Origin of the sequence: Bacteroides sp. AF20-13LB, assembly GCF_003603065.1 — a bacterium.
Taxonomy (GTDB): domain Bacteria; phylum Bacteroidota; class Bacteroidia; order Bacteroidales; family Bacteroidaceae; genus Bacteroides; species Bacteroides uniformis.
The window spans coordinates 1-57,671 of the sequence record NZ_QTMH01000015.1 but is presented as its reverse complement, the minus strand read 5'-3'; the positions used below and the strand labels follow the sequence as shown (position 1 = coordinate 57,671).

Below are 57,671 nucleotides of genomic sequence, written 5' to 3'. Positions count from 1 at the left end.
ACAAGATTCTTTCCGGTGCCGGGATAACGCACTGTTGCCAATGCATCAAGGATTAATTTTGGATATAATGTCATTGTATGTACTATTTGACGATTTACTATTTACTATTTTTATGCGAATCAGTAGTATTTTTAACCACTGATTCGCATCATTTGCTGGTTTGCAATCCGCTACGCTTGCTACGGTTATAACTGCGGTACTCATCCAGCTCTATCTCCACATCCGGCTCCTGCAACTCGCCCTCTTGCGGAAGATGGAACTTGATGTACTTGATATTCAAACCACGATCCAGCCATTGTTGTTCATAATAGGTCTTGATGCTGAGTATCTCATCAGCCATGCCGGAGTGGTACAAGTCTTCCGTCATCACATCCACCGGTAACCGGTTTCTTTCAATCATGTACCGGGTATAGGTAAACATGAAGTTACTGTCCGTCTTCAGATGAACGATACCGTCATTCTTCAGGAACTTGCGGTAGCGCTCCATGAAATAAGTGGAAGTAAGCCTTTTTGTAGCCTTCTTCATCTGCGGGTCCGAGAAAGTAAGCCAGATTTCACTCACTTCATCCGGAGCAAAAAAGCGGTCTATGATTTCGATATTCGTACGCAGAAAGGCCACATTCTTCATGCCCGATTGCAGCGACTCGGTAGCTCCCGTCCACATACGAGCCCCTTTTATATCCACTCCGATGAAGTTCTTTTCGGGAAACATACGTCCCAATCCGACAGTATATTCTCCCCTACCACAGCCCAGTTCCAGAACAATAGGATGGTCGTTTTTGAAAAACTGCCCATGCCAGTTCCCTTTCATGTCAAACGGCACATTATCTACCGCGGAATACGGATACTCGAAAACATGCGGATAACTCGCCATATCGGCAAACTTCTCTAACTTGTTCTTTCCCATTTAAGAAGCATTGAAACATAAAACATATTATTTTAGGCACGGATTACACGGATTTTCACGGTCTCTCTTCAATCTATCCGTGCTTTCCGCGCAATCCGTGCCTAAAAGTATAAAAACAAAGTCCCGGCAAGTCTTATACGATAGACATTACCGTATTATTCAACGATCGTTACCCAACCATGAGTATCTGGCTCGTCACCATACTGGATGGCACGCAGCTTGTTGTAAAGCTTCGTACATACCGGTCCCGGTTTTCCATCTTTGGAAATAACATATGACTTGCCGTTCTCTACGTCGTCAATACGTTCGATGGGGCTGATAACGGCAGCCGTACCGCAGGCACCCGCTTCCTCGAAAGTCAGCAACTCTTCTTCGGGAACCGGACGGCGCTCCACCTTCATGCCCATATCCTCTGCCAGCTGCATCAGGCTCTTGTTGGTGATGGAGGGCAGGATGGAAGTGGACTTCGGAGTGATATACGTATTGTCCTTGATGCCGAAGAAGTTGGCAGCACCACATTCGTCCATGTATTTCTTTTCCTTGGCATCCAGATAGAACTCACAGGCATAACCCAAATCGTGCGCTTTCTTGTTGGCACGCAAGCTGGCTGCATAGTTACCACCTACTTTATAAATACCGGTACCCAATGGGGCAGCACGGTCGAATTCGCGGATAATGACATACGGATTGGTTGAGAATCCACCCTTAAAGTAAGGACCTACCGGGGTCACGAACACCACAAACAGATATTCGCTGGCAGGATGTACGCCTACTTGTGCACCGGTACCCACCAGCAACGGACGGATATACAGAGAAGCACCCGATTCATAAGGCGGAATGAAACGCTCGTTCAGCTTCACCACCTTCAGAATAGCTTCTTTGAAACGCTCCGTAGAAAGTTCCGGCATCAAGATGCCACGGCAAGTGGATTGCAGGCGGGCTGCATTCTCCTCCAAACGGAAGATACGCACTTTACCGTCTTTGCCACGAAAAGCCTTCAAACCCTCAAACGCTTCCTGACCGTAGTGCAAACAAGTGGCAGCCATGTGCATAGGAATGGTTTCCTCACTGCAAACTTCCAGTTCGCCCCATTGTTCGTTACGATAGTAAATTCTCACATTGTAATCTGTCTTCATATATCCGAACGGCAGATTAGCCCAATCAAGTTCTTTCATATCTCAAAGTATTAGTTACTTCTATTACGTACATTTTGCAACAAAAATAGCTTTTATTCTTCAGATTCCCACTTCTCCGACAGTAATTTTTCAATTTCCTTGTCAGCTTTGGTCAATTTATCGCTGCAAAATGCTATAATTCCGTTTGCTTCCTTTATTTTTTCAGCAAGCACATCTATCTCCAGTTCGTTGTTGTCTATCTGGCTGACAATTTTCTCCAAACGTGCCATGGCTTCGGAGTAGGTCTCTTTTTTCTTGGTTACTGGCATAATTGAAATTAATTAATCGTTGTACTTCTCAAGCCGTTTGTCAGAATTCCCGTCTTTGGGCGATGCGTTCTCCCACTTCATCTCCTTGGACGTCAGTTTCAAAATATGATATTGTTCAGTATAATGTTCCTCTTTATCATACAACGTAATCAATTTTTCATCAAGACTTATGATATAAGTTCCACGAAAAGGGACTCCGTTAGAGAACGGGCTTCCGGTATAAACTTCATAGGTCTTGTCTGCATTAAAAGTGTAGCTGGTCACAAAATCGTCCTGCAAAACTGGTTCTTTCGCAATCCACTTACCTACCAGTTGAGAAATTTCGACCTTATCATCCGTACATGAAATAAAACTAAATGCCATGACCATCAGCATAAGAAACAAATTTTGTGTTTTCATCTTTGTTCATTTTAAATGATTTAAGTAATATTTATAAAATACAGAGACTTGCAAAACACTGCATGAATGAGAGTTAAATATGTACTATTGAAACCACTTCACCATTCTGCAGACGGGTTGTTATCATATCATTCTCCTGCAGTTCATCTGCATTCTTCACTACTTTCCCATCTTTCAACGTAATGCTGTAACCGCGAGCCAACAACTTTTCCGGTGAAGCATCTGCCAATCGTTGTTGCAACAATTCCAGGCGATGGCGATGGCGGAACAAAGAGGAAGTCACAGCCTGCACCACATCTTTCCGCACAGTCAGCAAAGCCATTTTTGCATCGGATATACGATGGTATGCGGCAGAAGGAATCCGGTTCTTGTAACCAGAAAGTTTGCGCTGTTCCTGCTGCAACAGATTCCTGACACCCTCATGCAAGCGGGAAGCAAGCATCTCCAGTTTATCGGCAGCGCTGTCCATGGACTCTATTAAGAATTCGGCAGCCGCCGTAGGGGTCTTTACACGGGTATGTGCCACAGAATCCAGCACCGTGTCATCCCGCTCGTGGCCGATACCCGTCAGGATGGGCAACGGAAACTGTGCACATGCAGCAGCAAGCAGATAAGTATCGAAGCCGGACAAATCGGACGTGGCGCCTCCACCACGAATAATGACCACTACATCAAACTCGGACAAGCGGGCATTCACCCGGTCGAGGGCAGACAGAACGGACTCCTCCACACGGTCGCCCTGCATCAGGGCAGGAAACAGTTCCGTATAAAAGAAGAAACCCTTGGAATTGTTTTTCAGCTGATGGCAGAAATCACCATAACCGGCCGCCGTGGGTGAAGATATGACGGCAATGCGTTGCGGCAGGCAGGGCATATCGAGTTCTTTGTTCAGGGTGAGCACTCCCTCTTCCTCGAGCTGCTTCAATATTTCCCGGCGGCGGCGCGCCATATCGCCTAAGGTATAGGTGGGGTCTATGTCCTGCACCGTAAGGCTGTAGCCATAAAGCTCATGGAAGTTGACAGTGACCTGCACCAGCACTTTGATGCCCGAAACAAATGCCTGCCCCGTAGCCTCCTCAAAATAGGGTTTCAGCAGCCGAAACACATTTGCCCAGATGGTACCTCTCGCCTTAGCTATCAGACTATTGCTGCGGGGATCTTTCTGCACAAATTCCAGATAGCAATGCCCCGTGCTATTGGTACGCACATCACTCAACTCCGCCTGCACCCAACACTCGTCAGGAAGGCATTGTTCCAGACTGCGGCGCACAAGGGCGTTGAGCTCATACAAAGACAACGATTCCATATGGCTATCTTTTGAGCAGATAATCCTGATATGCTTTCCACATATCGGGCACACCATAACCGTATATATTATCGGGATAATCTTTACGGTCACCGGAGCGGCGTACCAGTTCTATCACCTCTTTAGCCGTAAGTTCAGGGCAAGCCTGCCACAAGCAAGTCACCATGCCACACATGATAGGAGAAGAAAACGACGTACCGTTTGCCTTACCCTGGTTACCATCCGTACGTATGACATCAGCCCCCAAGCCGACAGCCACCACATCCGGTTTTATCCGGTGGTCCGCCGTATTCCCGATAGATGAGAAAGGAGCCAGTACGGCTTCCTTGTCAATAGCGCCCACGGTCAGCACGTTCTCCGCATCTCCCGGAGGTGTGATTTTCTTCCACGAACCCATACCAGAATTGCCGGCACTGCACACCAGCACCATTCCTTTGTCCGCAACGTGTGAAGCCTGACGGGACATCAGTGCATGGCGTCCGTCCAAATCACGGAACCTATAATCTTTCGACTTGTCGTCAAAAGTGTAATATCCCAATGAAGTATTGAGTACATCCACCCCTACACTATCGGCAAACTCCACCGCTGCAGACCAATAGTCCTGCTCGACCAAATGCTCGGAATACTCGTCTTCGCTACGCAGCAACCAGAAAGAAGCCTCAGGCGCCGTACCGGTCATAATGCCGGGCTGGTTCATGCCGATGCAGGACAGTACCATCATGCCATGACTGCTCTCTGCAAAGATGTCTGCCTGCTGATTTACAAAATCTTTGGTTCCCAACACCCGGATGTTCTGCATGGCAGTTATCTTATCGGCATTATGAAAACCGGCATCGATAACTGCAATCGTCATGCCCTGCCCCTTGAACCCTCCCTGGTGCAATTTATCACCATTACTCATCTGTATCTGGCTAACGGCAAGTCCATAGATACTGTCAGGATGTACACTCGGCTGGTTAATCAAAGAATCGCGTCCGGTAGACATCATCGGACTGTCACCTTTGGGAGCTATCCAGACTTTTTCCGTAGCGCAGACAAAAGGTAGTGCGGCAATACGGTCTATCAAGGTAGAGTCATTGCAAGATACCGTGACGAAGTTCTCCCATTTACCGGTAACCACAACATTTACGCCCTGATGGCGAATTTCGTCCACGTACTTGCGGCACACCGGCAAGTCGGTAGAATCTATCGGCAGGTTCTGCTTATGCCGACGGGCAATCGCCTTTTCAGAAAGAAACGCTTCCGGGTGTTCCAAGGAATACGTGGTGGCAGCCTTATCCTTCAGGCTGATGCGATACTTCAATGTATCTTGTTGTGCCGATGCTCCTGCCGCAAGCAGGACAAAGGTGGAAAGGAGTAGAAGTCTTTTCACAATTATAAATTATAAATTATAAATTAAAAATTAAAGGAACATCCCGATGCCTCTTTGGGAAGCGATAAAGGAACCGCCCACTACCCTTCGGCCTATATAGAATACGGCAGACTGTCCCGGAGCTATGGCAGAGGCTTCCGTCTGGAAGTGTACCAGCAGACGACCGTCCTCCAGGCGCTTCACGTCGCAAGGAATCGGTTTACTGCGATAACGGATACGTACGGTTAGCTCCTTGCTTTCAAAAAACTCTCCCTCATCCACCAAATTCTCATGTTCGGCAAGCATATATCCCGTCTTCAGCTGTTCGGCGTCTCCCAGCATCACCGTATTCTTCTGAGGATTGATTTTCAAGACGTAGGCAGGTTTGCCCAAGGCTATTTCGAGTCCCTTGCGCTGCCCGATGGTGTAATAGGGAAAGCCTTTGTGTTCACCCAGCTTAACGCCTTCCGAATTGACAAACCATCCCGGTCCCACCTCGCGGTCTATCTCCGGAGAGTGTTCGCGCAGGAAATCACGGTAATCACCTTTAATGAAGCAGACCTCCATGCTCTCGCCTTCTTCCGCCTTGACGGTATAACCTTTGTCGCGGAGGTATTCGCGGACTTGCTGCTTGGTATAGGTGCCTAAGGGGAAGATACAACGCTTCAGCAACTCCTGCCCCAGTCTCCACAAAAAGTAGGACTGGTCTTTCTTGTCATCATCCCCGGCTATGATATAAACCTTACCGTTCCGTTCCTCCAGACGGGTGTAATGTCCGGTAGCAATATAGGCACACCCCAGCTTGTCTGCCCACTCCGCAAGAATACGGAACTTGAACAGCGGATTACACATCACACAAGGGTTCGGAGTCCGACCCTGACAATATTCATCTATAAAATTCTGTACGATTATCTGTCGGAAGGCTTCGCGCTCATCTGCCACATGATGTTCAATCCCCATGCTGTCTGCCAGTTGGTGGGCTTCTACCGGTTCGTCTCCCCACACCCACATGGTGAGACCGACTATCTCATAGCCCTGCTCCTTCAACATCAGGCAAGTGGCAGTACTGTCTATACCACCGCTCATACCGACCAATACTCGCTTTTCAGGTGTACTCATATCAGAAACCAATGAATTAGTCTGCAAAAATACATGATTTCGAGCAGAAGATAGAGAAAAGGCATGCCTTTTTAGCATGCCTTCACATAAAGAACTTGTCAATCGGAAGAGGGCACTCCCGTCACAATCCCCCGTCCATGTGTCCCTATATAGACCCTGCCATACTCCTGCATATCCCCACAGATATGCAGAACCAACCCGTATTGATGAGCATCATCGTTAATACGCATCCAGGAAACGGCAGCATCGTCTGAGCGGAAAAAGCCGTACTGACCGTTGACAACGCCAATCAGATAAAGGGCCGGATAGTTACTGCCCGGCTTTGCCTTGCCAAAACCGAAGGCATAGATAGTACGGACTTTGTCCAGCGCACGAAAATCAAATCCCGTACGGGTAGTGGAATGGTACAGGCCATCGTAAGCGGCAATCCACAAATCTCCCTCACGACCGGGAGTCGAATAAATACGGTCTTGCCCTCCGCGCGGGTCACCCCTGCGATTCGTCAGAGAGGCATTGCCCCGCCGGAGTGTTTTTACAGCCAGTTGCAGAGTATCGGTATGGAAGGTCGCCCCGCCATCTTCGCTGCTGTATAGAAGTCCGGCAACAGCATCCACGGCATAAAAACGTTTGGGATTCACTTTGTCGGCTATGACACGGATATTCTCCGGCAGGCCTTGACAAGACATCCACGAATTCCCTTTGTCGCGGGTCAGAAAAGCGGTGGAACGGTCGGGTGTCCAAATCCAGGAAGAGCCGTCGGCCGAAACGGCAATATGCCCGTTGCGCGCCTTCTCTACGGGAACAGTAGCACACATGTTCCAACTCCTGCCTCCGTCTTCTGAATAGGAGATGGTGCGTGCACCCGGCTGGTGGCCGAACAAAGTTCCCACTCTGACTATCAAATCCTGCTTCAACCAGGCACCCGTCACTCCATTCGTATTACCGAAATGAGGATTGGCATGACTGCCCAACGGATCGGGCCGATTGAGGTCGAAATGCGTAAAGCCACCATAGTCACCGATACCGGAAATCAGGCGCGCGCCTTTTTCGGGAGCATAAAGTTCGAGGGGCACGGTCTCTTCAATACCGGCAGACATGATGCTCCATTTCACCGGTTCCCCGCGTTCCACGGCCGATAGATTGAAAGTTTCCCAACCACCGAAACCAGTGGTAAACATGGCATGTTCGGCGTCGGCAGGGTCTATCTCAATGTCGAACATCCAGTGCAGGGGCGCCACCTCTGTATAGGGAGCTTTAGAATAATCATACTCATATCCCGTCTTGAAAATCGGTTTCCAGCTTTTGCCACCGTCGGTCGTACGGAACATCTCATCACTCTTATAACCGTGTTTGCCTCCCAAGCTGTGTGTACTGGCAATCAGATGTTTCGGATTACGGGCATCCACTGATACGGCTGCATAGCCAAATCCCGCTTTTCCGCCATCGGACAGTCGGACGGGCGAAATGTCCGTCCATTTGTCTTTACGTATATCGTACTTCCAAACTCCACCGTCCTCCATCTGACTCGGACCGGGAGTATCTCCGTACGTCAATACTAATTGGCCGTCACCGGTCAAAACCATATGTGTGGGACGATACTGCACCGGCTGCCCCTCAACCGGCTGCCAGCTTTCACCATAGTCGTGGCTCACGAACAGATTTTCCCTTCCCATCAATGAAGCCGCCACATAAATGTCACGGGTACCACGCCCATCTTGAGTACCTTGTACATCGTAGACTATGCAGACAATGCCACTACCGCGATTCCCCCATGCAGCACGGTCGGCAGGATTGAACTTCTCGGAGACATCCGGGAAAGACACCACCCGTGCCCAGCTCTGCCCCTTATCCATACTGCGCCACAAACCATGCAAACGGGTTCCCATATAAATGATATTCCCATTCTGCGGGTCCACCATCATCCGTTCTCCATTACCACGCCCGTTCTCGTTGCCACCCATCGTAAAGGGCACATCGACACGGGCAAAGGTTCTGCCGCCATCATAAGAACAAAGTATGGCCCCATTGGAGCTACTGGTATACGTACCGCAGGCAATATACACGTTCTGCGGATTCTGCGGGTCGATGGCAATGCTCTCCACCCCCTGCAGATTACTTTCATCCAGACTTATCCAGTCCAGCAAGGGCGTCCACTGGTTGGAAGCAGCGTCCCACCGGTAGGCTCCTCCCATATCGGTGCGGCAATAACGGACACCAGGAGCTTCTGGGTGAAAAACGATACCGTCCACAAAGCCTCCTCCCACTATCGGTACGCTCTTCCATTCGTAAGAAACGGAATTCACCGAAGATATATCTTGAGCAAGCATCGGCATGCCGCCCAGTATCAAACTTATTCCTGCTAAAAACAACTGTCTTTTCATAAGCATCAGGGTTCTAAAACAAACGTTCTTGATATTTCCTTCAAAGATAAGAATATTTCATTGATATTTCAGACTGAAACATTTGTGGCAGTACACATACAATCCTAACAACCAACGTTTTAATAAAAACAAGAAACTAAATCAAGCCATAAAAAGATTAAAACGGCACCCATCGCAGTTCTTCCCTCCAACAGTTTTTTGTAACAACAATGCAACATATATGACACAAAAACACAACACGTATGTCCGAACTTTGTCGCCGACAAATCATTCGACAACAACAGATTATGAAAAAAAGTGCATTGACAGTACTGATTGCCCTGCTGCCGTTGGCCGCAATTGCCCAAACGCCCTCCATCAATGAGGACGGAAAAAAGATTGAAAAGGAGAAAATGGAAACCAAAGACTACCTGCCGGAAGTCCACGGAACCATCCGCGCCAAATACGAATATCAGACCACCATGGGTGCAGGACGTTTCGAAGTACGCAATGCCCGCGTCAGCGTGACGGGCAACGTATTGCCCAGCGTAGCCTACAAAGCCGAGATAGACCTCTCCGACGAAGGCCAAATCAAGATGCTGGATGCCTACGCCCGGCTTTTCCCGACAAAAGGACTGACAGTCACCGCCGGACAAATGCGCGTCCCCTTCACCATCGACGCCCACCGCTCGCCGCACCAGCAATACTTCCCCAACCGCTCGTTTATCGCCAAGCAAGTGGGCAATGTACGGGACGTGGGATTCACAGTAGGATATACCCTGCCTACCGATGTACCTATCACCGTGGAAGGAGGACTTTTCAACGGTTCCGGACTGACCAACCAGAAAGAATGGCACAAGGAAGTGAACTACTCCGCCAAAGCCCAGTTTCTCTTCACCAAAGGACTGAACCTGACACTAAGCGTGCAGAGTATCCAACCGGAAGAAGTACGCATGCAGTCCTATGACATCGGCGCTTACTACGAAACCGGCCGTTTCCATATCGAAGGCGAATACTTGTACAAGCAATATTCCGGCAACGCTTTCAAAGATGTACACGCCGTCAACACCTTCATCAACTACGACCTGCCTCTACGAAAAGTATTCAACAAGATGTCTTTCCTGCTACGCTACGACATGATGACCGACCAGAGCGACGCCAAAACCGCCGATGAGGAAACCGGCAGATTGACAGTGACCGACTACAAACGCCAACGCCTGACGGGCGGCATCACCTTCAGCCTCAGCAAGGCATTCCGCACAGACCTCCGGCTGAACTACGAGAAATACTTCTATGCCAAAAACAGCATAGCGAAAGAGTCGGAACAAGACAAGGTGGTATTGGAATTGATGGTACGCTTCTGATATTTCCTGACTTCCCCTTGCTTTTTTCATTCCAAAAAGGTATATTTGGAATAAATTATTCCGAGTTATGGCAAATCCAATCATACCCGGCATACTGCAGACTGAACAAGACTTATTGTATAGTAAGCTGAATGCATACAATCAAGGGAGAGCCTCTTATAAGGAAGTGGGCGCCTATCTTGTCGTACTGCCCCGACCGGAGCATCTCCAATATACTTTATGGATTTACTCTCCACTGCCCGGAAGACAGTCCATCTTCTACATTTGCGACCTTTCCACCGACATTCACGAAACGCTGCGGATGGCAAGCACGCTATGCTTCTACTCACCGCGCAGCCTGTTGCTTGTGGAGTACAATGCCAAAAGAATGCAGAGCAAAGGGGACGACATTATCTCCGTAGGCAAATACCACGGACACTTCCTGCACGAAATCCTCCGTATAGACCCTGCCTATCTTACGTGGATAGCTTTCAAATTCCAACCACGCATCCCCAAGCAGGAACGTTTTGTACAGATTGCCAAGATTTACCATTCGGTCCATCTCGACATACAACGGAGAAAAACGTACCAGACCACCGGCGGACGTTTTCTGGGGAAGGAAGGCGAAAAAGTGGAGAACCTGACGCTGACGGTGTTCAGCGTGCGACTGGAGGACAACCCCTACAAGACGCAGCTCAAAGGGACCACTCCTTATTTCTATGTGCGCCAGGTGCTGAAGCTGAAAGACTCCATCGGCAACTTCGTCAGCATCCGGCTGAATGCACGCACGGCAAGCCGGAAATCATGCCAGCTGCCCGCCGTGGAACATGCCTACCAGGTAGGGGAACTGATGGAGATAGCATCGGCACGCATCGCGCGTACCTATATAATAGGAAGTACGAAATACACCCGGTTGACACATGTGAAGCTGCACATCCCTACCGGGTAAAAGATTTTCTATCAGATACGAACCACACGCTGCATACGGCTGCTTTCCCAGCCTGCCTCTATCAAGCGGATGACTCCGACCACCTCGCGGGCATCGCTCTGCAAAGGTTCGCCGTGACAAATATGCCGATAGATATTCTCGTAAAAAGCTGCATAATCACCGGGAAGGCTTGGATAAGGTTCATGCACGATTCTACCGCCCTTTTCCGTATGAAGTATCCCCCAAGAGGATTTGTCCTCCTCGCCCCAGTGCGGAGTGACGGGCAATACGCCTTCGTTCAAGGCGGCTTCCTGCGGGTCGAAACCATATTTCACGTAAGAACCTTCCCTGCCGTGGAGGACGAAACGGGGTTCGCTCGCACACATCAGATAGCTGGATTTCAGCGTTATCTTTACTTCGGGTGCCTTTGAGGGGCGTAGCAAATGAATGATGAAGTAGTCGTCTACCTTGCTGTCCTTGCGCAACGTGGCAATATCTGCAAAGACGGCTTCGGGCATACCGAACAGCTGCACAGCCTGGTCTATGACGTGGGCGCCCAGGTTATAGGTCAAGCCACCGCCATCTTGTCCGGTTTCCTTCCAAGTATTCGGCTTGATAAAATTACGATAACGGGGGAAGGTGGATTCAAACTCCACCAGATGTCCCAGCAGGCCTTTGGACAGTATTTCCTTGACCGTCAGAAAATCGCCGTCCCACCGGCGATTCTGGTAAACGCTCAAGGTCAGCCCCCGGCTTGCGGCAAGTGCCACCAGCTCCTCAGCTTCTGCCACGGTGGTAGTGAAAGGCTTCTCCACAACCACATGCTTGCCAGCTTCGAGGGCGCGGCGGGCATACTCATAATGAGTGCTGTCCGGTGTGTTGATGACAACCAAATCCAACCCTTCCAGTCCGATAAGTTCCTCAAAACTCCGCACAATACAAGCGTCGGGATACTTTTCCCGGGAGAGTTCCTTACTGCGCTCCGTAACGGCAGTCAATTCAAAATGAGGGTTGGTGGAGATGAAGGGAGCATGGAAAACACGTCCCGACATTCCGTAAGCGGCTAATCCAGTTCTTATTTTGTCCATATGATATTCTTTTTTCTTTCCTGCAAAATTAATAAATCCAATGCTATAATTCAATGAACGGAGAGTGATAAAGTTTCAGCTGGGCAAGAAAGCTAAAATTCACAAACGAACGGTTCTTCGTTCAGAGATAGAGATTTTCGACCAAGGCGTGACGGATGTCCATAAAGCCAAATCATCTAATGTGGCCGGATAAGGGTATTCCTCCTTTAAGTCTGCTTCCAGAGCTTTCAACATGATGTAGTCCATCCCCTGATGATGGCTATCAACTTCCAGTGCCTTCCTACCCCACTGTTGCCAATAGGAATGTTCATAGCAGTCTATATAAGTACGGTCCGCCTCCCAAGTCTCATCGGGACTGCTCCCTTCTATATATATAAGCCGTCTGTCTCCCTGCCAGATTCCTTTCGTGCCTTGTATCTCGAAGTCCAAACTGCGCGGACGGGGCAAGGTGGTGTCGTGGGTCAGCGAGAGAAGGATGCCGTTTTCCGTTTCCAACTGAGTGATGACAACATCTCCCGTCCGTATCTCTACATCTGTATTTCCACCGAGGTCTTTGATACGCTGCAACATGCCCGCCGGTTTGGAGGCGAATGAGGTAAGACTTCTAATCCGGTCTTTCCGGTTGATGCCCGCAATCATGCAAAGGGGAGCCAGACCATGGGTGGGATAAAGGTCACCGTTCTCCTCTTGATAGAACTTGCTACGCCAGACGCTTTCCGTCTTTTCCCGATTACCGATATTGCCCGCATCGTCCAGCAACAAGTGCCGCAGGTCGTGCCGATAGCCACCTCGCATGTAGACAATCTCTCCCAACAGACCTGATTCCACTATATTGAGAATGGAAAGGTTTTCGCGCATAAAAAGTGTATTCTCCAAAGGATATACGCGGCAGCCATGCTGCTCTGCCAGTTCCATCAAAGGAGTATATTCATCAATATAGAGCCCTCCCTTAATCTCCAACGCCACGTGGCACCCGTGCTCCACACATAGCAAGGCATGCTGCACATGGTATTGCCAGGGAGAGGCGATAAACACCAATTCCGGATGATGCTCCTTCAGCATGTCAAGGCAGGCATCCTCCCCTTGGTTATAGCAAGGGATACCGGATATTTCCGACGACTTCACACCCGGGTCGGCAACTGCCTGAACCTGAAAGAAAGGTATATTCTGCAATAATCTAAACAGTTGTTTGCCACGGTATCCCACACCGATAAAAGCAGTCCTCACCTTATCCATCTTCCTATTTCTCTAATTTTACCAACTCTACAACTTTATGGGTTGCATCTATGCGATAGGACAACTGCGGAGTAATGCTACATAGCAACGACAGAAATTCATTCAGGCTTTCATCGCGCAAAGTCGCTTTGAAACTGAGCTGATGCAACTCCGGCGCTATCTGGAAGCGATAACCGAAATGCCGGGACAATTCTTCTTTCTTATTTTCCAGAGTATGCCCCTCAAAAACAATCTCCTTATGTTCCCATGCGTATATCTGGTTCAACGAACGCTTCTCTATCTTGTAAGTTCCGGAGCGGTTGTCATAGACAAAACTTTCCCCGGGTACCAACACCGCATTCTCGACAATACCTTCCACATCAATCTCCACCTTTCCATTTTTCAAGGTCACAATGTCCTCGGCTTCTTCCGCATAGGAAGAGACATTGAAATTCGTTCCCAGAACGCGGATGTCATAGTGACGGGTATGTACATAAAACGGTTTACCATTTTTATGCTTCACATCGAATATCGCTTCTCCCTCCAGCTGTACACCGCGTGCTTTCCGCCACCCCCCCAATGAATAGGTCAGTTTGGAACAAGCGTTCAGCAACACCGTAGAGCCATCTGGCAGCACAGTCCTGGCCTGCTGTCCTACTTCTGTTTCCAGAGTAACCAGCTCCACAGATGAACTGATACCAGAGTAATAAGCATTGGCCTGCCAGCCCACGAAGGCAACGACCACGACAACAGCGGCGTAAAGGAAGAAACGCCTCCATGACACATTCTTCTTTTTTGGAGGTGTGCCCGCCTGCTGTGACAGACCGGTTCTCTGAGCAAACTTCTGCCACTCGTGTTCCGTATCCGCTTCCTTGCAATCATTCTCATAATTGAGATATACATAAGAGTCCTTCAGCGAGAAAAGGAAGTCCTGATTCTCCTTCTTTTCCTTCACCCAAGCTATCAACTGCCGGGTTTCTTCCTCCGTCAGTTCATTCTTCAGGTATTTTATAAAATAATCTTCGTTTATCATCATCACATCGTTATTTAAACAAATCTTTGACAAATAGCAGAATTAATACGGGCAGATAATCACCCAATGATTTCTTAATTAGTTTGAGTCCGCGGTAAAGTTGGTTCTCAACGGTACGCACAGACAGATTCAGCACTCCGGCTATCTCGTCGCTACGCATTCCTTGGTTCCGATTCATTCTGAAAATGGTTTGGCACTGCTTGGGCAGCTTGTCAAGCGCTTCCAGATACCTCTTATTCAAATCCTTGAAATAAAGATCATTCAAAATATTATGCTCAGCCGTATAACTGGCAAGTTCTAGTTCCCGCAGGGTCATCGTCTCTATTTTAGAAAAGTTATTCAGTATGGTATCCCGGCGGATTTGTTTCACGCAGAGATTCTTCATAATGCGGAACAGGTAAGCACTGATGGCTTCGGGAGCATCAATATGAGTACGATGTTCCCAGAAGGCGATAAAGCACTCCTGGACAATGTCCTTTGCCTTGTCACTGTCATGCAACAATCCGTAGCAAAAGACGTACATCCTGGGATGGTACTTTTTGTACAACCACTCAAAAGAAGCGGCATCCCCCTGCTGTATTTTGGAAAAGAGAATATGTTCTTCCATGTATCCCCTCCTTTTCAAGTATAGTTATTCATAGGCATAACAATATGAACCAGATTATCAAAACGGGTTAATAAAAAAGGGACCAGAACATTAAAGAGCGTCCAAATATAAAGGTTTCCATATCATCTGCCAAAAAAAAGGAGTTTTTTAACGAGGTGCAGGAACAATATTCATCATGAATGTTAATAAATGTTTTATTTCTATTTTCAAATGAGTAATTCTATATTTGCCGGACTCTTTAATTAATAAAGGCCTTAAAACATTAAAGAGAAAAATTATTATTAACTAAAATCTAATTCATTATGGGAACATACTGGTCACAGAATGCCCTGACAAGATGTCCAAAAGGACTTTGTCTTCTATTACTGCTTATTGCAGGCATATTCCCTCTTGCTTCTCATGCACAGAATGCAGGTATCAACATCAACCTGACCGACAAACCTCTATCCGCATTCATTCAAAGCATTGAACAGCAGACAGACTTTAAATTCTTCTATGAACAACAACAAGTAGACGTGAAACAGCATGTCACTGTAAATGTACGGAATGCATCCATCAACGCCGCCCTGGAACAAGCTTTGAGGAATACGAATATTGCCTATTCAATCTCCGAAAAACGAATTCTTCTAACCCAAAAACAAGATAACGCCCCGTCGCAGTCTGGTAAGGTCATACTTGCCAAAGGACAAGTGACGGACAAGAACAGTATCCCCGTCATCGGTGCAAACATTCTTGTCAAAGGCAGTACTCTAGGATGCATTACCGACATAGACGGTAATTATTCACTGGAAGTACCTACCGGAAGCACACTCGTTGTCTCTTATATAGGGTACACTACCCAGGAAGTGACCTTAAAGAACAACAAGTTCCAGCAGATTGTGCTGGAGGAGGACAGCAAAATGTTGGATGACGTGGTAGTGGTAGGATACGGTACGGTCAAGAAACGCGACTTGACGGGCTCTGTGTCCAGTGTAAAAGGAGACGACCTAAACTTGAACGGCGTATCTTCCATCGGACATGCACTCGAAGGTAAGGCTGCCGGACTCTATATCCGCCAGAACAGCGCACAGCCCGGTGGCGGTCTGGACATTCTGGTCCGCGGTGCCGGTTCCGTCAATGCCAGCAATGACCCGCTCTATATCGTAGACGGTTTCCCCATCGCTAAGCTGGACCAAGCCTCGGGTGGAGATGCCAAAATGGACCCGGGTACACAAGGAATCCTAAACTTCCTGAATCCGAACGATGTAGAATCCATCGAAGTGCTGAAAGATGCCAGTGCCACTTCCATCTACGGTGCACGTGCTGCCAACGGTGTCGTTATCATCACCACCAAAAGAGGTAAGGAGGGGAAAGCCCGTGTGAACTACTCATACAACTACTCTTTCCAGAAATACACAGACAATTATGACCTCTTGTCTCTGCAAGAATGGATGGTAGAAAAGAACAGCACCACCTGGGAATCCTGGTTATGGAACAACAACGTGTCCCCTTGGGGAAACAGAACGCTGGAAGAAGCACAAGCCAATCCTGCCAACGGAGTGGCATACAGCCGACCTTACTCGGACAATGACATTGCAGGCGCCGGCCCCGGAACCGACTGGTTAGGACTGATTACACGCGACGGACAGATACAGGAACACAACGTCAACCTGCAAGGTGGTAGTGAAAGTACGCAATACATGGTGTCGTTCAACTATTACGACCACCAGGGTATCGTCAAGAATTCCGGTATGACTCGTTATACTGCCAAAGCAAACATTGACCAGAAGTTTCTGAACATCTTCAAGGCAGGTCTGAACCTTACATTGACCCGCATCGACAACGACAACACTCAGTTAGGTTCCGGGCAATTCGAAAACTCCGGTATCATTCGCTCTGCCATACAGATGGGTCCCAATATCCAGGCGTATGACGAAGCAACCGGTACGTATCCCATCAACCCCTTACTGGGACAACAGCCCAACCCCTACTCCTTGCTGAACAATACGGACAAAGGACGTACTGACCGCCTCTTGGGTAATATCTTCATCGAAGCAAAACCCATCGCAGGACTGACACTGCGCGTCAACGCCGGTTTGGACCACGCCAATGTGGACCGCAAAACCTACCAGCCCCGCAGCACGCTGAACGGAAAGAATCTGAATGGTGTAGCCTACATCTACAATACCGACAACAACCAGTATCTGATGGAAGCAACTGCCACCTATCAGCGCACTTTCGCAGATATCCACAGCATCAACCTGCTGGCAGGCACCTCTTACGAAAAATTCAATTATGACGCATCGGAACTGGGCAACAACAATTTCATCACAGATGCATTCCTCTGGAACAACATGGATGCCGGTACAGGTACCAAAATCACCAAATCCACCTCTACCGAGAATAAGATGATGTCCTACTTCTTCCGTGCCGGATACATTCTGAAGAACCGCTATCTGCTGACAGCTACACTGCGTGCCGACGGTGCCAGCGTATTTGCCAAGAACAACAAATGGGGATATTTCCCATCGGTTGCAGCTGGATGGACCATGAGCGAAGAAAACTTTATGCGCAACATTGACTGGCTATCCAACCTCAAACTGCGTCTCAGCTGGGGACAGACCGGTAATGCAGACATCAGTACCAATGCCTTTGCCAGCTACGGAGCACAAGGCAGCTGGATAAACTCCGACTACAAAACGGTAAGCGGCGTCATGAAAAGCCGCCTTGAAAATCCAGACTTGAAATGGGAAACGACAACTGAATGGAATCTCGGACTGGACTTCGGCTTCTTGAAGAGTCGCATCACTGGTTCTGTGGAACTCTACCAGAGAGTGATTTCGGACCTGCTGAACTACAAGCCCCTGAATACCTATCAGGAGGTGAAGCAAGTAATGGCAAACATCGGCAAGACGCAGAGCCGTGGTATCGAAGTCACCTTGAATACCCGCAACATTGTCACCAAAGACTTCTTCTGGGAAACATCACTGACGTATACCAAATACAAAGATCGCTGGAAAGAACGCACTCCGGACTGGAAACCGAACGTATATGAGAAAGAGACAGACCCGATACGAGCCATCTACTCCCGCCGTGCCGACCATATCATGCAGATAGGTGAAGAAGCTCCTACCGCACAGCCGGACCTGCGTCCGGGACAGATTGTCATCAAGGACCTCGACGGCTATGTACGCGATGAAAACGGCAACCCGAAAGTGGATGAGAACGGTCGCTTCATGCTGCTGGGACGCCCCGACGGCATCATAGACGAAGCCGACACCGAACTTATCGGTACGTTGGACCCGGGCTGGATGGCAAGTATGACCAATACATTCAAGTACAAAGGTTTCGACCTCAATATCATGTTCAACGGTATGTTCGACCGCATCATGCAGGACCCCACTGAAATGGATTTCGGCGTAAACGGCGGTGGAATCGCCCAAAGCGGCTACAACATGTTGCGAACCATCAAAGACAGATGGACCTTCGACAATCCGTCGACCACACGTCCCAGCTCTTACTACATCACCGGAACTAACTATACGGCAGGAGACTTCTTCTACCAGAAAGCCTGGTTCATCCGTCTGCAGAACATCAGCCTGGGATATACACTGCCCAAGTCTTTACTGGCAAAAACTAAGGTGCTGAGTAATGTACGTTTCCATGCTTCCGTCAACAACCTGTTTGTCATCACTCCCTATAAAGGCCTTGACCCCGAAACAGATGCTTATGCGGCAGCCTATCCCAATGCACGTACCTTCAGCTTCGGTGTAGATGTTTCATTCTAATCATTTATAAAAAGTATTCTTATGAAAAAGTACTGTAAACTATTTATATTGGCAGCAGCTCTGATGGGAGGCTTGTCTCTGAACAGCTGCATAGACCTTGACCCCATAGACTATTCCGACATCAATCCGTCCAATTTTCCACAAACGGAAACAGACGTTGAGTCGATGGTCAACTCATGCTACTACTCTGTACGCTCCAGCTGGTTCGACGGGCTCTTCTCAACCAGTGAACGCGGAGTAACCGTAGTAAACGACCTTACCACAGAAATTCTAACCTGCAAATCCGGTTTCCTGAAAGACGTATCCGACCTTAACTTTTTCCCAACCACCGCCGACCTTACCCGCTTCTACTACACAGATACAGATGCATACAGCGACGGTTGGCTCAATGACATCAGCCGCTGCACCTCCGTACTGGCACAGATTGAAGCATGCGACTTCCTGAGCACGGAGAAGAAACAACGCTACGCTGCGGAAATAAGATGTGCCCGCGGACTCATTTCCTATACCTTGTACGACATGTTCGGTCCACTGGTCATAGCTCCGCTGGAAGTACTGGAAAATCCCACAGTGGAAAAGCCGCTGGCACGCCTTTCCAAAGAGGAAATGGTAAAGTTCATAGAAGAAGACCTGATCTTTGCAGCTAGCTACCTGCCCACCCCAGCAGAAGCCGAATACGGCAGATTCAGCCAGGGACTTGCCAATATGCTCCTCATCAGGCTCTATCTGCACGAGAGCCCAGACGACAAGAGTTACTACACAAAAGTAGAAACGATTGCCCGCGAACTGATGAGTTCGTCTTACGGTTACCGCTTGTCTGCAGACTATACGAAGATGTTTGAGATAGGTGGACAAGGTAAGAGCAATACGGAAATAATATGGGCAATCCCCGTCAACACGGAAGCAGTAAGCTGGAATGACTGGCACATGTTCGTACTGCCCACCGACTTTGCAGACCATGGTATGGCAAGTGGATACGAATGCGTGAACAGCACCTGGTATTTCTATGATAGCTTTGAGGAAAATGACGTCCGTAAGACTTATCTGGTGACTTCTTACCAGGCTCAAAACGGTGACATCGTAGATCGTGAGAACCCCAGTTCACACCTTGAGTTAGGTCCTATTCCATTGAAATACGGCTACGACACCAACGTCACTGGCAATGGAGGCAAAAGTTCTATCGACCCGATTATCTACCGTCTGGCAGATGTGTATCTGACACTGGCAGAAGCGCTCTATCTGAAACCCGGCTCATCTGCTGCGGATAAGGAAGAAGCGATGACCCACATCAACACCATCCGCAACAGAGCCGGACTGGATGGTATCAGCAACAGTGAGGTCAATACGGAAGAAAAGTTCGTGGAAATACTACTGAAGGAAAGAAGCCATGAACTATGGTGTGAGAACGGACAATACCGTGCCGACTTGATTCGCTTTAACAAGTTCGTGGAACATGCCGAAACGGTAAAAGGTACGGCCTATGCCAACAAGAACAAGGAATTATATCCGTTACCACTCTCGGCCATCAACGACGGTAAGGGATTGGTTACACAGAATCCCGGTTATTAATATCCATTGCTCCTCGTCCCCATTCAGGAGATTGGGGAATCATTTAAATACAATATCCTATGAAAACAAGATATACTTTTCACACAGTATTACTGATAGCCCTATTGCTTGGCGGCCTCTTCCATTTCTCCGCCTGCACCTCTGACTCAAAGAGAGCCGAAACACAGATAAGTGTCTCCACACCACCCCGCCCTGCCGGACAGACCGATGTAGTGGGGCTGACCTGCGAACCTATCGAAACCGTGCGCATCGGATTTATCGGTCTGGGCGCCCGGGGTACCGAAGCCATCCGCCGCTTCACCTATCAAAAAGGAATCCAGGTAAAGGCTCTGTGCGACTTGAACCAGTTCCGAGTGGACAGCTGCCAAAACATGCTGAGTCGCGCCAACATGCCCGAAGCAACCACCTACTACGGCAGTGAAGATGTCTGGAAACAAGTGTGCGAACGCGATGACATAGACCTTATCTATATAGCCACCGACTGGATACACCATGCTCCCATGATGATTTATGCTATGGAGCACGGAAAACACGTGGCTTGCGAAGTACCCGCCGCCATGACACTGGATGAAATTTGGAAAGTGATAGACACCGCAGAACGTACCCGCAAACACTGCATGATGCTGGAAAACTGTGTCTATGACTTCTTTGAGATTACCACCCTGAACATGGCGCAGCAGGGTCTTTTCGGAAATATCACCCATGTGAAAGGAGCATACAACCATTGTCTATACGATATCTGGCCGGACTATAATGCCGACTGGCGCATGCAGTACAACATGGCCCACCGGGGAGACGTATACCCCACTCATGGAATGGGTCCGGCATGCCAGTTGCTGGACATTCACCGGGGCGACCGTATGAAGTATCTGGTGGCCATGGACAGCGATCCCGTTTCCCTTCCCGATTACCTGGATAAGCACGGAAGGACCGAAGATGCCAAGAACTTCCAGAACGGAGAAGTCACACTTACCTTGATACGTACAGAAAAAGGTAAAACCATCCAGATTGAGCACAACGTGGCCTCCCCCCGCCCTTACAGCCGTTTGTACCAATTATCCGGAACACAAGGATTTGCCGATAAATATCCGATGGAAGGATATGCTCTGGAAAGTAAGAACCTTCCAGAAACCATCACCAGCGGGCAGACCTTCACTGCCCACGAATACATGCCCGAAGCTGCCAAAAGCAGACTGATGGAGCAATACAAGGACCCCATCATCAAGGACATGGAAGAAAGAGCTAAGGAAGTGGGTGGACATGGCGGAATGGACTTCATCATGGATTCACGCCTCATCTACTGCTTGCACAACGGTCTGCCGCTGGATATGGACGTCTACGACCTTGCCGAGTGGTGCTCACTCATCCCGCTGACCAAACTCTCCATCGAGAATGGTTCGGTTCCCGTAGAAGTGCCCGACTTCACACGGGGAGCATGGAACAAGATACAAGGCTATCGACACGCTTTCGCCCAATAAGAAAAAAGCCATTTTATGAAACCGACCTTTTTATCTCATTTCTTAACACCCATACTGTTGTTCTGCGGGGTAGCTACGCTACCCCTGCAGGCACAGTCCTATAAAGACCCCACACTCTCGCCCGAGGAACGTACCACCGACCTTCTCCGACGGATGACACTGGAAGAGAAAATCGCCCAAATACGCCACATTCACTCCTGGAATATCTTTGACGAGCAAGACCTCAACGAAACCAAGTTGCAAGAATTCGTAGGTGACTTGTGCTGGGGATTTGTAGAAGGATTCCCGCTGACTGGAGAAAGCTGCCACCGGCACATGCGGCGCATACAAGAATATATGGTGAAGCATACCCGGCTCGGAATTCCGGTCTTCACAGTTGCCGAAGCCTTGCACGGTTCGGTACACGAAGGCTCCACCATCTACCCGCAGAACATCGCACTGGCTTCCACTTTCAATCCGGAGCTGGCCTACCGTCGTGCCGCAGAGATATCCAAAGAACTGCATTATCAAGGCATCTGTCAGATTCTGGCACCATGCATAGACGTGGTGCGCGATTTAAGATGGGGGCGTGTAGAAGAGAGTTACGGCGAAGACCCTTTCCTGAATGGCATCTTCGCTTATGAAGAGGCAAAAGGCTATCTGGACAACGGAATATCCCCTATGCTGAAACATTATGGTCCGCATGGCAACCCGTTGGGAGGTCTCAACCTTGCCTCGGTCCATTGCGGTGTGGGAGAACTGCATGATGTCTATCTCCAACCGTTCAAACGGGTTGTCACCTCCCTGCCGATACACGCTGTGATGTCCACCTACAATTCATGGAACCGTGTCCCCAACTCCTCCTCACACTATCTGCTCACCGAGGTCCTGCGCAACCGCTGGGGCTTTCAAGGGTATATATATTCTGACTGGGGAGCCATAGACATGCTACACACCTTCCAGCGTACCGCCTCCAACCAAGCGGAAGCAGCGGTGCAAGCCATTGTTGCCGGATTGGACGTAGAAGCCTCCAGCGAATGTTTCCCACATCTGGCTGCACTGGTCAAGGAGAAAAAAGTAGATGAAGGGATTATCGACAAGGCAGTGAGCAGGGTTCTTCTTGCCAAATTCCGTATGGGATTGTTCGAGGACCCTTATGGAGACAGATTTGCAGGACACTCCTTGCACTCGCAGGAGAATATCCAGGTAGCGCGACAGATAGCCGATGAATCTACCGTCCTTTTGAAGAATGACAAGGACCTGCTACCGCTAAACCTATCTCAGTTGAAATCCATTGCTGTCATCGGACCGAACGCAGACCAGGTGCAGTTTGGAGATTATACTTGGAGCCGTACCAACCAAGATGGCATCACCCCGCTGGAAGGCATACGCAAGCAGGTGGAACCGGTCGGCATAAAGATACGTTATGCCAAAGGATGCAACATGATGTCCATGGATACCACGCAAATTGCGGCGGCTGTTGAAGCGGCACGGCAGAGCGATGCAGCTATTCTGTTCTGCGGCAGCGCTAGCGCCTCGCTGGCAAGGGATTACCACGAAACCAACTGCGGAGAGGGCTTCGACCTTACCGACCTTTCTCTGACAGGTGCCCAAGGGAAGTTGATACAAGCCGTCCATGCCACCGGGAAACCGGTCGTGCTGGTCTTGGTTACGGGAAAGCCTTTCGCCATCGCATGGGAAAAGGAGCATATACCCGCCATCCTTGTACAATGGTATGCAGGAGAGCAGGAAGGCAGCTCCATCGCCGATATTCTGTTCGGAAAGACAAATCCTTCCGGCCATCTGACCGTCTCGTTCCCCAAAAGCAGCGGACATCTGCCTGCCTATTACAACCACTTGCCTACGGACCGGGGATTCTATCATAAACCGGGAAGTTATGAACAGCCCGGTAGGGACTATGTATTCTCCTCTCCCGGTCCCTTATGGGCCTTCGGGCACGGACTGACCTATACAACCTTTGAGTATGCGGATTTGCAGATAGAACAAACAACGGATTCGGTAAAAGTCCTTGTAACAGTGAAAAACACCGGAACACGGGCGGGTAAAGCCGTACCGCAACTCTACGTAAGGGATGTGTTTAGCTCCATATCCACCCCGGTCAGGCAGTTGAAAGCGTTTCAGAAAGTAGAGCTGAAACCCGATGAAGAAGTTCAAGTCCCCCTGCACTTTGCCATCGAAGATTTAGCCTTTACTAACGAAAACGGACAGACGGCAGTAGAACCTGGTAACTTTGAGATACAAATGGGAGATGCTTCAGACCATATCTTGTTGAAAGACATCATCGGTATAGGAAAGACCTCTGCCGATGGGCACCAAACAGAACAAAGACAAGCCGGAAAAGAAATAGGTAAAGGAACCATTATATCCATCAAAGGCATGGTGCGCGATGTGCAGGCCACTCCGGCAGACAGAGTGGAAATCTACTCTACCGCACAGCAACGGGTGGTGGGTGTCACTGATAAAAGCGGCAGATATACCATAGAGGTACCGGAAGATGATATACTTGTTTTCCGCAAATCCGGATATCTAAACGAGGAGGTCAACGTGGCTGGAAAGAGCAGCATTCTGATTACAATCAGAAACGGAACAGACCTTTAGCCGTGAACGTGAAAGAGTAAGGGAGAAGAATCAAAAGACAATAGGTATTCATGCACGAGATGTACATCTCATCCTGTACGAGATATACATCTCACGCAGCATAAGATGTGCATCTCGTACATGAAAAACAATAATGTTTCTATCGGGAAAGTATAGGTTCCCACCCATTATGGGATAAGGCTCTCCATTTCAGTCTATTCCGTCACCAACGGACGCTTACGCCAATCGTCCTTCACATAGCTGTCGGGGTAGACCGTCTTATCAATGATTTCACCACCTTTCAGACGAATCCAGGTGGTGAAAGTACGGGCGCCTTCCTTCATCACAATGACACGTGCACCGTTGGGAAGGTGGTTGTACTCAGTATTGCCACCTGTGAAGCGGCCGTAGGCCAGAAGGATTCCTTTCCACATCACGGCATAGTCGTTGTCATGGTCGTGCCCGACAAACATACCCATCACATCACCGGCCTCTTTCATGGCAGTGAACATGCCCGTATTCAGTTCCGGAGCGCAAGCCTTTTCCATGCGGGTACCTATCAGTATGGCGTTCTCGTCAGAAGCGGCTTCATTATATTCCGGCAGAGGGATATGAAAGAATGCCAGTGCAGGCAAAGGTTGCCCACCGTTTTTTGCTTTATAAGCGGCACTCTGCTGGCGGTACCAGTTCACCTGGTCGAAAGTGAGCCAGTCGTACCCTTTTACATCGGGCAGTTTGGAGTAGGAATGGGAATCCAGACAGTAAAGCAGGGCTGCATCCTTCTTGCCGTCCGAGGATTTCAGTGTGAGGACATAGTCGGGAGATTCTACTCCGCCACGGTCGGGCTGGATATTGAAAGGCATGGAACGGATAACGTCATAAAGCTCAGCACGTGTTTTTCCCTGCTCGTTGTCGTGGTTGCCAAAGGTTACGACAAAAGGAATCTTACGGTCCGTAGCATAGGAAAGCACCTTGCGCATGGCTGTATCGGCAGGTGCGGCATAAACCATATCGCCGGTAAAGACTACTAAATCGGGGCACTCAGCATCAAGCACCTCGCCAATACGCTTCAAAGCAATATCCGAAGCCGGATTGCCATACTTGAAGTGGATGTCTGTAAACTGGACGATTTTAAACTCTCCGTTCTTGTTGAACTGCAAAGGCGATACTTGTGCCGGGCAGAACAAGGAGGATAAAAGTGTCAGACAAAAGGCCAAAGAGATTTTCTTCATATAAGTGGATGATTAAATTGAGTTGATATTATTATTCCTTTACTATCAATACAGTGGCATAGGCGGATATACCTTCCTCTCTGCCCGTAAAGCCAAGTTTCTCCGTGGTGGTGGCCTTGATGGAGATGGCATCCTCATCTATTCCCATCACCGCGGCAAGCGTACGCTGCATTTCGGGAATATAGGCCTTCAACTTAGGCCGCTCAGCGCAGATGGTGGCATCAATGTTACCTACCGAATAGCCTTTGGTAGCTATCAATTCTATTGTTTTCTTTAGCAGAATCTTGCTGTCTATGTTCTTAAACTCACCGGCAGTATCAGGAAAATGATAGCCGATGTCACGCATATTCGCCGCTCCCAGCAATGCGTCACAGATAGTATGGATGAGCACGTCCGCATCCGAGTGCCCCAACAATCCCTTTTCATGTTCCAAGCGAATACCGCCTAGCCAAAGCTCGCGCCCTGCCACCAGCTGGTGGACGTCAAAGCCAAAACCTACACGTATCTTCATATCGTTGCTTCTTTAAGTTGACACGAAAGTACGGAATTTATATCTGAAAAGAAAAATTTTCATCTTCTTTTAAATGAAAAAAGGAACTGCCAAGCCATCCAAATGATATATTTCAGTTGAATAGCGTAAGCAATTCCTTTAAAAACAAATTATTCTTAAAATCTAATACCTATTGTTTTTTACCTACTTCTTTACGCTAAATTTATAAATACAAGTATGAGTATATTTTTCTTCCGGAGACAAATAAGTTGAAGGGAAATTCACATGATTAGGACTATCCGGGAACTTTTGGGTTTCCAAAGCTAAGGCCTCTCTATATTTTATAGTTTCACCATATTTACCTTTCACCTCACCATTAAAAAAATTCCCACTATAAAACTGTAACCCGGGCTGGTCAGTATACACCTCCATCAAACGCCCACTTTGCGGTTCGTACAAAGAAGCTATCAATCTTACTTTCGCCTCAGTTCTCTTCAGCACCCAATTATGATCATACCCCAAACCATTCCGTAACTGCTCATCCTCCATATTTATCCTGCTTCCTATCACTACTGGATTACGAAAATCAAACGGAGTTCCATCTACCGAGACAATCTCTCCTGTAGGAATCAATAAGCTATCAACCAAGGTTATGCTATCAGCATTAATGGTCAAGATATGGTCAGTAATCGTTCCACCAGACTCACCTTTCAAATTAAAAAAGGCATGATTAGACAAGTTTACAACCGTCGGCTTATCCGTAGTAGCTTCATATATAATTTTAAATTCATTTTCAGATGTCACAGAGTAACGAACCTTAATATTAAGCGTACCAGGAAATCCTTCCTCATTATCCGGTGAAACGTATGAAAAATCAATGGACTTATCAGAAATCCTATCAACATTCCATACTCTCATATCTAATCCTTTCAATCCTCCATGAAGGGTTTGTCCATTATTATTAAGAGGCAATTGATATTGTACACTGTCTATCATAAACCTTCCTTTTGAAATACGATTGGCATATCTTCCTACAATAGAACCCAAGAAACGTTCCCCTTCATTATTCAAATAGCGATCTATATTTTCATAACCTACAGCTACATCTGCATACTCTCCATCTTTATCAGCCGTCCAAATAGAAACAACCCGTAACCCCAAATTAGTGACTTGTACAACAAGTCCATTACCAGAGTCTATCGTATACAATGAAACAAGTTTACCATTCACCTCCTTTTCAAAAGCAGATGCGTTTAACAACGAAATTTTCCCACTGTCTTTTGGAACACATGAAAACAGAGACAGAAGCATTATAAAAGTAAACAAATATCCCTTCATATTCTTTCTTTGCTATAAATTTATTCAAATTCGCGACCCTACCTAAATAGAAGAGGCTCTAATTGCCTCCATAATATTGGCAGGAGGCCGTTTATTATTTAATTCGTTTTTCATGAAATTCATATACGGAGCCACATAATCAAAAAATTGATAATATCCTTTACATAAATAATTTAACCCAGACTCACCCAATTCAGTTTTACAAAACCGGTTCTTTGGACATTCACCATTACAAGCAAATAAGAATTTACAGTTTTTACATTGTCTTGGTAAAGACCTATACTTGTTTTGTCCAAATTCCAATTGCTTCTCTCCATAAAACATCTCTATCAATGTTTTTGAATAAATATTTCCTAATTTATACTGAGGGAACACAAAATGGTCACATGAATACACATCACCATTAAACTCCATTACCCCTGCATGCCCGCACGTTTTTCCCATTGTGCATATGCCTGGATTTTCACCGACCCAATTCGCCAAAGTTGCGTCAAATAACTGTATGTAATACTCACCGACATCATTATGCACCCATTCCTCAAAAATAGTACATAAGAAATTTCCCCATTGTTCAGGCGTAACAGAAAATTCCATCAATTCAGGAGTATCCTCTCCAATTGTAGCCAATAGGCGTCCGTCATTATGCCTAAAAATACGTTCGACAATAGGAGTAAACTGTATATAACGACATCCTATCTCTTTAAAGAAATTATAAAACTCCAACGGATAGTCTGCGTTGAGATTATTAACAACAGCCATAGCATTCCAATCAACCCCATATTTATTCAATAAATGGATTCCCTTCATCACCTTCACAAAAGAGGGTTGTCCCTGCTTATTCCTTCGATATCTGTCATGAAACTCTTGAGGGCCATCAATAGACACCCCTACAAGCCAATCATTCTTTTTTAAAAATTCGCACCATTCGTCAGTCAACAATGTACCATTAGTCTGTATGCAATTGCTAATTGTTCTTCCGTGAGCATACTTCTGCTGCAACTCCATAGCCCTCTTATAAAAAGCAAGGGGACGCATCAATGTTTCTCCTCCATGCCACGTGAAAAGAATCTGAGGCATAGTTTGAGAATTGATATATTCCTCAATAAACTTCTCTAATAGCTTGTCATTCATTACATGTTTCGGCTCATCTTTATACAATTTAGACTTTTCCAAATAATAACAATAACTACAAGCTAGATTGCATACAGCACCAACCGGTTTAAGCATTACATACAACGGATGGGCAAATGGTGCGAAAATTGCCATATCTTCTACAACTAAAATAAAATATTACACAAATAAATATACAAGCTCAATGAAACAAATAATTGTGTTCATTTCTCCTAAAACGATAACGCTGGCGTGGTATTGGCAAAGGGTCATGCGTTGAAATATCCCATCTCAAAAGTTCCTCTATCATTTCATTTTTTACTTTATTAAATTTCTTGTCAGAAAACAAATTATTCAGTTCTGAAGGATCCGCTTTGAGATTATAAAGTTGACCATTAGCATTCATATCATAAACCAGTTTCCAATCCCCCTTCCGGAGCATGCGCATCGTTCCACTTTGTGTCCATGTATTAAGTTCATCAAAAAATAATCCCTTTTTACCTACTGCCCCCTCTTCCCTATAGTCCGTGGCATCCACCTTCGTATAATACATTCCGCCAAATCCATCTTGAGCCATGACGCTTCTGAATTCTTGTTCCGGATATTCTTTCCCTTGTAAGAGCGGCCAAAGACTACGTCCCTGCACTCCCATTGGAATTTCAGCTCCTATTATTTCACAAATAGTAGGAAAAATATCAATAATACTCACATGAGCATTGTGAGGAATAGCAGATGCTTTAATACCAGGACCAGTCCACTGCATAGGAATACGCGTAAGAACATCATCAAGTCCTACCCCTTTTTTCATTAAACCGTATTCGCCTACATAGTCACCATGATCTGCAACAAATATAATTATCGTATTATCATATACTCCGTTTTTCTTCAGTTCCCCGACAAAGCGTGACAATTGGTCATCTATCATACGCAACATTCCGTGATAATTTGAACGTAAGCGCTGCAGATTTTCCCTATATCCGACATGCCCTTGTGCCATCATTTCGGCTAATAATTGATATTCCTCGCCTTTAGTATTTAAATCTTTGGCTGAACTTCCCATTTCAGGAAGTGATTCTGGAGGAAACATTGAATAATAGGGCTCGCAAACTTGATAAGGATTATGAGGCTCAGCAATCGAAAACCACATCAGAAAAGGTTTATCCTTATGCGAATCAATCCAATGACAAGCATCATCTACCATCCGATAAGGCAACTGCGCTTCTACTCCATAAGGGGATGGTTCCATACTGGCATACATATCCAGAGTTCCCAAATACCGGTCAAAAGCCTTTCCTTTCTCACTCTTGTTCCTTGACTCCTGTCCACCGTGATTATACGGACTCCAATAATCCACCCGGTCAGCAGTAAGATGTGAGTGATTTTTTCCAACCATAGCAGTGGTGTATCCTTTTTCTTTAGCTACATCAAAAAGATCCTTTGTATAGTAGGCATCTTTTATATTATGATTGGACTTAACATGGGTCGCACTCGGAAATCTTCCGGTCAACATTGAAACACGTGCCGGACCACTGGCTGGAGCAGAGGTATAAGCACAGTCAAACCATGTACCATTTTTGGCCAGATTATCGGCAAAAGGCATCGTGTTCAGCGGATATCCTTCCCGTTGTAACAAATCAACACGCAATTGATCTGCCATAATAATGATGATATTGGGCTCCTTCGTTACTTCCTGTGCAGAGATAGAAGATAAAACTGAAACTGAAACTGAAACTCCTGCCAAGATTTTCTGCCTAACATTACTTTGCATAATCAAATATAGTTATTATTCAATACAAATTATTTCACAAGTGTTTTATTATTTAGGAGAAGGAACAACCATACAGCGTTTCGCCCATTCTTCATATTGTTTTTGCATCTTCGCTAACCTATCTGGATATTTGTCAGCAACATTGTGCATTTCGGTTCTGTCCTCATTAAGATTATACAGTTCCCACTGTGCTTTGTTACCTGGCTGAATTATTTTCCATCCGTCTTTAGCAATAAAAGCTTTTTCATTGAAATGTTCGAAGCCCAAATATTCATGTCCCTTCCTTTTACTACCCTTTAAAATAGGAACAAGACTCTTTCCTTCCAACGGAAGAATTGAATTGCCTTGATATTTTTTTGGATATTTGGCCTTTGCCAAGTCAATGCACGTAGCCATTATATCTATTACATGTCCCGGCTGATTTGTAATTCCCCCTTTTCCTTTATTTATACCTTTGGGCCAGAAGGCTATCAAAGGTGTATTGATTCCTCCCTCATAAGATTTCGCTTTCCAAAAACGGAACGGCGTATTAGCAACATTAGCCCATATCGGCCCGATAGATGCATAAGAAAGCTCGGAACCCGGCAAAACTTCTTTCTTACGAGGATAAATAATCTTTTCTCCAATGCGAGTCATATCCGGACGGTCATTCTCTCCTTCGCTGTAGTTTTGACAAACCTCACTACTACAACCATTATCGGACAAAAACAAAATCAATGTATTGTCTAATTGATTATTCTTCTCTAAAGCATCTATCAGTTCACCAATTCCCTGATCCATTCTATCCACCATGGCAGCATGTACAGCCATTGCTCTTGCATCCCATTCTTTAGTCGGATTATCTTCCCATTTTTTAGGACTTTGACGAGTAGTCAGAAAATTATCTGCACCTGAAAATATACCCAGTTCTTTCATTCTCTCATAACGTTTCTCCCTAATAGCGTCCCATCCTACTTTATAAGTATTCTCATATTTTTTTATATCCTCAGGAAGAGCATGCAACGGCCAATGAGGAGCGGTATACGACAGATAAAGAAAAAAAGGTTTATCTGCATTCGCATATCTATTTACATAAGATACAGCACTATCAGACAAGGCACGTGTTATATAATAATCTTTAGGTACATTTCTTACCGGAATGTCACCATTGACTAAACTGAATGGATCAAAATAATTTGCAACGCCATAAATAATCCCATAAAAATCATCGAATCCACGATTAACCGGGTAACATGCCTTATCGGCAAAATCTTCATGGTACACATGATGAGCAAGCCATTCACGCTGGTCAGACTTCAATGGAGTTTCAGCGATATGCCATTTACCTACCATTCCTGTTTGGTAACCAGCCTCTTTCAGAACCTCTGCTATAGTAACTCCATTCTCTGTCAATTGTCCTCTATACCCCGGCAAGTTATCATTAAATGTCATCCGTCCGATACCCGCTTGATGAGGATACAATCCAGTAAGTAAAGATGCCCGCGTAGGACAACTACGACTTGCATTATAAAAACTATTGAATCTTATCCCTTCTTGTGCCAACTTATCCAAGTTGGGGGTCTGAATTTCTCCTCCATAACACCCCATATCAGAGTAGCCTAAATCATCGGCAAGAATTACTATTATATTCGGACGGTTATCCTGCTGGGCATAAGCATACATGGAAGTCAATGTTAAAGCCCCGAAAGCTGTTGTATGTAATAACTTATTCATTATATTTTATATTTAATTGGTTACGATTATCAGTTCCTTACCTTCTTTCAATTGACTATGAGATATGAAATAACTATCTAATATTTTCTCTCCATATCTAATCTCATTTATCTTCTCTCCAGCTCCTTTCCTAGTTATTATGAAATCCGTCCCATCCAGATTAAAAATAACCTTCTCAAATAAAGGAACAGTCACAATATATTCTGGATCAGCTGGCGAGTAAGTATACAGACCGATAGCATTCAAAACATACCAAGATGACATCTCACCAGCATCATCCATACCAGAATAAGCCAATTTCTTAGGTCCCATCCTATAATAACCATTCAGAACTCTATTCAAAAGTTTCTGCGCTTTTTCCTGCTTATCCACAAAATAATACATATATATAGAACTGTGCCCCGGCTGGTTTCCATGGCAATATTGTCCAATAAAAGTTGTCAAATTATGAGCCTCATACCCATCCCATGGGATCATAAACAAAGAATCAAGCTTGTTTTCAAATGCTTTCTTACTTGGATAAAGTGCTATGAATCCCTCCGAATCATGCGGAGCAAAGAATGTAGATTGCCAACCATTCGCTTCACGGTACATATATTCATAAAAAGGTCTTTTAGGATCAAATGGTGTAATCCATGTTCCATCTTTCAAACGTCCGCGCATAAACTGGGTTGAGGGGTCGAAAAGATGTTTGTAACTATCAGTCCTTTTCATTAATTTTTCATAGTTTTCGCTATCGCCCAACTCTTTAGCTAAAAGTGCAGTAGCGTAGTCATCATAAGCATACTCTTGTGTTTTAGTTACAGCAGCTTTAGCTACAGTTTCCAATTTAGGGTTCGTAATATCATCTTCCGAAATCCATCCTTGCTCCATATATTCTTTAATGAAACGTCTCCCCCCCATTGGACCTTTACCACTACCTTCCACAAAAGCATTATTAAGCAATAATTCATAAGCTGCCTGTACATCAAAATCACGTATTCCCCTCAAATAACTACCTGTTACAAATGTTGACGCATGATCACCGTGGAAAAAGGTAGGCATAAACCCACCGATTTTTCCTCTATCCGTTATTGATTTTATAACATCTGTTGCCACATCAGGTGAAATCATTCCCAATAAAATCAATTTATTACGATAATCATCCCAAAAAGATGGATTGCTATAATAGCGAAAACCTTTATTTACGGTATTTCCATTTGCATCCACAAATTCTCCATTTGCATCACTAAGAAGAATGGGCCATAGGAACGAGCGGTAAAAAGTAGAATAGAATGTCTCTTTTTCTTCTTCCGTACCTCCAATTACACGTATCTTAGACAACAATTTTTCCCATGATTCCTCTGCTTCAGTTCTTACCTGACTAAAACTCTTAGCCAACATTTCACTTTCTAAATTTTCTTTGGCATTTTCTACACTGACATAAGAAAATCCCACTTTTAGCTCAAGCGGTTCCGCTATATCATCATTATCTAAGAAATTCACAACACTAACTTCTGTTTCATCATCTTTCAAGGATTCTATATTACGAATTTTATGATTAGTTACCGCATAGAAGTAGAAAGTAGATCCGGCTTTCTGATATCCTATAAAAACATTATTATCCCTTTTTTCCAATTTCCAATCTTTTACATGTTCATTCGAACGAGCAAGATCAGCCAAGAGTTTTTTATTCTTACCGTCCTTATAGGTATATTTATGATAGGCACAACGCAATGTAGAAGTTACCTCAGCATTTATATCATATTTTTCAAGGTAAACTTGATAATAACCGGGACTGGCCGATTCATGTTCATGACTATAACTGGAATAATACGTCTTAGGTTCCACTTCTCCACTAACACCAATAAATGGAACATAACAGAGATTCCAATGTCCCTTACTAGTATGTACAAAAGCATATATAACAGTATCTTCATATTGGTAACCCGAACCACTCCGCCACATTGTTACGGGAGTTACTTGTACCATTGAGTTCGGCAAAGAGGCACCTGGATAGACTTCAGCTCCCCACGCCCGTCTGGTTGGCTTATACCCTAATTCAGTACTATCCCACAAAGTTGCAGTTCCGATAAAGGGATTAACATAATCAGTCAATCGGTTCGATTTTTTAGCGACAGAACAACCAACTAAAACGCATAGCATATTTAGCAAGATAATATATTTGACAAGTTTCATCTTATTGTATTTTTAATGTTTCTTGGGATTCCATTTATGCTCCAAAGCTCTCATTTCAGTTTCTTGCCCCTTATCACCTTGTGAGTCCATCCATCTCTGCAATTGCCGACGCAACTTTTTCACTTCAGATGCATATTTTACATCATCAATCAAGTTATGCATTTGATAAGGGTCGTTTATTATATCATATAATTCTTCTTTAGGACGATATTGATATTTATGGATTTGCTGTTTTGCAAATATATCATTTTCCGCTTCATTTATCCATGAAAACCATACAGGATCTTGTTTGCGAGTGATTATATTCTGGAAAGGCACCTCCGGAGTTAAATTTAATATATAGCTGAATTTGTCATTTCTCACACTGCGAATACCGTAATAATCTGCCCCATTCGCAATGCCCCTCGTTGTTTGTATGCCAAATACATATTCCTTATTTGTCTTTTTTCCTTTTATCACAGGCAGAAAACTTTTTCCATCAAGACCTTTGGGCACTGATGCACCAGCAATATCAAGCAGGGTAGGTGTGACATCTACATATTCACACATGGCATCCGTTTCACTTCCAGGCATAGTGACCCCTTTCCAACGTACAATAAAGCCAGTTTGCAAACCAGCATCATAACAAGTCCATTTGGCAAACGGAAATTGATGCCCTTGTTCACTTGTAAATATAAACACTGTGTTTTCATCCAGATTATATTTCTTAATAAGTGCATCAATTTTGCCAACATCCGTATCCAGCTGATTAATTTCGGCAAGATAATTAGCATAATTCTTCCTTGTCTCTTTTGTATCGACAAGTGTTGGAGGAAGCGTCAACTTCTCTGCATCAAAAAGCGACCGATTGCCTCTTGTCCAAGGAGAGTGTGGATCATTTGAAGCCAGATACAAAAAGAAAGCTTGTTTCTTTACTGCAACATCAGCAATAAAAAGCTCTAAATCCGGAATATTCAGATTTTTATAGTCACCACTCAAATACTCAAAAGGGAATGCCTCCAAAGGAGCAATATGCCGTTTACCTTGCATGGCTACCCGATAACCTGCCTTTTTCAAATAATACGGAAGCGTCTTAACTCCTTCATCAATAAATGTATGATTAGGATATGCACCCGACTTCACTGGATAAAGTCCTGTCAACAAACAATGTCTGGTAGGGGAGCTCATAGCCGTAGCCTGAAAAAATCGGTTGAATTTCAAACCTTCAGATGCAATTCTATCAATATTAGGAGTTACGGCATCCGGACTCCCATAGCAACCGAGATCCCCCATACGGCAATCATCAGCTATAACCAAAATAATATTGGGAAGTGTATTCTGGGCTACCGCGGATATACTCGAAAGAGTTACACCAGCCATCACCAACAATTGCGTTTTACAGATATTCATAACATCCATATCTAAATTATCAATATTATACCTTTATTCTGCAGATAAAGAGTTACATATTTTTTTATTAATTTCTCTAACTCTTTCTTCCTCTATTTTTATGGCCTTGCGATCATAAGTCATCAGTCCATTCACTTCCACCTCAACATCGGTCGTTTGTGTATAAACAGCACCCGACACCCCTCTAGGGACAAGTTCAAGCAAGCTTTCCCCAAACTTTACATATTCATCAGTAACTTCTTTAGTGTTTTTAAACTGCACATATCCCCAGTTCTTATTAGGTTGCCAAAGGTGCCCCTTCATAGGTAAGCCAATACCACCATATTCCCCAACCACATTTACCTGAGTGGGTTCATACATCATCAACTCCGGCCGGGGATACCGATGTATATCCAAAATATCACCCACCTTATAATAATGATTACCACCACTAGCAGCATTTACCAATCGGGAAGGGTCATAATACTCTGTCCATTCTGCTATTTCTTTTGTTTTGAATTGTCCCCAAGCCTCATTGAAAGGAACCCAAACAACAATAGAGGGATATGGCATAAGATAGTCCATTATTTCTCTCCATTCTTTCTTAAAATTCTCTTCTGATTCAATGGAGCGTTCGTTCTCCTTACCATCAAAATAATTATATTGAATCCATTTAGGAGAATTATCACCACTCGGCATATCTTGCCACACAAGAATACCTAGACGATCGCAATGCGTATACCAGCGTGCAGGCTCTACCTTTATATGCTTACGAATCATATTGAACCCCCAATCTTTCGTTTTCTCAATATCATATGCCAGAGCTTCGTCTGTCGGAGCTGTATATAATCCATCTGGCCACCAACCTTGATCCAAGGGACCAAACTGGAAACAGTCTTTATTATTGAGCTGCATACGCATAATACCATCCTTATCCTTATGCATTGAGATTTTACGCATTGCAGCATAACTCTTAACTTTATCAGTCTTCTTCCCCTTATCTAACAAAGTTACCTCCAAATCATATAAGAAGGGAGATTCCGGAGACCATAACTTAACATCTGCAAGAGCAAGTTCCAATGTTTCCCCTACAACACCCTTAGTCATTGCCACTATGGTATTCTGTTCCTTCAATACAATCTGCACGACATCCGACGATGTAGTGTTTTGTGTACCAACTTTCACTTTCAAGTTCTTATTATCAATATCTGCAACAGAAACTACATTAGATATATATTTGCTACTTACCGGCTCTAACCATACCGTTTGCCAAATACCAGAAACCGGAGTGTACCAAATAGCATGGGGATTCTTTACTTGTTTCCCTCTAGGTATATACGATTCATTTGTAGGATCCCAAACCTTCACTACAAGCTTCTGGCTACCTGATGTCAAAAAAGGAGTTATATCAAATTTAAACGGTACATATCCCCCTGTATGTGTACCAATTTTCACATCATTCAAATATATCTCCGCTTTCCAGTCAACTGCTCCAAAATGTAAAAGAATATTCTTACCTCTCCAGCTAGAAGGAATATTGAAAGTTCTCTTATACCACAATTCTTTCTCTTTACCCAATTCTTTCTGCACACCAGAAAGACTTGATTCAACAGCAAAAGGAACAAGTATCTTTCCATCAAATTTTTGTGGTTCTTTTTGTCCGAAGGGTAAAATCGCATATTCCCATAACCCGTTAAGGTTCAACCAGCTGTCCCGTTCCATAATAGGACGGGGATATTCCGAAAGTATATTATCAAGATTAAGCGTTTCCGCCCATGCAGTCTTAATCTTATCACCTGCAGGTTTCCACTGAGCCGACATAGATATACTTAAAAATAAGAATGCAATAAATATTAATTTAGTTTTCATCTGATACCAATATTATTAAGTGTTTATAAATTCTATAATAGTAATTATGTCTATAACTATAGCAATCCCTTATTGAATACTGTTCAGTAAATCAGTCTTACCTTCATTCACCAGTTTCAATATTAACTCACCAAACAGTGTATTTTGCCATGCAAACCATGCACGAGTAAAATTAGCAGGATTATCCTTATGAAAAGATTCGTGTATGAAACCTGTATCTGCATCTGTATTCATAAGCGTCTTAACACACCATACAATTTCCTTATCATCCTGGCTCGTAAATGCTTTCATCATAATACTCATGGGCCATATCATATCATAGCCAATATGGGGACCACCTATTCCTTCACCAGCCGTTCCCTTGAAGAAATAAGGATTATCCTTACTCCACACAAACTTCCGTGTATTCTGATATATAGGATCATTGACATCCACATCTCCCAAATATGCCATTGACAAAAGACTCGGAGCATTAGAGTCATCCATCAAATATTGATTTCCAAAACCATCGACTTCAAATGCATATATCTGTCCATACTGGGGATGATTGCAGACCGCATATCTCCTAAGAGCATCCTCCACTTCCTGTGCCAAATGCACACACTCCTCAGACATAGCCGTTTCCTTATTCACTGTTACCAAAATCTCAGCAGCCTTACGCAAAGATGTTACTGCAAAGAAATTAGATGGAATCAAGAATTGATAAGTTGTCGCATCATCTGAAGGTCTGAAACAAGATACAATCAAGCCAACTGGATTCACTGGATTACCCAATCCATTATTGTTCATTGTATCCAATTGCCGTTCTGTTCTACGCTGAAATCTATAAGGACCTACTCCATTTTTACGTTGTTGCTCCTTAAAAGTTTTCAGAATATTTTCAATAGCTTGTAGCCATTCTTCATCAAATATACTTATATCACCAGTCGTTTTCCAATAATGATAAGCCAATCGTAGAGGATAACAAAGAGAATCTATTTCCCATTTCCTTTCGTGCAACCCCTCTTTCATGTCAGTCATATCCCGCATCCACTGATGATCCGGATTGGGGTCATAAGGGTCCAAAAATGCATTCGCATAGGGATCTATATTAATGCACTTGAACTGCCGCCGAATAACCCCTGCAAGCATCGCCTTCAACTCTGGATCTTGATTAGCCAGCTGTACATAAGGCCATACTTGCGCACCCGAATCACGAAGCCACATAGCATGTATATCTCCAGTATAGACAACCGTATCATCCTTACCATCTGTTTTCCTATAACGCACTGTAGTATCTAACGTATTCGGGAAACAATTTTCAAACATCCACGCCAGTTTAGGATTAGTCAACTCACTTTTAATTCTGCGTATTTCGGCCTCTACAGCTTGAGAAACAAATAGTCTATCTTGAAGTAAAGGGCGTTTGGTCTTATATTTTAGAGCTGTAGTAGCTACATGTGTATTATCTTTGGACAATACATAATCTGAAGCCTGAGCATTGCTTCCAGTAGCCAATACCATGGCCAATATATAAAAACTAATACTTCTATTTTTCATTTTTTCTTTATAATTTATAGATTACAATTTAAGATTGCAAGGCGTGCATACATTTCTACCATAGCAGCCTGCGTCAACAACCATTTTTTCGGGTCGCAACATTCTCCACTATAATCCACACCAAACAAGCCATATTCATCTCTTGCATGAAGCCATGCATAATCCAGACTTTTAGCAAATTCCGTCACATACATATCATTTTTATCCAAACTATATAACTCTGCAAAACCTCGTAACATAACGGCAGAAAACCATACATCTCCCTTTTTCAATAAACGGATCTGCTTTCCACTTGCCGTTACATAGTCTCTAAAAAAATAATCATAACATGACTTTGCTATTTTCTGGGCATCGATAAGATATACCGTATCTTTTGTCAACTTATATTGAATCGCCGCAGACTGCATCATTTGTCCGCTATTATAAGCATGCTTTGCCGGTCCAACACTTCCGTCAATATTTATCCGATCAAAATACAAATAATCAGTCTTGTCTTGAAGATGTTCCTTTGTCCAACTATACATTTCCTTTCCCTGATAAAAATAAGTACTGTCTTGAGTTGCTTCAAAAAGTTTGAATGCAAGCACCGAAGCAGGAGCATTGGTACAAGTATTCTTTGAAAACTTCTTTTGTTCACACCAATAGATGCCTCCATCAAATGTATCATCCATGCCACTAAGAATAAAACTCCAAATCATCTTGGCTTTGCCCAAGTACTCCTTATCCCTTGTTAACATATACAGATTTGTAAACTCAATGCCTATCCATATATTATCATCATAATAACGATCCGATTGATGAACAAACGTCACATACGACGCATAGGCATGTGGTTCTCTTTTTATATCATAATATTCTTCTAAACCGGACAATACTTTTTCCTTCAACAATCTATAAAGTTTTTTATCCCGTGTAGCCTCGTATAAAGCATTCACAGCTGAGAAGGTACCCGAATAAGGCCATAAATAAGAATAGTCTTTGGGAATGCTGTTCCGTTTATCAAACAAAATCTTTTCAGAAGCTTTGTCAAAAGGAAATGTTTCCCGCAGCAAGCACGAATTCGGAATAGAATAGTTCTGATAGAGGGAGTCCAGAAGTATCCGGGCTCTCTCTAAACAGACATTTTTCTCCATTCCACTGTTTTTTTCATTATTCTCCACATTACAACCAGCCAAACTGACGCCAATGATAAAATTAAAAACCAAAAACAGTCTCAAGAAGAAGTTCGTTCGCATCACAATCATTAACTATGGTTTTCTTATGATAGTTATAGTACGGCTCTGTGTAGCCAAAGCAGTTTTAACTCCTCTATTAGAACGTACAGTCCACTTTAGCGTAACCTCTTGCCCGGCAGCGGCACCCGCTTTTTCTGCAATGCTATTCAACACAGTTGGTGTAATTGTAGCTCCAGTACTCAAACTCTTGTTGTCAGAAGCTTGAATATGGACCGGAGAAGAGAAATTCCCTTCCGCTTTGTCAAACAACACATCATAATACACAAGGCTATAACCATCTTGCGCCTCAGCCTCTTCCCATTCAAACAAGACATTACCCGATGATTGCAGATCAATACGGCTATTATCTATCGGTACTATAAGAGCTTCTACTGCCGTAACATTCAAATCTTCAAATTCTTTGGTATCATCGCACCCCACAAAAATCATCATTATTCCCCAAAGCGATGCTATAAGGATAAACAATAAACTATTTCTCATCTTTTCAAAATTTAATTAATAAAATCAATAACCAGGGTTTTGCCCCAAATTAGGATTAATCACCAATTGCTGTCTCGGAATAGCCCATAGATAATCACGATCCTTATTAAAGCTTCTATCACGATAAGTAAAATACTCCAATTTACCTTCATTCAATTTAAATTTTGCACCCCTAACCGGTTCATTCAACACAGTTTCAGCAATCTTCCAACGACGGATATCATAGATGCGGGTTCCTTCCAAAGCAAGTTCAACACGACGTTCATCCCTAATAATCTGGCGTAAATCTCCATTAGCAGGATAATCCATTGCCGCCGAAGTATTATCAAATCCTGCCCTCTGACGAAGCCGCTTGATAGTCTTGTCCCAGATATCTGAATTCATTTCACCAAGTTCATTTTTAGCCTCTGCATACATCAATAGGACATCGGCAAAACGCAATGTTATGAGATTGATATTACACTGCCATGAGGTACCAGTAGTCCATGCCTCTTGATTTGTATCATAATATTTGCGATAAAAGTATCCGGTATGTCCTCCGTTTTCGCGTCCGATCTTATCCAACGTATTATTTTTAGGATCATTCGGATCCACATTTACAGTAATCGCATTGCCTTCTTTATCCTCAATGACACTGCCATGATGCACAATAGTCATATCAAAACGTGGGTCACGGTCAACATAATCCCCCTTACTTTCATCCCATTTACTGCCATCCTTCATTAAATAAGTATCTACCAAGCTTTGAGTCGGGCTTGCCAATACGTACTGTACCAGCGGTAGACTAAAAGGAACATAAGTAGAAATATTACCCCAAGTTCGTTTTTCGGGAACATACTGAATATCCAGAATGATTTCTGAGTTGTATTCATTTTCCTTGAAAAAGAGTTTCTGGTAATCAGGGAAAAGTTCATACTTACCGTAATTATCTGTATTAATAAGCTTTTCTGTATATTGCACAACCTTTTCCCATTCATTGAAGTTCAATGCAATTCTTGCATTCATTGCCATCGCCGCACCAGCAGTAATTCGGCCTCTATCTGTAACGTCATACTCTTCCTTTGTAGGAAGTATCTCCGCTATTTCCTCCAATTCTTTATGTATCCAAGCTACAATTTCAGACTGAGTTGTAGGAGAAATAGTCTTTGCAGTTGCCTCATCGATATCCTCCGTAAAGAAAGGAACATCTCCGTACCAGTTTGTTGCTTGAAAGAATAAGAATGCCCTGACAAATCGTGCTTCCGCTTTCATCCGGTTTTTACGACCTTCGTCCATAGGCACACGGTCTATATTCTCCAAAAGAGTATGCGCCGTTTTAATGCCGCTATATATACTTTTCCACACATCATCAAAAAGAGCAGTAGATGACGTTGCTTGTCCATTGCCAATAGTCTTCACAGCATCACCTCCATAACCATTATAGAGATTGTCACTCAATCTTTCATCGCGAAAGAGCCAATCTGCCGAATTCATTTGCTTGTAAGCCATATTCAGCAAAGCCGATGCATTTGCTTCAGAAGTCCAATAAGTCTCATCCGTATATTTGTCAGTAGGAATCACATCCAGTTCGACGCAGCTCAACATTGACAGCATGCAAAATAAGGATAGACACCAGGATGAATATCTAAATAATATTGCTTTCATAATTTATATTACATTTAATCATTTTCAAAATTGAATTTCAATTCCACCACCAAAATATTTCAAGGTCGGATAATTTCGTCCACTATTGGCACTGCTAGTATCCATACTGTTACCAAATTCAGTTGATTCCGGATCAATGAACTTGTTCTTAGTAAATGTCAATAAATTCTGACCATTCAAAAACACTCTAACCTTTTTCATTCCTATTTTTTTCGTATAGGAAGCAGGTATTGTATAACCAATCTGTATATCTTTCAAACGAAGATAAGCAGCATTATATAAGTTTCTATCCGATGAATGTTTATAGTTGTGCTGATAAGATGACGAAGCCACGTTTATCAACCGAGGATATCTGGCATCCCTATTGTCCGGAGTCCAATAGTCCAGTTGGTGCTCATATATCACATATGAATAACTTCCATGGAAAGCCTCAATCATTTCTCCCCGGAGGGCCATATCACGTTTTCCAACTCCTTGCCACAACATACTGAAGTCAAGACCTTTCCAACTGAAATTATAATTAAACCCAAAGACATAACGCGGGAAAGCATTTCCAAGTACAACCCGGTCATCATCATTTATTACTCCATTCTTATCTATATCAACGTATTTCACATCTCCCGGTTGCAATTTTACTCCCTCGAATTTCGGAGAATTCTGGATTTCCTCTTCAGTCTGGAACAGTCCATCAGTCCGGAATCCATAATAACTATTAATGGCTTCCCCCTCTCTAATGATTCGTTCAACACCATCAGTCAGCTTTACAGACTCATCCCCATATTCCAGTACCTTGTTACGGGAATCTCCGATATTGAAGCCGAACAAATGAGAAAAATCTTTATGCTTGAATCTATAGTTAACAGTAAGTTCCCAACCATTATTGCGCACCTTACCAATATTAGCTTTTGGGACAGCCCCTCCTAATGTGCCGGGACTTAATGGTGTCAATAAAATATCTGAAGTATTCTTTTGGAATACATCAAAAGTAACATTCAATGCATTTTTCAAAAAAGAAGCATCAAAACCAATATTAAAGGTTTTGGTTTTCTCCCAAGACAATTCAGAATTTCCAAATGTAAATCCTGTACCTGTTACAGAAGAATTGTTAAAACCATACTGATCTGAATTTACTTTATAGGTAGTCAAGTACTGATAATCATCAACAGTTTGTGAACCTAACAAACCATACGAACCACGGATTTTCATATCTCCTACTTTGTCCTTCCAAAATGACAAAAAGTTCTCTTCAGATATTCTCCATCCTAAGGACATTGATGGAAAAAAGCCCCAACGATTATCTTTTGCAAAACGGGAAGAACCATCATAGCGAGCATTCACTTCTGCATAATACTTATCTTTATAGGAATATCCTAATCTTCCCAGCCATGAATGCAAAGCACGTTCACGGAAACCATTCGGAGTATTGTAACTTGAAGTTTCATAAACTGTATCATCTGTATCCTGATAAAGGTCTGGATCGACAAAATTACGTCTGATTTCATTTTTTTCACTACGGAAAGATTCAGATGTAAATCCAAATAAACCCGTCACTTGATGCACATCATTATAAGTATGATTGTAATCAAGGAAAAATTGCAAGTTCAGCATTGTTGCTTTATTGTTATAATCCTGAATACTATAATTTTTACTTTGTCCAGCATTAGCAATCTGATCTTTATTTAAATATTTATATACCGGGTAATATCTTCTCTTAATCAATCGATGCTCTGAAATAATATCATAACCAACAACACCTCTCAATTTCAGTCCTTGCCAGATTTTCAGATCACCAGAAACAATTCCCTGAAAATGGTCTTTGTCATTAGTTGTCAGTCCACCATGCCTCAATCTAGCCAAATAATTACCACCGGTCGTTATTTCATTATTATAATACTTGCCATCCTCATCTGGATACAGTGAATAAGTATTATAGGTTGGAACACGCATAACGTCTGCCAACTGCATATCTCCTCTATCCGAGCGTCCCTCATTTCTATCATAAGCAAGAAGAACCTTTAACTTTAAACGCTGGATTTCAGAAGTCAGATTACTTCGGAAATTATATTTCTTGATACCAAAATCTTGTCCTTTAAAGTTGCTTTCCTGATCATAGTAGCCAAAAGACACATTATATGTTGTCACTTTCGAGCCACCTTGCACATTAATATTATAGTTCTGCTGCAATGCATTCTTCATAATGGCTTTATATCCCCATTCACTATCTCCTTTTGCAAACTCATGAATCTGTTCTGGAGTATAAATAGGATCTTTCCCAGCATTCACATATGAATCATTCCGTAACAATGCATTCTGATATCCTGATACAGGTTTTAATAATATATCAGGATTTTGATTTCCTACAGATGCAGTAAACGTAACAACCGGTTTCATATCAGTTCGTCCCTGCTTAGTTGTAATTAAGATAACTCCATTTGCCGAACGAGAGCCATAGATGGCCGCCGTACCCGCATCCTTCAAAACAGAAACGGACTCTATATCATTCGGATTAAGCAGATTCATTGCATTAATATCATTTGCTGCCATGCCATCAATCACAACCAAGGGATCATTGTTATTCATAGAACTGACTCCACGGATATTAATATTAATATTATTATTATTAGGATTCATGTTGCGTTGTTGTATAGATAGACTTGGCGTCGCACCTTGTAATGCTTGAGTTATATTGGCTACAGGACGATCCTTTATCACATCATCACGAATCTGGTCTACTGCGCCAATTACATGTTTACGGGTAGTCGTACCGTAACCAATGACAATTACTTCATCCAGCAATTCACTATCTTCTTTCATAGTAATTGTATGGAAAGAAGCATTTCCTGCCTTCACCTCTATTTTATCATAACCAATATATGAAAATACCAAAATATCATTTGCACTACATGCAATCGAGAAATTACCATTTACATCTGTTACGGCACCATTGGTGGTTCCTTTGACAACTACACTCACCCCAATCAGAGGTTCTCCTGTCGCATCTTTTACCACACCTTTTACCGTTGCATTTTGTACCGGCTGAGGAACAGTAGTATTTTCGGTTTGTTTGGCATATATATTTCCACTATATACAGAGAAGGAAAACAAAGCCCATAAACCTAAAATCAGTGGTTTATACTTTTCAAAAATCATACAAGTCTTGATTTAATGATTAAACTTATTAATTCTAAAATTCAGAAACTAAAAGAACCGGTTATTACTTTCATAATACTTAAGATTTAATTAACTACTCATATTCGCGATATGTGTTTCTCATCATGATTTGATGGTGCAAATATAGACTGAATAAGTACATCCTGAGTACGGATTCCAGCCATAAAAGCATCACTATAGGGAAAAGTAGGAATTCGTACTTTTCTGTACCAATACCGTACTCCCCATCTATAAAAGAGCGTGTTAAGGCATTTTTATAACTTCTCCCAAGCACTGGCTTCACGGATTAACTTGAATAACCTGATTCCATTTCAGTTTTACTGGATATCCCCAATCCGGTTTTGCTGGATCACAAAAGTCACCGACAGCTTTCATCCGGGCATAAAGCAATGCGGTAAGTTCGTCGCGCTTTTTGCTGTAGTTAGGATCATCATAAAGGTTGTTCATCTCCATCGGGTCGGCCTCAAGGTCGAAAAGCTGAGGATGACGTTGCCCTCCAACATTGTAGAGTATAAGTTTAAAGTTATCCTTTTTAATGGCACGCTGGAGGTTGATGTATGCCAATAGTATGTCCTCGCGTTTTTTTACCATGGGGTTCTGTATGGTTTGTGCCAATGAAAGGCCTTTAACAGTAGGCGGCACTTCTATATCCGCAAGCTCACAAAGAGTGGGATAAATATCATAAAGATAACAATAAGCATCACACATCGCATTCTGTGGAATGCCGGGACCGCATATTACCAAAGGTACTCTCACTGCTGCTTCATACAAGTTCTGCTTGCCCAGCAGCCCATGTTCCCCGACACAAAGACCGTTGTCCGACGTAAAAACAATGATGGTATTATCAACCTTGCCACTGCTTTCAAGTACATCAAGGATACGTCCTATCTGAAAATCCACTTCGCTCACCATGCCATAATAATTAGCCCTTTCAGTAAGTACCTGAGCCGAAATGCGAGGAGTGGAAAGCAACTTTTCATCGCGTTCATTAAGGTCACCGTTGTCAAATGGGTGTTGTGCAACAAAATTCTCGGGCATCGGAACCTCAGTACTAGCGTATTTATGTCCGTAGTGAGGCAACACATTGCGCGGATCATGAGGCGAAGTAAATGCAACATACATCAAAAAAGGAGTGTCGTCCGACGCCTTAGCTTCAAGAAATCTGATAGCAGCATCGGCATATAATTCGGACGAAAAGGTATTGAGTGACGCATCCACCCATTTACCGTTGGTATTATTGTACTTCCCTGCCGGATCGTACTGATGCAGGTAAGGGCACCGATGTCCCAGTTCATTGTATTTCCCGTAAGGATGCATTCCACCGAAAAAAAGGTTTGCACCTGTAGAAAACGAACGGGTAAACGAGGCATTGTCACTGTGCCATTTACCAGTTGCAAAAGTCGTGTAGCCATTCTCACGGAATAGTTCCGGAAAAGTTCTTTCATTTTCCGGAATAACGCCGCCATTGCGATGTATATCCATCAAACCACGCCCGGTAAGAAGCATTGCACGGCTGGGCTGCGAAATAGCACCATTGAAACCTCCCATTACGTGAGTTTGGGTGAATGATATACCACGGCTGACAAGCCGGTCCATATTCGGGGTCTGGATTGTACCGTTACCCCAAGCATGGATAGTGCTGAAAGTCTGGTCGTCCGTCAGCAGGACAAGAATATTAGGACGCTTCGGCCCGTTCCCCTTATCATTACCTTTCTCCGTATTCGCTCCGAATGCAGAGAGTCCGAAAAAAGGCATGTTCAATAATGCCGGAAGGCATAAAAACAAGGTTTTGTTTTTCACTTTCAAATTCATAATGTTTTTTATTTAATGACTAAATCTACTAATGACAGCCCCCAATCTATAACCGGAAACCCGTTGTAACCGTCAAATGGTCTGTTTGTCTTGATGAAACAAAGTGTTCCATACCTTGAAACAGTTCGTTTCACTATTAGGAACAACTTGTTTCCTTATAGAAAACACTTTGTTCTATAGGTATGAAACAAAGTGTTCAATACTATGAACTAATACATTATACTTTTACCATACAACGGAACAGTTATATAAAAGAAGTGGAAGATAAATCTGCTTACACTATTACTTCCACAGTTACCTCCACCTGTAATACACTTATACTCACTGAATTAGTAGAAATAATATGGAAGTAAAAAATCCTGCTTACACACATAACAGATTGATTATTATCAAACTATCAAAAAAGTGCAAGCAAATGGGGATAGAACAACTAAACTTTGTTGGAAACGATGGTTTAGTTCAGCCTTTTAGGGAAGATGTAGCATTCGTTCGCCCACTCCTCCCATTTCCGGACCATCTTCTTCAGCACATCCGGATACTCAGCAGCTACATTATTCCACTCAGTTCTGTCTTTTTCAATATCATACAGTTCCCACTCCTTCATTTTTTCATCCTTTACAGCTTTCCAATTTTTCCACCGTACAAAACAATTATTGAAGTGTTCACCGAAGATATATTCATGTATTTGTTTATCAGGATTATGAACCGTTGACATCAAGCTAGTTCCTGCCATAGGAATAATCGAATTTCCGTCATGATAAGTTGTCGGATATTCTGCTCTGGCAACCTCTACAAATGTAGCCATGATATCAGGAACAAAACCTACGTTTCTTCTTATCTGGTTGCTATACTTTCCAAGCACTTCCGGCCAGGAAATAATCAATGGGGTAGCAATGCCTCCTTCATAGGCCCGTACTTTATATTTCCGGTACGGTGTATTGCTAACCTGTGCCCAAGGCAGTCCATAAGAAGGATGAACCCAGCTGTCAAGCTTATTAATCTCACTTGTGCTTCCGAAACCTTTTTCCGAATAAGGTTCTGCACATGCCCCATTATCCGAGAGAAAAAGTATAAGAGTATTGTCAAGCTTACCTTCTTCTTCCAGATAATCAATCAACTTTCCAATGTTATAATCCATGCAGTAAACTTGGGCGGCATAAACAGACATCCGCAAGGACGAACTATCACGTTCTGCTTCCGTAAGCTCATTCCAGGCACGAGATTCCCATTCGGCCAATTTCCAATCAGGATTGACTATACCCAATTCAACCATTTTCCGGTAACGCTCTTCACGAACGGCTTCCCATCCCTTGTCATATTTGCCTGCAAACTTTTCCAAATCCTTGTCTTTGGCATGTAGCGGCCAATGGGGAGCATTGTACGCCAAGTAAAGAAAGAACGGATTATCATCCGTCTGTTCATCTATAAACCGAATGGCATAATCAGTAAAAGCATCCGTTGTATAATAGGGGGATTGAGGAGCAGGCAAATTCGTATTATCCAGAGTCAAGCCCCGTCCGCCCTGAGGTTTCAAATAGCTGGAAGCACCGGCCAGTATTCCATAAAAATGCTCAAATCCCCTCTGCAACGGCCACTTTTCCTTGCCATGCATCCCAACATGCCATTTGCCTGTCATGTATGTATGATAGCCAGCCTCTTTCAGCACCTCAGCAATTGTCACACAATTACGGTTGAGAAAACCCATATAACCATGGACTCCTCTATTTTCCGGATGTTTTTCTCCTTTCTTGATGCCGGGATCTTCAGACATAGCTCCGATGCCGGCCTGCTGCGGATAAAGTCCGGTCAGCAAGCTGGCACGGGTAGGACAAGAACGTCCAGAATTATAAAACTGCGTATATCGTACTCCCTTTTGTGCCAACCGGTCAATATTGGGAGTCGGAATCTCACCGCCATAACACCCAACATCCGAATATCCCATGTCATCTGCCATAATAAGTACAATATTAGGTCTTTCATCAGTTTCTTTGCTGGTTCGTATTGTTTCGTCTGCCATACACGGCATAGCAGACAACATCGACAAGGCGGATGTTCCGCACAAGAAATAACTCTTTCTCATTTTTTGTATTTCAATTAGTATTACATACTATTATATAAGGTCAAAATTCCGGTAAAGAATTCCACCACTCAAGAGCCAATTTACTCAACCGACTTGCCACCTGAGGATGTTTCTTGCTTAAATCAACGTTTTCCCTCAAATTATCCTCCAAATCATACAATAAGACATTTGTACTGTCTTTATCAACCAACAGTTTCCACTTGCCATACCGCACCGCAATAGCCGGACTGACATCTTTGTCTGCAGGCCGGGGGAATGCTTTGCTTTCATTTCTTCTATATTCCCAAAAGAGAGGTTCTCTCCTTTCCTGCGGAACCCCTTTCAAAGCCGCACTCATGTCCATGCCATCACTTTTACAATCAGCAGGCAATTTGATTCCAGCAAGTGAACTCAAACTCTTGTACAAATCCAGAGCGCTGACCACCGTAGTATCGTCCGTTTTCCCCGAAGGAATTTCGCCTTTTGTATCCCATATTATAAAGGGCATATGTATACCTCCCTCGAACAATGAAGCTTTACATCCTCTCATATTACCGGCCCGGCTTCCCTTGAAACTGGGTGCAGGCCCGTTGTCACTGGTAAAAATGACAATGGTATTGTTTTCAAGATTCATATTTTTAATTTCACGCAGCAAACGTCCTATTTGCCTATCATATTCGGCAAGCACCACCCGAAAGTTCTTTTCCGATTCCTGCCCGTCCGGAAAGACCTGCTGTTGCTCAAAGTTTCCAACCCACGGAGTATGCATGTCATCCGGCCATAAGTTCACAAAACAAGCTTCTCCTCTGTGACGTTCTAAAAAAGCCAGCGTTTTATCAACGAAATAGGCTGTTCTATTCCATCGCTTTACACTATCCTGCGGAGACCAAATCCAATCCGTTGCCGTAAGTAACGAATCCGGTTGAGGGCTTTCATAGGTGCTGCAATATTCGTCATATCCATAAGCGACAAAAGGGGGAGCATTCCGGACATCCCGTCCCCCTCCCAAATGCCATTTCCCGAAATGACCGGTTTTATATCCGGCATTCTTCATCACTTTGGGCAAGGTGGGAGCCGAAGGGTCCAAATAGTCGGCCATTTCCGCAGCTTTGTTTCCAGCCTTTCCTTGTAAATAAGTGGTTATATGCCACTTGCCCGGGTACATCCCGGTCAGTAGGCCACAACGCGAAGGAGAACTGATAGGAGATGCACTATAATATTGATTGAACCGTGAACCTTCTTCTGCCATACGGTCAATATTGGGAGTAGGTATAAATTTACCACCATATATACCAATATCACCATAACCCATATCATCCGTAAGCACAACTATAATATTAGGAGGCAACTCAGCGTTATTCCCTGCCAGACAAGGCAATGTCATAGGGACTGTCAGGGCAGGCAATAGTCCCAGTAAACACATTTTTTCCTTTTTCATCATTGCTTCTTTATTTTCACGTCCATTTGAGCTCCCGTATCACCCTGCTGCCGCATCCACGCCTCAAGTTCCCCTTTCATCATAGCAATACGTTTCGCATACTTCTTTTCTTCTGCCAAATTATTCAACTCCCAAGGATCTTTCTGCATATCATAAAACTCTATTGCAGGACGTTTTACATATCTGTCAACAAAATATCTTGCCCGTTTATCTGTTTTTGTACTCTCAATCCAGCTTGCCCAAACGCTTCTTTCATTCTTAAGATTCATCAGATGTTTTTCAAAATACTCTACTTCAGGAGTCAAGTTCAATATCAGTTTATATCTCTTGTCCCTGATGCTACGTATCGGATAGGCTGTCCCTTCCGGGATATTATTATGTATACCGTAAGCAAAGCGACGGTGTTCTTTCTCTTTGCCGAACAATGCCTTCAGGAAACTTTTCCCATCAATGCCCTCTATTTCATCTCCACCGACAAATTCCATTAAAGTAGGTAGAATATCTTCATACTGAACGATAGCATCACTGGTCGATTTGGCCTTTATTTTTGCAGGATAGCGAGCCACCAATGCACTGCTTTGACCGTAGTTCCAGCAAGTCCATTTTCCTCCCGGCAACTGTGGACCTTGTTCTCCAAGAAATACAACTAAAGTATTATCCAGTTTGCCAACCTCTTCAATAGTTTTCAATACATCACCAACCTGATTATCCAAAGCCCGGATTTCAGCCAAAAGACGTCTGAAAAGTTCACGCGTTCCTTTATTATCAACGCAGTTAGGAGGCAGTATAACCTTATCTGCATCAAATTCATCCTTATTTCCGCATGTCCACGGAGCGTGGGAAAGCGTACTGCAAACAAATAAGCAAAACGGACTGTCCTGTCGCATAAAGTCACGAATGCCATCCACTGTATAGTCAGCAGTCACAGCAATACAGTTCTCCTCAAACCCCGGAACCTTCTCAAAATTGAAAACACTTTTAGGAACAGTATGCGTTTTTCCTGCACGCCCTACCCGATAACCCGCCTGGGGCAGATAATACGTGACGCTCTTTATATCAGAATAGGATATTTTATGATTTTGATAAGAGCCGTGCCGAGCAGGATAGAGTCCGGTATATAAGGAAGCCCGAATAGGCACACTCATTGCACAAGAGGCAAAGTTATTAGTGAATCTGATTCCTTCTTCAGCTATCCGATCAATATTCGGAGTCTTGAGGTTCTTCCCTCCATAGCAACTAATCTCATTCGAAGCAAGATCATCTGCCAAGATTACTACAATGTTCGGTTTCTCCTGTGCTTTTAAGGTACCGGCAACAGGCAGTAGTGCAAGACATGCACCTTTTACAATATTCCAATTCATACATCCAATTTTTAAGTCCGTATTAGATTATTTGATAGCAAAATTAGTGCATCCCTTCCTTAATAAGAGTACTCAAACGCGACAAAGATGTACGAATATGGTCTGAAAGACAGAAAGCTTCTTAAGAATTTTCCAAATTTGTTTTTGTGATGTCTTTACGCATCTGCTCTCTATATTTTTTAGGGGTCATTTCAAATTTCTGAGAAAATATTTTGAAGAAGTTTCCCCGGTTGATAAAGCCGGTCCTATCCATAATCTCTTCAACAGACAAGTTTGTATTAATTAATAGTTTCTTCACAATATCCAGCTTATACTCTCTGATTATATCATTCGGCTTCTTAGGAGTTATTTCTTTTATTCTCCGATAAAACTGACGCGTACTGTATCCTAAAGAAGAGCTAATGGTTTCAATAGAAAGCTCCGGATTAGTAATATTCGAATCGATTACCTGATATACTTTTTCCATGAATTTCTTATCTTCCTCGTGCACCAGCTTACCCTCATTTATCTCAAATGAGCTCACAGCCGAAGAGAAATATTGCTTCAAGTCTTCTTTTCTCTTGATGAGCCGTTCCACTACTTTTTCCAAATATCTCACACTGAAAGGCTTGGTTATATAAACCTCTGCTCCGGAATCAATACCCCTTACCTGATCCTCCACCGTATTCTTGGCAGATAAAAGAATCATTGGTATATGTTTGCGCAATTTATCTCCCTTTATCAATGTAGTAAGAGAGATACCGTCAATGTCCGGCATCATAATATCCGATATGATTATGTCCGGTGAACTCTGCTCCAAACAAGACATCACCTCTGTTGAATTATTAATGGGAATTACATTATATTTATCAATAAATATTTCTGTAACAAACCATAGCATGGCCGAATCATCATCTATAATCATTATTGTCTGCTTATTCTTGTCATATTCAGGAATGACAATCTCAGGAACAGAACTGGTTTCCTCCATTTTTCGGGAAACGTTCTCTATAACAGTCACACTTGCATTACCAAAAAACTCATCACCCTCCGTAGCTTGCTCTATTGACAATTCAGGGAGAATTACAGTAAAAGTCGTTATATCATTAAGCACACTGGTTACGGTTATTTCTCCCTCTAACAATTTCACCATATTATTGCATATAGCCAAACCCAATCCATTTCGCGACGTTTCATGTGCTTTATTCTGGTCTTCAAAATTATCAAGTACGGTATATCTATCAAAAATCTTAGAAAGATCATCTTCTTTAATCCCTTTGCCTGTATTAGCTACAACAATATACAGCTTTTTGTCTTCAACATACACATCTACACTTATTTTTCCTTTGACTGATGCATATTTAAAAGCATTGGATATAAGATTAGTAATTATCTTATTCAAGCATCCCGAATCAGAGTTCCAATATATATTGTCGACTATATTTATTCTATAATCAAGCAGCTTATTACTTGTCAATTCTGAAAAAGGTTCAGCTATATTACGGGCTAATTCTGATATGGGACAGGATTTTATCTCTACTTTTTTATGTCCCGTCTCCAAACGTCTGAATTCAATTAGTTCTGCAATCAGACTATTCAGTTCCTCCGCATTATGCTTAATCAATTTGGCATATTTAATAATGAGGCTATCTGATTTGTCGTATGAAATAATCTTTTCGCAAGGACCATATATTAACGTCAAGGGAGTACACAGTTCGTGAGTTATATTAGTAAAGAATCGTAATTTTGATTCATAAACATCTTCGCGTTGTTTTCTTGTCAGCTTTTCTACGATATTCTCTTTTTTCATTCTATACCATTTAATACTCAGCCGTACAATACAGTAACCAACCAATAACAACAATAAAGTATAGACCACATATGCCAAAGTAGTCTGATACCACGGGTATGATATGTTTATCACAAGTGACTGAACCGCACTTTCCTTACCTGTAATATTATTCCTATACTTCACCAACAAAGTATATCTGCCCGGAGAAATATTGGTGAATGATGCGGAATTGGAGCCTCCATTGTCAATCCAAATATCACTAAGTTCTGCAAGTTTATAAAAATAAGTATAATCATTCCCATTTATATAATCTATAGCAGTAAACGATAAAGAGAAAAAATTTTGTTCATAATTCAAAGTTATATTTTTCCTACTATTTTCAATACTTACAAAATCATTTATATTATACTCTTTACCGAATATAGATAAGTTGCTAAATTGAATTTCCGGATTATAATCCAGTTTAGGAAATCCATTGACCGAAACAGTGACAAAACCGTTTATCCCTCCAAAAAACAAAGTGCCGGAAGGTATATGCTTGAAGTATGCCCCATCACTGAACTCTGTTACCTGAAGATCGTTCTGCTTCCAATATGTCTGGAAGGTATTCTCCGAAACATTATACTTTATCAATCCTCGATTAGTGCTCAACCACAAATTATTGTATTCATCCTGCAACATTCCATGTATCACATTCTTCGGCAAAACATTTGTCTTGTCAAATACATATCTATCTCTATCATAATAAATTCGGGCAAGCCCATAACTTGTAGCAAACCAATAGCTTTTGTCACTCTTTAAAATAGAAAACACATCGTTCAATGTCTGGCTTTCGCTTCCTTCATTTAAACTGTAAACTTCTATTTTATTGGTACGATTATTAATTTTATAGGCTCCATATCCTCTATTGCCAAACCAGATAATCGAATCGTTCTCCTTATAAGAGGTGAAAAAATAGTTGGAAGGAATTACACCATTATCAAACAAAAAGGTCGTATCTTTCTTCAATACCGGATTGCCGTCTTTTTCGCCAAGCTTAGCCTTTACAATCCCTTCACCCACCGTAGCAATCCAAAGAGTAGAATCATTAAATTCACAAACAGAATATACATATCTTAAAGGTTTGTTACCGCCTAAAATATCTATATTCTTTATACTACTACTTTTATATGAATAATAATTCAGACCATTTTCACTGCCTATCCATAAAATATCTTTCTTACCAGGTACTATTGTATAGACAGAGTTACTTTTTAACAAGCTATTATTCGTAAGAAACTGCACTGATTTTTCTCCTTCATTAACAGCCGCGTCATAATTTTCAATTTTCACAATGCCATTCCCTTTTGTTCCAAACCAAAAAGTACCGTATTCATCAATATAAAATGTTCTTATCGGCGTATTTAGATTGTATGGCAAATCTCTCAACAACGTCGTCCTGAGAGTATAGGAATCATTGTAATACATATACACCCCCTGCCCATCAGTACCCACCCATATAATATCCTGAAATTTATCTTTTTCTATACAAAAGATACCGGATTTGATATTTATATCGTGAATAGAATATCTATCTTTAGATTCTGGAATATGCTGCAAAACAATCAGTCCACTTGATTTAAAACCAATAAAATATTCACCTTTATGCTGAATTATAGCTGAAATTTCTCCGTACCGTTTTACTTCATCAGACAAATCATAGATATAATACTTATTGCAACTAGCAGGGTCATATTCATAAAGGGCATATTTATTATCCACAATATAAAAGGTATCGTCATCATAAAAACACCACATGACCTTCTCCTCATCATCAAACAGTTTTTTAGGTTCTAAAGAGATACTTCCATCAGGATTAGAATTGATTGAAAAACTAAGATTGTTTCCGCTTTTCATAAATATCCACAATATATTTCTTTTGTCAATAGCAACCTCGAGGATGTCATCTGCTATGAGGTTATCTACTTGTATTCCACGAAATTGCTGTTCCTCAGGCACATAATAATAAATGTAATTATCACTATTAACGACAAAGATTCTATTATCCGTACTATTCACTACCCAGTTTTTCCCCTTAAACTGCCTGAATGAATGTACCGTTTGAGAATACTTCTCCAAACGATCAAGACCATAATTGGTCTGAATCCACAAAATATTATTCTCAGCTTCCAATATACTCTCTACTATATTCCCAGACAATATCTTTTTCTTATCAATGGGGTTGTACAACTGAAAGTTCAGCCCATCAAAAAAGTTGACCCCCTCACAAGAACCAAACCACATAAAACCATCCCCATCCTGACAAATAGATAATACTGCACTATTGGAAAGTCCATTCTTGCTGGAATACTGCCGCAAATTATAAGCCGAAGAATAATTATTAAACAGAAATAACAGAAAGATAACAGAAACATGGATAACCAGATTATATCTTGTTCTCATAGAATTAAAATTAAAATCATTACAACTTTCTGTACGAAAGGAACTACACCAATCGCCACTAACTCAACACTCTTCATAAAGGAGTACAAACTATACCTTTTAAAAATCATAAAGCTTTTATAGGCTAATTTATCTCAAAATCTTATCGCAAAAATAATATTTTTATTCTTGTAACACCATACCTATTTAATAAAAAATAGGATTTAACTCTTAAAGGTATAAAGGAATGATATGGTGATAAAATACCATGGCTAATAACACAAACAAGACCAGTCAAAACAAGCTTGTCTTTTCCTGATTTAGCTAGACGCTTTTTCTTTTTATAACCGATATCAGTAGACGGTTCTTGGAATGTTGTACTGGTTCAGTAGTCACTTCTTCCCAAGCCCTGCTGATATAGTAGACACAGCAAAGTGAGTTGTCCTGATTCTGTTGACAGTCATCTTGCTGGATTTGCAGAACCCGTACTTGCTTGTCCGGCTTTGCAAAGATATTGCATCCTTCTTTTCATTGCTACTTGTGGAAGGATATTTTTTCTTCTTCCACATTTTCTTCTGTATTCCCTTCTCCAGATGCGCCACAGCAGGTATTTTATACCCGATACTCATATGCGGTCTGCGATGGTTATAGAAATGTATGTAGCGAGCTATGACATTTCTTGCATGCCCGATTTCGTTGAACCGGCCTCGAGGATGGCTGCTTTCCGCCTTAATAATCCCGTTGATACGTTCCGCAACGGCATTGTCGGTGGGTTTGTAGTCTTCCGTCATACTGACGGCAATGCCATGTTTCTGAAGAAGTGCCACATATGGGTCGCAACAGTATTGTACGCCACGGTCTGAGTGATGTATCAGGCCTATAAGATTTCACTTCCTTTCATTTCAACAGCCTGCTCTATAGCCTGTTGCAATGCATTGATGGTTGCCGATACCCATAAGGTGTCGGTAAGCACCCATCCCTGTATCTTATGGGAGTAAGCATCCGTAATCAGATGCAGATAACAGACTTCACCATTGGTAAGTGGTATATAAGTAATGTCACTGACCCACAAGTGGTTGGCTGAAGTCAAGGTCACTCCTTTGATTAAGTTCTTCCACTTGTGATAGCGATGGTTGGAGTTCGTCGTATGCCGGGTCTTGCGGGCAGGAAGCATCAAGCGGTG

At 43.2% G+C, this 57,671-nt stretch carries 40 protein-coding genes (1 of these 40 running past the window's edge); 6 read left to right on the top strand and 34 right to left on the bottom strand.

Annotation, left to right across the window (positions count from 1 at the left end):
• From DWX62_RS17655 to DWX62_RS17615, 9 genes are all read right to left on the bottom strand, one after another.
• Window positions 1-74, bottom strand: the start of a protein-coding gene (locus DWX62_RS17655; protein WP_005829749.1) for an Mrp/NBP35 family ATP-binding protein. It extends 1,027 nt beyond the left edge of the window; 74 of the gene's 1,101 nt are visible here — the first part of the coding sequence; the start codon lies at window positions 72-74; its stop codon lies off the left edge, out of view.
• A 74-nt stretch (window positions 75-148) separates the two neighbouring features.
• Window positions 149-907: a tRNA (guanosine(46)-N7)-methyltransferase TrmB gene (trmB, locus tag DWX62_RS17650; RefSeq protein ID WP_117681592.1), complete on the bottom strand. Its 759-nt coding sequence runs from the start codon at window positions 905-907 to the stop codon at window positions 149-151.
• Window positions 908-1,062: 155 nt separating this feature from the next.
• Entirely contained in the window at window positions 1,063-2,082 is a 1,020-nt protein-coding gene (locus DWX62_RS17645) for a branched-chain amino acid aminotransferase (protein WP_005833410.1), read from the bottom strand.
• Between the two features lie 53 nt (window positions 2,083-2,135).
• Window positions 2,136-2,351, bottom strand: a complete 216-nt coding sequence (gene xseB, locus DWX62_RS17640) for an exodeoxyribonuclease VII small subunit (protein ID WP_005829741.1) — start codon at window positions 2,349-2,351, stop codon at window positions 2,136-2,138.
• A 12-nt stretch (window positions 2,352-2,363) separates the two neighbouring features.
• Window positions 2,364-2,750, bottom strand: coding sequence for a lipocalin family protein (locus DWX62_RS17635; RefSeq protein WP_117681590.1), 387 nt, complete (start codon window positions 2,748-2,750; stop codon window positions 2,364-2,366).
• Window positions 2,751-2,823: 73 nt separating this feature from the next.
• A complete protein-coding gene (gene xseA, locus DWX62_RS17630) occupies window positions 2,824-4,056 on the bottom strand; it encodes an exodeoxyribonuclease VII large subunit (RefSeq protein WP_117681589.1) in 1,233 nt (410 codons plus the stop codon).
• A gap of 4 nt (window positions 4,057-4,060) precedes the next feature.
• Entirely contained in the window at window positions 4,061-5,428 is a 1,368-nt protein-coding gene (locus DWX62_RS17625) for a S8 family serine peptidase (protein WP_117681588.1), read from the bottom strand.
• A gap of 30 nt (window positions 5,429-5,458) precedes the next feature.
• Entirely contained in the window at window positions 5,459-6,526 is a 1,068-nt protein-coding gene (mnmA, locus tag DWX62_RS17620; RefSeq protein WP_117681587.1) for a tRNA 2-thiouridine(34) synthase MnmA, read from the bottom strand.
• 98 nt (window positions 6,527-6,624) lie between these two features.
• Window positions 6,625-8,907, bottom strand: a complete 2,283-nt coding sequence (locus DWX62_RS17615) for an exo-alpha-sialidase (RefSeq protein ID WP_243636286.1) — start codon at window positions 8,905-8,907, stop codon at window positions 6,625-6,627.
• 287 nt (window positions 8,908-9,194) lie between these two features.
• Here DWX62_RS17615 and DWX62_RS17610 point away from each other — a divergent pair, with 287 nt between their 5' ends.
• On the top strand, window positions 9,195-10,250 hold the full coding sequence (locus DWX62_RS17610) for a porin (protein WP_057253864.1): 1,056 nt from the start codon (window positions 9,195-9,197) through the stop codon (window positions 10,248-10,250).
• 67 nt (window positions 10,251-10,317) lie between these two features.
• On the top strand, window positions 10,318-11,178 hold the full coding sequence (locus DWX62_RS17605) for a hypothetical protein (RefSeq protein WP_005829682.1): 861 nt from the start codon (window positions 10,318-10,320) through the stop codon (window positions 11,176-11,178).
• A gap of 11 nt (window positions 11,179-11,189) precedes the next feature.
• Here the strand turns inward: DWX62_RS17605 and DWX62_RS17600 are convergent, their stop codons facing one another.
• The 4 genes from DWX62_RS17600 to DWX62_RS17585 all read right to left on the bottom strand — a co-directional run bounded on the left by DWX62_RS17600 (window position 11,190) and on the right by DWX62_RS17585 (window position 15,100).
• Window positions 11,190-12,245, bottom strand: coding sequence for a Gfo/Idh/MocA family oxidoreductase (locus DWX62_RS17600; RefSeq protein WP_008664244.1), 1,056 nt, complete (start codon window positions 12,243-12,245; stop codon window positions 11,190-11,192).
• 99 nt (window positions 12,246-12,344) lie between these two features.
• On the bottom strand, window positions 12,345-13,481 hold the full coding sequence (locus DWX62_RS17595; protein ID WP_005829678.1) for a Gfo/Idh/MocA family oxidoreductase: 1,137 nt from the start codon (window positions 13,479-13,481) through the stop codon (window positions 12,345-12,347).
• 4 nt (window positions 13,482-13,485) lie between these two features.
• Window positions 13,486-14,496: a FecR family protein gene (locus tag DWX62_RS17590; RefSeq protein WP_005829676.1), complete on the bottom strand. Its 1,011-nt coding sequence runs from the start codon at window positions 14,494-14,496 to the stop codon at window positions 13,486-13,488.
• Between the two features lie 7 nt (window positions 14,497-14,503).
• Window positions 14,504-15,100: an RNA polymerase sigma-70 factor gene (locus DWX62_RS17585; RefSeq protein WP_005829674.1), complete on the bottom strand. Its 597-nt coding sequence runs from the start codon at window positions 15,098-15,100 to the stop codon at window positions 14,504-14,506.
• 302 nt (window positions 15,101-15,402) lie between these two features.
• On the opposite strand from DWX62_RS17585, the gene DWX62_RS17580 reads away from it, so the two are divergent.
• From DWX62_RS17580 to DWX62_RS17565, 4 genes are read left to right on the top strand one after another with little or no spacing between them, the layout of a single operon-like run.
• A complete protein-coding gene (locus DWX62_RS17580) occupies window positions 15,403-18,867 on the top strand; it encodes a TonB-dependent receptor (protein ID WP_117681583.1) in 3,465 nt (1,154 codons plus the stop codon).
• A 21-nt stretch (window positions 18,868-18,888) separates the two neighbouring features.
• Window positions 18,889-20,436 carry a RagB/SusD family nutrient uptake outer membrane protein gene (locus tag DWX62_RS17575; RefSeq protein WP_057253866.1) on the top strand — a complete coding sequence of 516 codons (1,548 nt, stop codon included), beginning with the start codon at window positions 18,889-18,891 and terminating at the stop codon, window positions 20,434-20,436.
• 59 nt (window positions 20,437-20,495) lie between these two features.
• Window positions 20,496-21,914, top strand: coding sequence for a Gfo/Idh/MocA family oxidoreductase (locus DWX62_RS17570; protein ID WP_005829667.1), 1,419 nt, complete (start codon window positions 20,496-20,498; stop codon window positions 21,912-21,914).
• Between the two features lie 15 nt (window positions 21,915-21,929).
• Complete coding sequence (locus DWX62_RS17565) at window positions 21,930-24,512, top strand: glycoside hydrolase family 3 N-terminal domain-containing protein (protein ID WP_120173040.1); 2,583 nt, start codon at window positions 21,930-21,932, stop codon at window positions 24,510-24,512.
• 194 nt (window positions 24,513-24,706) lie between these two features.
• On the opposite strand, the gene DWX62_RS17560 is transcribed toward DWX62_RS17565, so the two are convergent.
• From DWX62_RS17560 to DWX62_RS22375, 21 genes are all read right to left on the bottom strand, one after another.
• Window positions 24,707-25,723: a metallophosphoesterase family protein gene (locus tag DWX62_RS17560; protein ID WP_117878998.1), complete on the bottom strand. Its 1,017-nt coding sequence runs from the start codon at window positions 25,721-25,723 to the stop codon at window positions 24,707-24,709.
• Window positions 25,724-25,754: 31 nt separating this feature from the next.
• On the bottom strand, window positions 25,755-26,234 hold the full coding sequence (gene ispF / locus DWX62_RS17555) for a 2-C-methyl-D-erythritol 2,4-cyclodiphosphate synthase (protein ID WP_005829658.1): 480 nt from the start codon (window positions 26,232-26,234) through the stop codon (window positions 25,755-25,757).
• Between the two features lie 183 nt (window positions 26,235-26,417).
• A complete protein-coding gene (locus DWX62_RS17550) occupies window positions 26,418-27,551 on the bottom strand; it encodes an aldose epimerase family protein (protein WP_005829656.1) in 1,134 nt (377 codons plus the stop codon).
• 42 nt (window positions 27,552-27,593) lie between these two features.
• The gene (locus DWX62_RS17545) at window positions 27,594-28,817 is read right to left on the bottom strand and encodes an anaerobic sulfatase-maturation protein (protein ID WP_005829655.1); all 1,224 of its coding nucleotides are present in this window, start codon (window positions 28,815-28,817) and stop codon (window positions 27,594-27,596) included.
• Window positions 28,818-28,863: 46 nt separating this feature from the next.
• The gene (locus DWX62_RS17540; protein WP_005829653.1) at window positions 28,864-30,429 is read right to left on the bottom strand and encodes a sulfatase-like hydrolase/transferase; all 1,566 of its coding nucleotides are present in this window, start codon (window positions 30,427-30,429) and stop codon (window positions 28,864-28,866) included.
• Window positions 30,430-30,477: 48 nt separating this feature from the next.
• The gene (locus DWX62_RS17535; RefSeq protein ID WP_207806027.1) at window positions 30,478-32,091 is read right to left on the bottom strand and encodes an arylsulfatase; all 1,614 of its coding nucleotides are present in this window, start codon (window positions 32,089-32,091) and stop codon (window positions 30,478-30,480) included.
• Between the two features lie 63 nt (window positions 32,092-32,154).
• Window positions 32,155-34,320, bottom strand: coding sequence for a GH92 family glycosyl hydrolase (locus tag DWX62_RS17530; RefSeq protein WP_005829649.1), 2,166 nt, complete (start codon window positions 34,318-34,320; stop codon window positions 32,155-32,157).
• Between the two features lie 12 nt (window positions 34,321-34,332).
• Complete coding sequence (locus tag DWX62_RS17525) at window positions 34,333-35,718, bottom strand: sulfatase (protein WP_005829647.1); 1,386 nt, start codon at window positions 35,716-35,718, stop codon at window positions 34,333-34,335.
• 24 nt (window positions 35,719-35,742) lie between these two features.
• The gene (locus DWX62_RS17520) at window positions 35,743-37,557 is read right to left on the bottom strand and encodes a sugar-binding domain-containing protein (protein WP_005829645.1); all 1,815 of its coding nucleotides are present in this window, start codon (window positions 37,555-37,557) and stop codon (window positions 35,743-35,745) included.
• Window positions 37,558-37,626: 69 nt separating this feature from the next.
• On the bottom strand, window positions 37,627-39,096 hold the full coding sequence (locus tag DWX62_RS17515; RefSeq protein ID WP_005829643.1) for a glycoside hydrolase family 125 protein: 1,470 nt from the start codon (window positions 39,094-39,096) through the stop codon (window positions 37,627-37,629).
• Between the two features lie 14 nt (window positions 39,097-39,110).
• A complete protein-coding gene (locus DWX62_RS17510) occupies window positions 39,111-40,229 on the bottom strand; it encodes a glycoside hydrolase family 76 protein (protein ID WP_151877266.1) in 1,119 nt (372 codons plus the stop codon).
• 114 nt (window positions 40,230-40,343) lie between these two features.
• Complete coding sequence (locus DWX62_RS17505) at window positions 40,344-40,811, bottom strand: SusE domain-containing protein (RefSeq protein ID WP_005829639.1); 468 nt, start codon at window positions 40,809-40,811, stop codon at window positions 40,344-40,346.
• 24 nt (window positions 40,812-40,835) lie between these two features.
• A complete protein-coding gene (locus tag DWX62_RS17500; protein WP_008664258.1) occupies window positions 40,836-42,455 on the bottom strand; it encodes a RagB/SusD family nutrient uptake outer membrane protein in 1,620 nt (539 codons plus the stop codon).
• A gap of 24 nt (window positions 42,456-42,479) precedes the next feature.
• On the bottom strand, window positions 42,480-45,605 hold the full coding sequence (locus DWX62_RS17495; protein ID WP_005829635.1) for a TonB-dependent receptor: 3,126 nt from the start codon (window positions 45,603-45,605) through the stop codon (window positions 42,480-42,482).
• Between the two features lie 300 nt (window positions 45,606-45,905).
• Window positions 45,906-47,438 (bottom strand): sulfatase-like hydrolase/transferase, encoded by a 1,533-nt coding sequence (locus DWX62_RS17490; protein WP_005829631.1) that lies wholly within the window; start codon window positions 47,436-47,438, stop codon window positions 45,906-45,908.
• Between the two features lie 454 nt (window positions 47,439-47,892).
• Complete coding sequence (locus DWX62_RS17485) at window positions 47,893-49,464, bottom strand: arylsulfatase (protein ID WP_227239210.1); 1,572 nt, start codon at window positions 49,462-49,464, stop codon at window positions 47,893-47,895.
• Between the two features lie 94 nt (window positions 49,465-49,558).
• Complete coding sequence (locus DWX62_RS17480; protein ID WP_005829625.1) at window positions 49,559-50,938, bottom strand: sulfatase-like hydrolase/transferase; 1,380 nt, start codon at window positions 50,936-50,938, stop codon at window positions 49,559-49,561.
• Entirely contained in the window at window positions 50,935-52,296 is a 1,362-nt protein-coding gene (locus tag DWX62_RS17475) for a sulfatase (RefSeq protein WP_005829623.1), read from the bottom strand. The genes DWX62_RS17480 and DWX62_RS17475 overlap by 4 nt, the downstream gene beginning before the upstream one ends.
• Before the next feature lie 121 nt (window positions 52,297-52,417).
• A complete protein-coding gene (locus tag DWX62_RS17470) occupies window positions 52,418-56,509 on the bottom strand; it encodes a hybrid sensor histidine kinase/response regulator transcription factor (protein WP_005829621.1) in 4,092 nt (1,363 codons plus the stop codon).
• A gap of 371 nt (window positions 56,510-56,880) precedes the next feature.
• Entirely contained in the window at window positions 56,881-57,315 is a 435-nt protein-coding gene (locus DWX62_RS22380; protein ID WP_243636285.1) for an integrase core domain-containing protein, read from the bottom strand.
• Window positions 57,316-57,365: 50 nt separating this feature from the next.
• Window positions 57,366-57,671 (bottom strand): DDE-type integrase/transposase/recombinase (locus tag DWX62_RS22375; RefSeq protein WP_243633662.1); only part of this gene is annotated, 306 nt, incomplete at its 5' end.

Bases quoted from the DNA above. Each gene is read 5' to 3' on its own strand.
- trmB (WP_117681592.1), bottom strand. From the start codon at position 907: ATGGGAAAGAACAAGTTAGAGAAGTTTGCCGATATGGCGAGTTATCCG.
- DWX62_RS17645 (WP_005833410.1), bottom strand. From the start codon at position 2,082: ATGAAAGAACTTGATTGGGCTAATCTGCCGTTCGGATATATGAAGACA.
- xseB (WP_005829741.1), bottom strand. From the start codon at position 2,351: ATGCCAGTAACCAAGAAAAAAGAGACCTACTCCGAAGCCATGGCACGT.
- DWX62_RS17635 (WP_117681590.1), bottom strand. From the start codon at position 2,750: ATGAAAACACAAAATTTGTTTCTTATGCTGATGGTCATGGCATTTAGT.
- xseA (WP_117681589.1), bottom strand. From the start codon at position 4,056: ATGGAATCGTTGTCTTTGTATGAGCTCAACGCCCTTGTGCGCCGCAGT.
- mnmA (WP_117681587.1), bottom strand. From the start codon at position 6,526: ATGAGTACACCTGAAAAGCGAGTATTGGTCGGTATGAGCGGTGGTATA.
- DWX62_RS17615 (WP_243636286.1), bottom strand. From the start codon at position 8,907: ATGAAAAGACAGTTGTTTTTAGCAGGAATAAGTTTGATACTGGGCGGC.
- DWX62_RS17610 (WP_057253864.1), top strand. From the start codon at position 9,195: ATGAAAAAAAGTGCATTGACAGTACTGATTGCCCTGCTGCCGTTGGCC.
- DWX62_RS17605 (WP_005829682.1), top strand. From the start codon at position 10,318: ATGGCAAATCCAATCATACCCGGCATACTGCAGACTGAACAAGACTTA.
- DWX62_RS17600 (WP_008664244.1), bottom strand. From the start codon at position 12,245: ATGGACAAAATAAGAACTGGATTAGCCGCTTACGGAATGTCGGGACGT.
- DWX62_RS17595 (WP_005829678.1), bottom strand. From the start codon at position 13,481: ATGGATAAGGTGAGGACTGCTTTTATCGGTGTGGGATACCGTGGCAAA.
- DWX62_RS17590 (WP_005829676.1), bottom strand. From the start codon at position 14,496: ATGATGATAAACGAAGATTATTTTATAAAATACCTGAAGAATGAACTG.
- DWX62_RS17585 (WP_005829674.1), bottom strand. From the start codon at position 15,100: ATGGAAGAACATATTCTCTTTTCCAAAATACAGCAGGGGGATGCCGCT.
- DWX62_RS17580 (WP_117681583.1), top strand. From the start codon at position 15,403: ATGGGAACATACTGGTCACAGAATGCCCTGACAAGATGTCCAAAAGGA.
- DWX62_RS17575 (WP_057253866.1), top strand. From the start codon at position 18,889: ATGAAAAAGTACTGTAAACTATTTATATTGGCAGCAGCTCTGATGGGA.
- DWX62_RS17570 (WP_005829667.1), top strand. From the start codon at position 20,496: ATGAAAACAAGATATACTTTTCACACAGTATTACTGATAGCCCTATTG.
- DWX62_RS17565 (WP_120173040.1), top strand. From the start codon at position 21,930: ATGAAACCGACCTTTTTATCTCATTTCTTAACACCCATACTGTTGTTC.
- DWX62_RS17560 (WP_117878998.1), bottom strand. From the start codon at position 25,723: ATGAAGAAAATCTCTTTGGCCTTTTGTCTGACACTTTTATCCTCCTTG.
- ispF (WP_005829658.1), bottom strand. From the start codon at position 26,234: ATGAAGATACGTGTAGGTTTTGGCTTTGACGTCCACCAGCTGGTGGCA.
- DWX62_RS17550 (WP_005829656.1), bottom strand. From the start codon at position 27,551: ATGAAGGGATATTTGTTTACTTTTATAATGCTTCTGTCTCTGTTTTCA.
- DWX62_RS17545 (WP_005829655.1), bottom strand. From the start codon at position 28,817: ATGGCAATTTTCGCACCATTTGCCCATCCGTTGTATGTAATGCTTAAA.
- DWX62_RS17540 (WP_005829653.1), bottom strand. From the start codon at position 30,429: ATGCAAAGTAATGTTAGGCAGAAAATCTTGGCAGGAGTTTCAGTTTCA.
- DWX62_RS17535 (WP_207806027.1), bottom strand. From the start codon at position 32,091: ATGTATGCTTATGCCCAGCAGGATAACCGTCCGAATATAATAGTAATT.
- DWX62_RS17530 (WP_005829649.1), bottom strand. From the start codon at position 34,320: ATGAAACTTGTCAAATATATTATCTTGCTAAATATGCTATGCGTTTTA.
- DWX62_RS17525 (WP_005829647.1), bottom strand. From the start codon at position 35,718: ATGGATGTTATGAATATCTGTAAAACGCAATTGTTGGTGATGGCTGGT.
- DWX62_RS17520 (WP_005829645.1), bottom strand. From the start codon at position 37,557: ATGAAAACTAAATTAATATTTATTGCATTCTTATTTTTAAGTATATCT.
- DWX62_RS17515 (WP_005829643.1), bottom strand. From the start codon at position 39,096: ATGAAAAATAGAAGTATTAGTTTTTATATATTGGCCATGGTATTGGCT.
- DWX62_RS17510 (WP_151877266.1), bottom strand. From the start codon at position 40,229: ATGGAGAAAAATGTCTGTTTAGAGAGAGCCCGGATACTTCTGGACTCC.
- DWX62_RS17505 (WP_005829639.1), bottom strand. From the start codon at position 40,811: ATGAGAAATAGTTTATTGTTTATCCTTATAGCATCGCTTTGGGGAATA.
- DWX62_RS17500 (WP_008664258.1), bottom strand. From the start codon at position 42,455: ATGAAAGCAATATTATTTAGATATTCATCCTGGTGTCTATCCTTATTT.
- DWX62_RS17495 (WP_005829635.1), bottom strand. From the start codon at position 45,605: ATGATTTTTGAAAAGTATAAACCACTGATTTTAGGTTTATGGGCTTTG.
- DWX62_RS17490 (WP_005829631.1), bottom strand. From the start codon at position 47,438: ATGAATTTGAAAGTGAAAAACAAAACCTTGTTTTTATGCCTTCCGGCA.
- DWX62_RS17485 (WP_227239210.1), bottom strand. From the start codon at position 49,464: ATGCCGTGTATGGCAGACGAAACAATACGAACCAGCAAAGAAACTGAT.
- DWX62_RS17480 (WP_005829625.1), bottom strand. From the start codon at position 50,938: ATGATGAAAAAGGAAAAAATGTGTTTACTGGGACTATTGCCTGCCCTG.
- DWX62_RS17475 (WP_005829623.1), bottom strand. From the start codon at position 52,296: ATGAATTGGAATATTGTAAAAGGTGCATGTCTTGCACTACTGCCTGTT.
- DWX62_RS17470 (WP_005829621.1), bottom strand. From the start codon at position 56,509: ATGAGAACAAGATATAATCTGGTTATCCATGTTTCTGTTATCTTTCTG.